The sequence below is a fragment of the Bacillus sp. B1(2022) genome, from assembly GCF_040259625.1.
Classification (GTDB): domain Bacteria; phylum Bacillota; class Bacilli; order Bacillales; family Bacillaceae; genus Bacillus; species Bacillus velezensis.
Map to the genome: position 1 here is coordinate 1 of NZ_JANIFO010000004.1, position 56,892 is coordinate 56,892.

A 56,892-nucleotide genomic window follows, 5' to 3' on the forward strand; every position below is an offset into this window, starting at 1 on the left:
TACGGAATCGCTTTTTTATTTGGGAAATCCCCCAACGAGCACCTCTATAAAAGTTCAATATTACCCTACACTTATTAAAATATAAACAGCAAACATAACAATGTATACCAGAAATGATCCAGCCATAAATTTTACGGGTTTTCTTGAGAAGTTTAATACTCCTCTTAATCCGTCATTCAAAATCATTCCGAAAAATGTCACCAGTGTAACTCCTAAAGCGAGCATTGAAATCACAAAAATAACCTGTTCCATGTCAAATCATCCTCTATTTACATTTTATTTTTTCAAATATGCCTATTAGTCTGGGAAAAAGATAAAATTATTGCGACCTAACATTTTCATTACTAGAATTGAAACGTTACTAAGTTCATAGCAGCAGAAAAAATGTCGCTATTAATCGCTTGCCGGGACTGAAGTTGGAGGAAATATGCCTAAAAGAACTTTAAGCAATGTCGTTTTTCCTGCACCGTTGGGACCTAATAAACCATATATTTTTCCTTTTTCCAATGTTAAATTTATATCATGTAAAATTTCTTTCTTTTTTATAGAAACATTGATACCTTTGGATATTAAAGCTGGATCAGCCTTTCCCACTTTTCATCATTCCTTTCCGTCTTGTTCTGTTTATAATATAAACTTACGAGGTTAAAAAGAAGATATAATCAAGGTTAATTTGCGTTTAAATTTCTCAACATAAAAAATACGTGAAGCCTCTACGGCTTCACGTATTCACTGCTGTTTGGATAAATTATAAAAATCGTTCCGTTTTGATTGCTCTTTATTTTATGTTCAAGCCCCATTTGTTTAAGCATCATATTAATGATCGATAAGCCAATCCCGGCGCCTTTTCTTTCAGATTTATTATTCATTCCCGGGCCCCTATCCTCAATTATGATTACGGGTTTGTTTTCAATTAGCTTTGTCTGTACGGAAACGTATTTTCCTGAATGAGCATGGCGCAAAACATTTTGAAAAATGTTATCAAGAATTCTCTTCAACCAAGTCTCGTCTATTTCCCATACGATGTTTTCCTTCAGATCAATATCTATTGTAAAGTGCTCTTTCTCAAAAATCGGATACCAAGCTGTTAACGAAGAACGTATTATCTTTAATATGTCACAACTCTTTTTATGAAGCGGCAATTTACCTGCGGCAAGAAGAGAAAATGATGACAAATTGTCAATCAGTTCGCCCATAAACGTTATTTTATCGTTTATGATCCCTAAAGAATGCTTTCCATTTTCACTGCTTATTTCATTCTTTAATGTAAATGTATGCCCTCTTATAACCGTAAGAGGGGTCCTTAAATCATGAGATAAATCAGCAATCAAGTTTTTTCGGATTTCGCCTTCTTCGCGCTCTTTTTGTCTGCTGTTCCTTAGTTCCTCAACCATCTGGTTGAATGAATATTCCACTTGGCCCAGTTCATCCTTCTGTTTAACTGTTACAAATTCCGGTATGCCGTCATTATCTTGTTTTTTCATATGATACCCCAAAGAAATTAACCTTTTTTGTATTTTCGCAAAAAACATCCATGAATTAATCACAAAAAGTGAACAGACAAAAATCAAGGCGATAAACCATATATAGGAATACTTAGCCCTCATAACCTCCCATTGAGATCCTATAATTGAGCGCGGAGTTTCTAAAAATGCATATCCGCTGTCTTCACTCCCATTTACATAAGCACTCAGCAATAAATATTTCTTTTCGTTTTGTTCTATCATTTTAATCAATTCGCTAAGGTGAATAACCTCACCCTTTTTGGCCAACCGTTCTGAGTTAGAAAACATCACCTTTCCCTTATCATTTATCCATACAATATCAGAGTGTTTATATTGCTTCATGTGCGGGAAAGCAGACGTAATTTCCCGATTGGATTTCCCTGAAAAATCTTCCACATCAGACTTCCAATCACTTTCCAACTTGTTTGGTTCATAGTGTACTTGCCCTTGGTGATCAATCAAGTATGTTAATGTGACATAGTATAGAAAATTCACGCCTAAAAAGGCTATCGGAAAAAACAAAATTGAGGCAACGATATTAATAAGGTATTTGGTTGATAATTTCATTGTTTGATCCTGTATCCAATCCCTCTGATTGTTTCAAGAATTTCCGGCTCATTTGGATTGATCTCGATTTTTTGCCGTAAATGCCGGATATGTACCATCAACGTCTTATCCCCTTCGATATAAGGCTGTTCCCAAATATTTTCATAAATTTGTTCCTTTGTTAATATTTGATTGGGATGTCTAAGCAAAAGCAAAAAAATCCTTAACTGCTTATCAGTTAAAAATATTTCCTCATGACTTTGATGATTTAAAATTCTTTTTTCTTTCAAGTGAACACTTAAGTGTTTTAGCTTCAATTCATGAATGGCAGTCTTGTCAAATCTTCTTAATAATACTTCGATTCGAGCAGCCAGTTCATCGGGATGAAAGGGCTTTGTCACGTAATCATCCGCAAATCCTAAGCCTTTCAGCTTATCTTCCAGACCCGTTCTGGCTGTTAAAAGCAAGAGCGGGATCTGCGGATGTGTTTTTTTCATCCTTTGACCGATTGTAAATCCGTCTAAACCGGGCATCATTATATCAAGCACGATCAGATCAGCCTTTTCTATATATGTTTCGTAATTATAGGAAGAAGTGAGCCATATAATCATATAGCCCCGATCTTCTAAATCACCTTTTACAAATTGGCCAATTTCTTGGTCATCTTCAATGTATAAAATGTTATTCATTAGGACCCCCTCTGAAATATGTGACTGAAAATCAATCTTCCATAATAATTATATATATTATAAAAATCTCCTTTATGTAAGGCACCATTCCATTATTATAACTTATAGATATTCACAATTCATCAAGGGGCAAAACGATAAGTCAACTCGAAAAGGCGGTCTGTTGTCAGATCGCCTTTCCCCTTATAACGTCACACCGGACTTAAAGATTGCAAGCTCCCGAAAATCGTTTTTTTCGTTATTGACGAATTCTCCGCTTGCAACTTTAATAATGTATTGAATAAAATCTCTTACAATGTGATCTTCTGTTGTTTGGTCTTCCGCCAATCTGCCCGCGTTGTAATCAATCCAATGAGGCTTTGATTGAGATAAATCGGTATTTGTTGATACTTTCACAGTCGGGACAAATGTGCCGAACGGCGTGCCTCTTCCGGTTGTAAACAAAACGATGTGACAGCCCGCCGCGGCGAGCGCTGAAGAAGCGATTAAATCATTGCCGGGCGCACTGAGCAGTGTCAATCCCTTTGTCTTCAGTGTTTCACCGTATGTCAGCACATCAGAAACCGGTGCAAGACCGGCTTTTTGGGTGCAGCCGAGCGACTTGTCTTCGAGCGTTGAAATGCCGCCTTCCTTATTCCCTGGTGACGGGTTTTCATAAATCGGCTGCTCGTGCTTCATAAAATATTGCTTGAAATCATTGATCAATCGGACTGTTTTATGAAACACTTCTTCACTCGCCGCACGCTGCATGAGAATCGTCTCAGCGCCGAACATCTCAGGCACCTCCGTTAAGACCGTGCTCCCTCCCTGTGCAATCAAGTAATCTGAAAATCTCCCTAATAAAGGGTTTGCCGTGATGCCGGAAAAACCGTCCGACCCGCCGCATTTCAATCCGATGCTCAATTCTGACAGCGGAATCTCCTCACGTTTATCTCCCTTTGCCGCAAGGTGTATCTCTTTAAGAAGCGCAGTACCCGCTTCAATTTCATCTGTGACAGCTTGTGATTCGAGAAATTTCACCCGATCTCCGTTCACTTCAGAAAGCGTTTCCTTAATCGCCGCCAGCTCATTATTTTCACAGCCGAGCCCTAAAACCAGCACACCGCCCGCATTTGGATGACGGATGGCGTTCATCAGCATTTGTTTCGTATTCTCATGATCATCGCCAAGCTGGGAGCAGCCGTATTGGTGCTTTAAAACCAGCACATTGTCAAAGGGCGCAATGTCTTTCGCCTCTTTTACGAAACGCTGCAGGATTTTCTCAGCGACGCCGTTTACGCAGCCGACTGTAGGCACGATCCACAGTTCATTCCGGACGCCGGATGTACCGTTTTCTCTTCTGTAGCCTTTAAATGTCCGGTTCTCATTTGTAAAAGGATTGTCCTCGAAGCGCGGTGAATACGTGTATTCTTGCACATCGGATAAATTCGTTTGCAGATTATGGGTATGAATATGCTCGCCGGCCGAAATCCGCCTTGTCGCACGCCCGATTGAAAAACCGTATTTAATGATGCTGCCGTTTTCTTCAATGGTTTGCAGCGCGATTTTATGCCCCCGCTTTACAGGGTCCTTCACTTCAATCGTCAGTCCGTCTGTATGCAGCCGCTCCCCTTTGTTAAAATGGCGCATGGCGAGAAGCACGTTATCGTTTTTATGGATTTTTATGACCTCTTTCATTTCACTTCCCCCTTTTTTCCGCAGCATTCATGTAACGCATGCTTCATACCCCGCTTATGAATGACAGACAGAAAAAAAGCCGTTCGTTCGGTAAGCCCCGGAAGATGATTCAGATTCTTCCCCCACAATCGCTCTTCTCCTAATATGGCAGATGCCGCTTGAAACATATCATCTTTGCAACGGGACCGCGCCATTTGAAAACGGTTAAGAACCTCCTCGCCGTCTGCCGGTTTGTTCGGTCCGTTCCAGTATGAATAGATCATGGCGCTGAACGAAAATACCAGCTTCTCAGGTAGCCGGCCCTCCTGTTCGATATAAGCCTTCAGCGTCGGCAGGTTTCTTGTTTTGAATTTCGCGGCGGCGTTAAGGGTAATGCTTTGCAGATAATGGTGGATATAAGGGTTTTTAAACCGCTGTAACACATCTGCCGCGTATTGGGTGACACCCTCCATTTGCAGCACAGGGAGGATTTCTTCATTGATCAGCTCTTCGATGAATCTGCCCGTCACCTCGTGCTCAGCCGCTTCCCTGACGGTTTGCAGTCCGTATAGTAAAGCCACTGGCGCCAATGCCGTGTGAGCGCCGTTTAAGATTCTCACCTTTTTTGTCCTATAAGGCGTAAGGTCAGACGTGATCAGTGCGTTCAGCCCGGCCTCAGCAAAAGGAAGCTCATTCTGAAGCTGTTCCGGCCCTTCTATCACCCACAAATAATAATGCTCACCAACCACAAGCAGACGGTCTTCGTATCCGAGAAAATCGGTAAGTTCTTCCGCGGTATCAACAGGAAATCCGGGAACAATCCGATCCACGAGGGTATTGCAGAAGATGTTCGCGTCATGAATCCATTGAGTAAAACCAGGTTCCAGCTCCCACAGCCCGGCATATTGAAGCACGGCTGCCTTCAGTTTCCGTCCGTTTTCTTCGACCAGTTCACATGGAAGCACAATGCACCCTTTCTCGGCGTCACCCGCAAATGCCTTATAGCGGAAATAAAGGAACGCCGCTAATTTCCCGGGGAATGTTTTTTGAGGTCTATCCTCAAGCCGGTCGCCTTTCTCAAACGTGATTCCCGCTTCTGTCGTATTGGAAATGATAAAACGAAGCTCATCTTGTGCTGCCAGCCGTTTAAAGGAATCATAGTCAGAAAAAAGATCAATGCCGCGGCTGATGGATTTGACGATCATGTGTTCTTCAGCCGGTTTTCCGTCCTTTATCCCCTGCAAAAAAAGCGTAAATAAACCGTCCTGCTCGTTTAAACGTTTGATTTTCTCAGAGCCTCTCGGCTGTACGGCGACAACGCTTCCGTTAAAATCCGTCAATTGATTCAATTGATCGATCTGCCAGTCAGCGAAAGCCCGCAAAAAGTTGCCTTCACCGAACTGAAGGACTTTTTCAGGATATTGAATGTATTCGCCGCACATCTTTTTATTCAGCTGCTGCAAGCTGTCCGCCTCCTTCTGTATTTATGCACACGTTAACATTTCTCCGTGTGAAAACCCGGATATTCAGACGGGCCGTTATGTGAGTTTTTTAATGGAATCTCTTATGATCACCTCGGTGTTTTCATATATTTTTTCCGCCGCCGTATCCGGGTCGGCGATTAGCGCCAAAATCTTCTCTGCGCCGAGTATGCTGATGTTTTCAACCGGGCGTTTTACTGTCGAAAGCCTCGGCGTCATGTATTGGGAAATGCCGATGTCATCAAACCCGATAACGGATATATCTTCCGGAACGTTCAGGCCTTTGGCGAAAATGGCGTTCATCGCCCCGATCGCCATATCATCGTTTGAACAAAAAACAGCCGTAGGCGGTGATTGAAGCGCCAAGAGTTTTTCCATCGCCTGACTGCCGCTTTCCATATCATAGCGGCCTTTTACACTGTATTCATGCTTAATCGGGATAGAATGATCAATTAAAGATGTCAAATAGCCTTCTTTCCGCTGAGAAGTTGACCTGAATCCTTCCTTTCCCTCAATGATCGCGATATCTCTGTGTCCGTTTGCGATCAGGCAGTCGACCGCCTGTCTGGAGCCTTCTTTATCGTTTGACAGGATATTCGTGATGCTCCGGTCATCAATGTCCCGGTTCAGCACGACAAGCGGGATGTTTTTCTCGCGGATATGATAAATAAATGAATTATCACTGTCGCTTTGGCTCATTAAAATGATTCCGTCATATCTCATGGGCGTAATGGTTTCAAAGCTTTTCAGGTCGTCAATCGCGCGGACGAACAAATTGTATTCCTCACTGATTGTGCGGTTTACACCTTTGATGGTATCGGAAAAAAAGCTGTGTGAGGTTCCGTTTGTGATGCTTGTAAAAAACAGCCCGATCGTATGGGACTTTTGCATGGCAAGGCTTTTTGCATTTACATTCGGTGTGTAATTCAGCTGTGAAGCGAGCTCTAATATTTTCTGTTTTGTATGCTCTTTAATGTAGGGGCTGCCGTTAAGTGCCCGGGATACGGTTGTGTGGGATACGTTGGCGAGTTTTGCGATATCTTTTATGGTTACCATCGTTTTTCCTTTCTTTCTGTATGCTGGCATTTATTTCTATTGTACCATTAACGGACAGTCCATAAAATCACAAAAGTTAAGGTTTTGCATGATGTAAGTCCTGAACGAGCTCGGCATGCTGCCGGTCCGTCAGTTTATACATTAAACCGATAATCAGCATGGCGCACGCTAAAGCGAAAGCCGGGTACAGCAGCAGAAGCCCTTTAATCCCGATCAGCGTGCCTTTTGTCTGAGATGCATTCGGGATATAGCCGATAACGCTCAGCCCGATGCCTGAAAGAAAACCTGATAAAGATTGGGCGAGTTTTCTGGAGAAGTTGAAAAGCGAATATGTCGTCGCCTCCTTCCGTTCACCCGTCTTCCATTCTCCGTAATCAATAATGTCCGACACGAGCGCCCACGTAATGCCGTTTGGTATGCTGATCCCGATAAAAGCAATGCTCGCTAACGCCGTAAAGATAAATACGTTTGACGGGAGACAGAAATTCAGCGCATCAGCCGCGGCGCTGACGGCGAAACCGATCATCACCGTTTGCTTTTTTCCGAAACGTTTGACGAGTTTCGGCATAAACAAAACACCTAAAAATGAAGAACCGATGATGATAAAACTCATGTAGGACATCAGCTCCGCATTGTTGAGATTGTACTGGGCGAAGTAAACAAGCATAGCGGATTTAATGTTATATGCCGATATTGAGAAAATCGTCATGAAAACGACGGTCAGAAGCGGTTTGTTGCCGATAAAGCATTTGAAAACCGACATGACGGACAGCTTTTCTTTCGGCGCTTCACGGACGATAATTCTTTCTTTGCAGTTTCGGTAGCAGATCATAAATCCCGCGATTCCGATTACGGCCATCATTCCCATGACTGCCGGGTAGCCGATGTGAACGTTATCAAAATGAACAAGAATCGGGATGACGATGACACTTGTAATGAGCAGCGCGCCGAGGGAGCCTATCTGGCGGAATGCGGAAAGCGCCGTTCTGTCCTCCGCATCCTGTGTAATGGCCGCGCCGAGGGAGCCGTACGGAATATTGACGAAAGAATAAGCGACCCCCCACAGCATGTAAGAAGCATAGGCGTACACAAGCTTCCAGGTGACGCTCACGTCCGGTGACACAAAAATCAATACGGTCATGACCGCAAGAATAATACTTCCGAATAATAAGTACGGCCTGAATTTCCCCCGGGGTCCGATCTTTTTTCTATAGTCAATGGCCGAGCCGACAATCGGATCAGTCAAAGCCGCAAACAGCTTGCTGACCAAAAAAATACTGCCGGCGAACGCTGCCGGAATGCCTGCGACATCTGTGAAAAACTTCAGCAAATAGATCTGCCCGAGATCAAACATAAATCCGTTCCCAAAATCTCCAAAACCATAGGATACTTTTTCTTTCAGACTCAGCTTATGCTCCTTCACTTTTGCGGCAGGTGCTGTCACGACAGGCACATTACTCATAGGCCACCTCTTTCATTCCATTTTTAAAAGCGGAAATATTCCTCAGCATTCCGGTAACAAATCCCCTCGACAATCTTTCCTAAAAGCTCCATATCGTAAGGCGCTTCGCCTTGTTCCGCCCAGCCGCCGATCAGCGTGCAGACAAGCCGCCTGAAGTATTCATGGCGGGGATAGGACAGGAAACTTCTTGAATCCGTCAGCATCCCGATAAAACGGCTGAACAGGCCTATGTTCGATAACGCTTTCATTTGCTGGAGCATTCCATCTTTCGTGTCATTGAACCACCAGGCTGTGCCGAATTGAATTTTCCCCGGTGTTTTCCCATCCTGAAAGCTGTTGATCATGCTGGCGATAATATAGTTGTCATTCGGATTCAAAGAATACAAAATCGTTTTAGGCAATTGCCGCTTTTTTTCGGCGGAATCTAACAGCCGGGCAAGCGGTTTTGCGATACGTTCATCATTAATTGAGTCATATCCCGTATCAGGACCGAGGCTGCTGAACTTATTTGTATTGGTATTTCTTAACGCGTTTATATGGAACTGCATCGCCCAGTCCAGTTCGGCGTAAAGACCGCAAAGATATTGCAGCGTCCGTGTTCTGAATTTCTTTTCATCTTCAAAAGACACATGCTCTCCGCTTAATCCGGCTGCAAAAATCCGGGCCGCTTCCTCTTCGGTCGTCTCGGCATAAACCATTTGATCTAACGCATGATCCGACACTCTTCCCCCGGCATTGTGAAAAAAGCGGACGCGGGATTCTAACGCATCTAAATACGATTGGTAGGTGGTGACAGCCATTCCGGAAGCGCTCTCCAGCGAACGGACCCAATCGGCAAAACCCGGGCTGCTGATGTCCAGTCCTTTGTCAGGCCGAAATCCGGGCAGCACTTGAACCGGAAAATCACTTTCTTTCAACAGTTGGTGGTATGTCAGCGCATCGGCAGGATCGTCGGTTGTGCAAATGACTTTGACATTTGATTTCAGAATGAGATCCCTTGCGCCAAACCCGTCTCCCTGCAGGAGCTCATTCGTTTTTTTCCAAATTGCCGCGGCCGTTTTTTCATTCAATACGTCATAAATGCCGAACCAGCGCTGCAGCTCTAAATGCGTCCAGCTGTACAGCGGATTGCCTATCGCCATCGGCACCGTTTTTGCCCAGGCGAAAAACTTCTCTTCATCTGATGCGTTTCCGGTAATGCAGCGCTCTTCAATGCCGTTGGCCCTCATGATCCGCCACTTGTAGTGGTCACCGTAAAGCCATGCCTCCGTAATCGTTGCGAAGGTTTTATTTTCATAGATTTCCTTTGGGCTTAAGTGACAGTGATAATCAATGATCGGCATGTTTTCGGCGTATTCCCTGTACAGCTTTACGGCCGTTGTACTATCCAGTAAAAAATCATCACCCATAAAAGCTTTCACACTTTCATCCTCCCTCTTAAAAATGTTAACGTTAACAAAATGGTTCTTTTTTATTTTAGCTTCCTCTTTCTCACATATCAATCATTTTTATTTTATTTTTCAGAAAATTGTATCCGTTAACATTTTCATGCAAAAAAAGACACTGCCGAGAAAGTCCGGCAATGTCTTCTGTGTGATTTTAAGGATTAGTAAGCGAGGCTGAATAATCCTTTGATATGTGTTAAATAACGTACGTTACTTGCTTCTTTCATTAAAGATGCCGGAAGACCTTTCAGCGGAGTAGAGTTCGCTCCGATGATGGCAACCGCGTCTTTACGTCCGAGGCTTGCAAGCGTACCAGAGTTTACAGGCTTGAATGTTTCAAGCGTTTTTCCTTCTAAGTAAGCGAACAGGTTGTAACCGACAAGTTCACCCATCTGCCAAGCGATTTGCGCTGTCGGCGGGTACGGACGGCCGTCCGGCGCAAAGTATACAGCGCTGTCTCCGACAACGAATACATCTTCATGAGAAGTAGATTGTAAGAAATCGTTAACCGTCGCACGGCCGCGGTTCACTTCAAGGCCGGATTCGCCGACTAACGGGTTGCCTTGTACGCCGCCTGTCCATACAAATGTGTTGGCAACGACTTTTGAACCGTCTTTCAGATCAATAACGTTTCCTTCAACATTTGTAACAGGAAGACCTGTTAAGAACTCAACGCCGCGTTTTTCAAGACTTTTTGTCGCGCGTTCGATAAGGTCATCAGGAAGAACAGGAAGAATTTTCGGACCTGCTTCTACTAATTTCAGTTTGATTGCTTTCGGATCTACGCCGTATTTTTTCGTAAGGTTCGGCATGATGTCAGCAAGCTCACCGACAAGCTCAACGCCTGTTAAGCCGCCGCCGCCGATAAGGATTGTTGCATCAGCTTCGTTTTTCGTTTTAGCGTATTCACGCACACGGTCTTCCACGTGTTTGTATACTTTGTTGGCATCAGCAGCAGATTTCAGCACCATGCTGTTTTCTTCGAGTCCAGGAATGCCGAAATAAGCCGTAACAGAACCAAGTCCGACAACAAGCGCGTCATAAGTCAGCTTAGAACCGTCAGAAAGGGCAACTTCTTTCTTATCAACTGAGAAAGAATTGACTTCTGCGATTTTAATGTCGACGTCTTTTCCTTTCAGAAGTTTTTCAAGCGGCATAGCAACAGCCTGTTCAGACACGTTGCCCGCTGCAAGGCGGTGCAGTTCCGTAATGATTTGGTGAGTCGGGTATTTGTTCACAACGGTTACGCGTGCTTCATCTTTACTGTAATGTTTGCGAACGGTTAAAGCAGAAAGAACTCCGCCGTAACCAGCGCCTAAAATGACAATATGTTTTGACATCGTATATCCTCCGTCCTTTATATCAATTTGAATCTGAGATTATTTTTGTTTTTCGTTCATGATTTCAAGATAGCTGTTAGCAAAACGGAACAGCTTTTGAGCTTGAGGATCTTTCAGCATGCGCAGCAGGCCGAAAAGTCCGATCGTTTCATTGCTTGCATCCGCGCGGTCTTTTGCTTCGATCGCAGTAGCCGCCACTTCTTTCGCTGTTTCTTTCACCGGCTCAAGAATTTCTGTAAGCGCACCCACTGTATCGCTCTTCAATACTTCGTCTGTCGCTACAGACTGTGCAAAATCATAAGACTTCGTTAAAATATTTACTAACTCAGTCAGTTTTGGAAGCTGATCCACTAAAACAGTCAGTGATTCTTGAACTTCAGGTTTTAGCAGCTGATCAATAAGATCGCGTTGGCCTTGGCTGACAGATGCATTTGTTTGATCGATTGTTTCTGGCATATCCGATTCTCCTTTACTATAAGCAGTATGCTGATTTTTTTGGAAAGGGTAGCCTTTCCCCCTTCATGCAGAAAAGCATGAAAAAGCAAGATTGTGAATTCATGCACAATCATTTACAAAAATAAATGTTTACTACCCAGTTTTTCACTTTGCCATATCCAGTATTATTTTTATATCAACAAAAACAATTGAATAAGTCAAAATTTCTTTTTCCTCTCTGAAAATAGCAAACATAAAAAACCCCAATTTGATTTACTCTTATATAATAACACTTTTTGAACAAAATTTGAACGTGAATTGTTTCGTTTATGAAATTATTTATATGGCGGGGGTGTAATAACGTTTCTTTTAGGCTATTTTTTTACAGACCATCCGCTTTTCCCCTGTCATTTTTCCCACAATTTTAATAGCGGGCCCGTTTTTCCCGTAAAGGGGTCGCATTCCGGGAGGGGGACACGGCTGATTTCTTCTGAAGTTCTATCATTTTTCTCCGTTTTTGTATCGTACTGCCGGCCGCCCGGATAAGCCCCGATCACGGTAAAATCAAAACTGCCCGACAGTTTTTTATGTCCGGTGCCGGCCGGAATGACCGCTGCGTCCCCCGTTTGAAGAACGGCATCCGCTCCTTGTTCCCCGCCGAACCTCAAAACCGCGTTTCCTTTTACCGCGACAAGAACTTCGTGCGTGGTGCTGTGAAAATGGTGATACGGAAATACTCCGCCCGTCCAGCTGTTCGACCAATCGTGCCGGCTGAGGACGGACTCTGCTTTCTGCACCGTTTCTTCATTAAATACCGCTTTATAAATAACAAGCGGAAGATTCGGGTTATTCGGAATGCGGCCGTCATCTTCAAAATAAAGCACTTGAATATCCTCTTTCTGCATTGTTTTCACCTCCGTATATGTCTGTTTCCCATTCATCATTTGTTAAAACGCTATTTTCTCATATTCCATTGCGAAGCCTGCCGGTGAATAGTATAGTATAAAAAAATATGTGTCAAAATGAGGGATTTAATGAAAGCCATCGTGATCGGAATATTGGCATCTCTGTTTTTTGCAGTCACATTTATTTTAAACAGGGCGATGGAGCTTTCCGGCGGAAGCTGGATGTGGAGCTCTTCCCTGCGTTTTCTTTTTATGGTTCCGTTTTTATTTTTGATCGTTTATGCGAAAGGAAAATGGGCGCCGCTCTGGCATGAAATCCGGAAAAAACCGTTTTTTTGGCTGAAGTGGAGTTTTACCGGGTTCGTGCTTTTTTATGCCCCGATTACGTTTGCGGCGGCATATGGGCCGGGCTGGCTGATCGCCGGCACGTGGCAGATTACAATTGTCGCGGGTGTGCTTCTGTCGCCGTTTTTCTACGAAACAAAACATTCACCGGCGGGCCCGGTTTCCGCCAGACAAAAGATCCCGCTGATTTCGCTGGTTACTTCCGTCATCATCCTGATCGGAGCCGGTCTGATTCAGCTTCAGCATGCGGGTTCTCTGTCCGGCCGCACGATACTATTCAGCGTGGTGCCGGTCGTCATCGCCGCTTTTGCCTATCCGCTCGGCAACCGCAAAATGCTGGAACAATACGGCGGAAAACTCGATACGTTTCAGCGGGTGCTCGGCATGACGCTCGCAAGCCTTCCGTTTTGGCTTTTGATCGCCGCTTTCGGCTGGCATAGAGACGGGCTTCCGTCAATGGGACAGTCATTCCAATCCTTTATCGTCGCACTCAGCTCTGGCGTTATCGCAACAGTATTATTTTTCCGCGCCACCGATATGGTGAGGAATGAGCCGCAGAAGCTCGCTGCTGTTGAAGCGACGCAGTCCGGAGAGGTTCTTTTTGCACTGATCGGCGAAATCGTCTTTTTATCCGCGGCGTTTCCGTCACTTCTTTCATTTGCCGGACTGTTCATTATTATTGCGGGAATGGTCATGCATACATTCGCTTCCCGGCAGACAGACCAGAAAACGGCTGAGCAAACGTCAGCCAATCTCACCGGTTCCTGATTTTTTTACGAAAGGTGTCCTCCTGTATGAAAGAAGAAATTCCGGCAATATCTTTTCTGTCAGCCGGCAAACGCTTTGAACAAAACAATACGTCCTTTGATGTCCTAAGCCGTGTAACCGGACATATTCAAAAAGGTTCTATCACGGCGTTGATAGGCCCTTCCGGCGCGGGAAAAAGCACATTGCTGTCACTGTGCAATCTGATGAATACACCTGATGAAGGGGAAGTGCTTGTATTCGGAAAAGAAATAAGACACTGGGACATCAGAGAGCTCAGAAAAACCGCGGGCCTTGCATTTCAATCAGCTCCCGTCCTCGAGGGAACGGTGCGGGACAACCTTCTGCTCGCAGAAAAACTCCACGGGGCACAGCACTATACGCCTGAAGAGCTCGCAGATTTTACAGACCTTCCGCGCGTGCTTCTGGATCGGAATGCAAAAGAATTATCCGGAGGCCAGCGGCAGAAGCTCTCATTAGCGCGAACCCTCGCCGGACTGCCGTCCATCCTGCTGCTGGATGAAATCACCTCGGCGCTGGACCCGTCATCCGTTCTCATCATTGAGAAACTGATTACGAAACTCCATCGGCAAAAACAGCTGACGGTCCTGTGGATCACCCATAACCTTGAACAAGCGGAACGGTTATCCGATACGGTATGGTTTATGGCTGAGGGTCGGCTTTTAGAGACCGCGGAAACGAAAACGTTCTTTAAGGAACCGAAACACGAAAAGGCCCGGGCGCTTTTACAAGGGAGCGGGTGCTGATATGAATGATCTTTCTCTGTTATTGACAAGTATATTTGTCATTATCGCTTTATTCCTGTCTAAATCTTTTAAAGCCGGCGTCGAAAAGGATATGATCGTCGCAACCGTCAGGGCCGTCATTCAGCTTCTCATCATCGGCTATGTGCTGTCATTGATTTTTCGCGGTGATCACCCGATATTTATCATATTAATGGTGCTTCTCATGCTCACGGCCGCTTCGCACAATGTCTCCAAACGGAAAAAAATGCGGATCGGCTCATTTTGGCGCGTTTTTCTGACACTGGCGATCGCGGAAACCGTGACGCAGGGACTTTTACTGACCCTTCACATCATTCCGTTCACTTCAAGATATGTCATTCCGATAAGCGGCATGGTCATCGGAAACTCCATGGTGCTCTCAAGCCTGTTTTTAAGCAGGCTCAGTTCGGAAGCAGACCTGCGGAAAGAAGAAATCCAGCTGATTCTCTCTCTCGGAGGAACGCCTAAGCAGGCCGTCCGGCAGATATTGACGTCCAGTATGAAGCTCAGTATGATCCCGACGCTTGAAAGCCAGAAAACATTGGGTCTCGTTCAGCTTCCCGGCATGATGACGGGGCAGATTTTAGCGGGGGCTGATCCGATACAGGCGGTGCGCTTTCAGCTGCTGATCGTTTTTACAACGATGGCCTCCGCTCTTCTTACATGTATCATACTCAGCGCCTTGACATATCCTTCCCTTTTCACGGAACACTGGCAATTAAAAAAATTCAGCAGGGAAGCGTAGGCTTTTTTCCCTGCTGAATGATGGTTTATGACAAGGTCAGAGATTCATAGTAACGGGATAATTCAATAATCATCGCTCCCATCCGCTCAATGTCCGGAGCAAGGACCCTCTTTACCCCTTCATCCCGGATCGCTTCAGCCGTCACTTTGCCGACTGCGGCGGCAAGCACTTGTTTTTCGAATGCCTGCTGCAATTCTTTTGTGGATCCTTTTTCTTTTGCATAATCAAAGAGAGAGCGCACTTGAATGGCTGTTGTAAAACATACGGCATCGACCTCTCCGTTTAACAGCTCTCCCAGCAGTTTATCAACCGTCTCCCTTTCAGGCGGAATATGCTGATACGGCAGAACAGGGAATACCTCCGCTCCGTTTTTCTCAAGGAACTGCGTTAAGACCGGCGCTTTTTCGCCATGAAGCTGTATCATGACTTTTTTATCTTTAAAGTCAAATCGTTCCAAGGAGCGGATCAGCCCTCTTGTTGTACCGTCTTCATCTGAGGCATGCGGCGTGATGCCGAGCTTTTTTAAGGCCGCATATGTTTTATAGCCTCTGCAGCCGATTTTCGCTTCATGAACGGCCGCTAAAAATTCTTCTTTCAGACCGATTTTTTCCGATACCGACAATAACGTTTCCGTACCGATGCCTGTGGTGAATATTACCCAGTCGGCTTTTTGCCCGGCAAATGTTCTTACGTCGGGTTCAATTTGATCCTCCGCCAGGTATACGGTTCCTTGGAGGGAACGGACGACCGCCGTTCCGCCCTGCTTTTCTATTAATCTTGTGATCTCTTCTGTTTTCCGCGAACCGCCGATGGCAATCCGTTTCCCGTTCAATCCTTTTCCCATCGCTGTTTTCTTCTTCCCTTCAGATGCCGGGCGCCCTATGGCAGGCCGTCATTTATTTCTATTATTGTTACGCAATCAGCCGGGAAAATCAAGCTATGCTCCCGTTGAATCCCCCGTGCAGTTGCTGTATCATTAACCGGGCAGAACGATTTGATTCGCGGAGGGATTTTCAATCATGGAAACAAAAAAAGAGTTCGAGACAAAAGGATACGATACTTCGGTCATTTATGAGTTCAATGAATATCCTGATGTTCACAGCGGCCGATGTGACAATTGCGACTACACGCTGTTTAAAAGCTCAGTGAAGGGCGGAAAATTTTTGAGGGAATGCCGGAGATGCGGCATGAAGAAAAACATATAACAAAACAGGCAGCCGTCTTCCGGTGCGCTGCCTGTTTCTCAATCAATTTTCGACGGCCGCCTTTTTCAAAAATTCTTCAATGGCGCAAACAGCCTGTTTGGGGCCGCCGGTTTCTTCTATTTTCTGCTGCATGCTTTTCACGCGGCTGAGGATGTTTTTATCGCCGTATACGTTTTGAACGTCTTTTTGCAAACGGGCCACAGTGACTTCTTTCGGCGGCAGATGCACGCCAAGCCCCAATTCATCCACACGCTTTGCGGTGACCTCTTGTTCGTGCATTTGCGGAACGACAACGAGCGGGACACCCGCATTCATCGCCTCCATTGTACTGTTCATCCCGCCGTGAGATACGAACAGCTTTGCTTTCTCCAGCACATCAAGCTGAGGAACGTGCTGGCGGATGATAAAGTGATCGGGGACATCCGAAAAACTTTCCGGATCAATTGTTGTGCCGACTGACATAATAACCCGCCAGTCCGAGTCCCGAAACGCGTCAATACACATCTGGTAAAATTCAGGCCAGGCGTTAAACGCCGTTCCCAGTGAGATGAGCATAAGCGGACGGTCATCGGCTGCATCAATTTCCAGACTTCCCGTATTTGTGCGTTCTCCAAGAGACGGACCCGCAAAACAGAATCGTTCATCAAAGGTTTCCTGTTTCGGCTGAAAGGCCCTTGGCATAAAGACAATATTCAGTTTTTCAGGCATGAAAAATTCTTCCATTGTCATCCGTTTCAATTGTTCATTTTCAATCTGCTCCTGGTATTCTTCTATCGCCTGTTTGGCCGCTTCCAGTGTTTCTTCGTCTCTTCCTAATTGAAAATACTCATTCATTGCATAGCTCGGGCAGAACTTTACGGCCGGGATGCCGCCATTATCCGCAAACAATTTTCCGGCAAGAGCTAAAAAATCAAACAGGACGATGTCAGGAAGGTCGTCTTTGTACAGCTCTTCCAGCTGCGGAAGCACTTCAACCGCTTCTTCCAGAAACATCACAAACGCATCATTTTTATTTACCCGTTCTTTTATCGTCTCCGGGTCCGCCTTTATGCTTGTGCGGTATAAAACGGGAATGGCGCCCGTTTTGGCAACGGAAGCTTCGAATTCCTCAGTCGTAGCGAATGTCACTTTATACCCGCGATTGACAAGTTCCTCGGCTACAGGCAGCGTGGGATTGACATGACCGTGAGCGGCCACATTAATAATGGCGATGTGTGTTTTTCTCATCATTTTTCTTCTCCCTCATTTTCGTTTATCTCCGCTTCTAAAGACTCCAGCCCGTACATGACACTGTTTCGGATCGGCTCAATCCGGACCGGCTCAAGGTGTGAAAAGGCTTTTACAATTCCTTTCAGCGCCACTTCCGCTTCAAGTCTGGCAAGCGGAGCGCCTAAGCAGAAGTGTACGCCGAATCCGAAGGAAAGGTGCGGATTCGATTGGCGATGAATATCAAATACGCCCGCCTTCTCAAATTTGTTTTCATCACGGTTGGCAGATGCAACGTAGCAGAGAACGATCTCCCCGCTTTTCAAGCGGCGTCCGCGCAGTTCAGTGTCGTGCCGGACCGTCCTTCTGACAAACGGAGCGGGAGCGCGAAAACGCAGCGTCTCTTCCACCGTTTGCGCGATGAGAGAAGGGTCCTGTCTCAGCACTTCATAAAGGCCGGGCGTCTCTAATATGCTGTAAACCGCATTTGAAATGAGATTAGTCGTTGTTTCATTTCCCGCCACTAAAAGCAGGTTGCAAAACGGGATCAGATCTTCTGCCGTGAGCTTCTCTCCCTCTTCTTCCTCTTTTATCAAAATAGAAATAATGTCTTGGCCGGGCTGTTTTCGTTTGCTTTCTATTATTTCCGCAAAAAACGCCGCCAGCTCCGCCTCACATTGGTCACGTTCCTGCTGATTTTTCTCCGCCGCTTCAGGACTCGCATCTTTCGGCATGCTGACGAGAATGTCCGACCATTTTTTAAACTGATCCATACGTTCGGACGGAACGCCTAATAATTCTGAAATCACCATGACCGGCAAAGGGTAAGAGAGATCTTTAACGATATCAATCCGCCCTTTGTTCTTTGCCTGTTTCAGGAGATGATCGGTAATGTCTTTAATTCTCGGCTCCCATTCCTTCAAGACGCGGGGAGTGAAAGCGCGATTGACGGCGGATCTGATTTGGGTATGCTTCGGCGGGTCCATATTCAGCATGGACTTTGCAATCGAGCTTTTCACATCAGTCATGAGGCTTGAGAACGTCTCTTTATCACTGATGACTTTTTTGACATCATCGTATAAAAACACACTCCAAACCTTCGTTTCTTCATCAAAGTGTATAGGGCTTTCCCGTCTCATTTTTTCGTACCAAGGAAAAGGGTTGTATACGTCCAGGCCGTTTTTTCCTTTCATCAGGGTTCTTTGGATGGCTTGTCTCGTGCTCCTCAGCTTACTCATGTTTCATCACTCCTGATTGTTTCATATTTGAATAGTTGACGTACCTTGAATTTTATCCTAGCACATATTTTCAATTTTTTTCTATTCATAACCTTAACTATTAACATAACACAACAAAAGTCATGAATCCGGAGGTGAAATTTCTCCCAAGAAAACAGGAGAAGCGCACAAAAAACCCGAGCCTTCGGCCAGGCTCGGGAGATATGTTCACTCATTCGTCTGCGGTTTCTGGTGCTGCTTTTGGTCTTCAGGAGGCTGCGTATTTCTTTCCATATCGTCCGTATCAGCGCCCATGCCTTTCAGGAAAGAAAACAGCAGAGTGACGGCCTTGTTGATTTCCGGGTCTTTTAAAGCGCGGACGATATCAAAATACCCGGTCTTCCTGCCGCTGTCTTTTTCCTCGACGGCCTTTGTGACCCCCGCATTGATTTTAACGATAAACGGCTCAAGCTGTTTTACATCGAGCATGCCGAGAACGCCGCTTAACAGCAGGAGATTTTTCAGCATATTGGCCGTTTCCGGAGTATTCGCCTTCTTCACGAGGATATCCATCACTTTGTCTCCCTGGCCGAAGAGCCCGCGCAGAAGCGCCAAAACGCCGCGCTCGTTCATGTGCTGAAGAATGTGCAGAGATTCCAAAATCGCGTCTTTATTTCGTAAAAGAGCCGTCTCGATCTCTTCTAAGTCCTTTTTTCGTTTGTCTTCTTCTGTGACGGTCTGTTTTCGGATGCCGCTGATTGCTTTACCCATTTTGCTGTTTCCCCCTTTTTACGGCGTCTCCCGGAAATACATAATCTTTACGCGCCCATTTCCGATCAACCCGGACACCGATCTGCGGCTGCGGGTTTCCGTAACGGAAATTGATTTTCGGAAGCGGATTAACGCCTTCTTTTTTCAAAATCTCCATCTTCGCTGATGTTTCTTTATAAGCCGGTGTATCGGTATCCTTATCGGCATAGCTGCTTGTCAAAAGGTTAATGGCGGCGTCTTTTGAATCGTTCATCGGGAGATAGACTTGTTTGCCTTTTACCCTGTCTGTGATGACGCATTTGACTTTCACATTTCCGTACGGTGATGTCAGACGGACAAGCGTTCCGTCTTCCAGCCCTCTTTCTTCGGCGAGTTCGGGCGAGACCTCAAGGAACACACTCGGTGTTTTTTCGGATATTCCTTTTGATCGGTAAGTCAGATTCCCTTCGTGAAAATGCTCGAGCAGCCTCCCGTTATTCACATGGATATCATATTCTTCACCAAATTCTTTCGGCTCGGTCCACTGAACGGGATATAGAATCGCTTTGCCGTCTGAAAACGGGAACTTATCCGTAAATAAAAGCGGTGAATCGGTTCCGTCCGCTGCAACCGGCCATTGCAGTGAATTGTAGCCTTCGAGACGTTCGTAAGTGACGCCTGCGTAGAGCGGCGAAAGCATTGCCGCTTCTTCCATAATGTCTGCCGGATGTTCATAGTGCCAATCAGCGCCCAGACGGTTGGCGATGTCCGTAATGATCTGCCAATCAGGCTTTGAATCGCCCAGCGGTTCAAACACTTCGTAAAGGCGCTGCACCCTCCGTTCCGTATTCGTAAACGTCCCTTCTTTTTCAAGGCTCGGGCTTGCCGGAAGCACGACATCGGCGAACTCGGCCGTACGCGAAAGAAAGATATCCTGCACAACGAAGAAATCAAGCTTTTCAAATGCGGCATGAACATGGTTAATATTGGAGTCGACAAGCCCCATTTCTTCTCCTTTTAAGTACATGGACTTCAGTTTTCCTGAGTGGATGCCTTCGATCATTTCATGATTTGTCATTCCGATTTCTTTCGGCAGGTCTGTTCCCCAGCCCTGTTCATACTTTTTGCGGGCTTTTTCATCCGTTACTTTTTCATAGCCGGGGAAGCTGTCAGGCATACTGCCGAAATCACTGGCTCCCTGCACGTTATTATGGCCCCGAAGCGGATATGAGCCTGCGCCGGGCTTGCCGTAATTTCCGGTCACAAGAAGCATGTTGGAAATGGCCGTGCTCGTATCACTACCTCCGATATGCTGGGTGACCCCCATCGCCCACAGTGCGCACACGCTGCCGGCTTCATGAATCATCCGGGCCACTTTGATTAGGGTATCCTTATCCACACCGGTATGTTTTTCCGCATATTCCATTGTATAAGGTTCAAGGCTTTTCACGAATTCATCTAATCCGTTCACTCTCTCCTTCAGAAATGCAGTATCCGCCAAATCGTGATCAAGCAGATATTTCGATACGGCATTCAGCCAGACAATATCTGATCCGGCACGCGGCTGGAAAAACACATCGGAGCGCTCGGCCATTTCATGTTTTCGCAAGTCAGCGACGACGAGCTTCTGTCCGTGCAGTTTATGAGAACGTTTAATGCGTGTGGACAGGACGGGGTGAGACTCAGACGTATTTGAACCGATAATCAGCACGAGCTCAGCTTTTTCTATATCTGTAATCGACCCTGAATCACCGCCGTATCCGACCGTTCTGAACAATCCGGCCGTGGCGGGAGACTGGCAGTAGCGTGAGCAGTTGTCGACATTATTTGTGCCGATGACGGCTCTTGCAAGCTTCTGCATCACGTATGATTCTTCATTCGTGCATTTGGAAGATGTGATAAAGGCAAGTGCGTCCGGGCCGAAATGTTCTTTTATATCGGTAAATTTATCAGCGATCAGCTGCAGCGCTTCATCCCATTCCGCCTCCCGAAACGAGTCTCCTTCCCGGATAAGCGGTTTGGTAAGGCGCTTTTCACTATTGACGAAATCCCAGCCGAATTTCCCTTTCACACACGTCGAAATGCCATTTGCGGGCGCCTCGGCCTGAGGCTCGACCTTTAAAATGTCTCTTCCTTTCGTCCATATATCAAAACTGCAGCCTACACCACAGTAAGTGCATACGGTTTTCGTTTTCTTGATTCTTTCATCCCGCATGGCCGATTCCATGTCCGATATGGCCAAAATCGATCCGTATCCGGTTTCGACGCCCTTTGTGATGTCAATCATCGGCCGAAGCGTCTCTTGGTTAATGCCTGTTAAATACCCCGCTTCGCCTTCCATGCCTTTTTCCATCATGGCATTGCACGGACATACCGTCGAACAATGTCCGCAGGAAACACATGATGATTCATTGATCGGCACATCCTGATCCCAAATGACCCGCGGGCGTTTCCGCTCCCAATCAATGCTTAAGGTTTCGGTTACCTGTACGTCCTGACAGGCTTCGACGCAGCGTCCGCACAAAATGCACTGGTCGGGATCATATCGGTAAAACGGATTTGATTCATCTTTAGGATACGGTTTTTGATCGAACGGAATGCTTTGATGATTGATTTTCATTTCCTTTACGGTATTATGTACTTCGCAGCTCCCATTGTTGTAATCACAGACCGTGCAGTACAATTCATGGTTGTGCAAAATGTTGTCCATGCCGATAATCTGCGCTTTTTTCACATCGGACGAAAGCGTATCGATGACATCTCCGTCCTTTATTTGCGCGGAACACGAACGCACCAGTTCCCCGTTAACATTGACGATACAGGTATCGCACGTTTCAATCGGCCCGAGACTCGGATGATAACACACGTGCGGCACGTCAATTGAACTATTGTTCAAAAGCTGCAAAACGGTTTGGCCGTCCGGCGCTTCCATTTCAACCCCATTGATTGTAACTTTCTTTGTACCAGCCATTTTCTTTTCCCCTTTCTGTACCCCTCTATACATCCTCTATGATTCCCAGCCGGCCTTTCACTAAAACATCTCGTTTATCTCATGAAACATACGGGTATGAGCGGTAAAAAGGAGGCGTTCACATATGTTGAAGAAAAAAACACTCGCCACGGGATTATCGGCAGTAATGCTCACGGGATGCGCATTCGGCGCAGAAGCATTTTCGGTTACACAGCCCGTCCATGCCGCAGCCGCTTCAAAAACGGAAAACCAACGTGCACAAGAACTGGTGAACAGCCTTTACCAATCGGCGTTTAAAGGGGAAATGCCGCAAAATGTGAGAGGCCTGAAAATCAACCAAAGCACAAGACAGGACGTTTACGATAAAATCGGCGAGCCGGAACAAAAAGCAGACAGCCGCAATCCATTTGATTTATACAGCTGGAACATGGGAAACCCCGGTTATGGATTTTCCTATCATAAAAACGGAAAAATCTCGGAAATACGCTATTTCGGAACAGGGGTCGAGCGGCGCTTAAACCTCGGCAGCGTCACACCTGACGTCTTAAGCAAACAAATCGGCAGCGCTGACAAAATCCTGACAGTGCCAAAAACGGGCGAAACAGATTACGTCTACCATACGGGGCAGTATGAGCTCCGCTTCGTCATCGGCAGTGACCAAAAAGCAGACCACGTCAACCTAAAAGCCAGATAACGCAAAAAAAGCGGCCTCCCGGGCCGTTTTTTCATAGACAGCTTTTCCGTCGTTCCTTACAATACATGGGAGTACAAAAAAAGGGGAACAGTGTGAAGTGAATAGATATCCATTGACATACGGAATATGTACCGTTTTTATCATCGCCCTCGGTTTGCTGTCCAGAACCGCATACATCACCGCCCTATTGCCCGGCATCATAAACGCTTATTTAGGAGATGCCTTGTGGGCGGCAATGATTTTTACAGGATTCGGGCTTCTGTTTCGGAACATCCGGACGGAAACAGCCGCATTTTTGAGCCTCTCGTTTTGCTGTCTGATTGAATGCAGCCAGCTGTATCACGCGCCTTGGATTGACGCAATCAGAAGCAGCACGCTCGGCGGGCTGATCCTCGGCTGGCAATTTGTCTGGAGTGACATTTTCGCCTATACCCTCGGGGTATGCGCTGCCGCATTTTTAGAATGGGCCGTAAAAAGAAACCGCCAGTCCCCTTCATAATCGGAGCATGCCGCCGATATGAAGGGATAAGGAGGTGGAAGCTATGGATATCCCTGCGTTATCAATCGCTATGCACCAAGCATCTCTGGCGCAGAATGTAAATATCGCTTTAACAAAAACGGTCATGCAGCATGCACAGGCTGCGGCGGAAGAAACAGTGAAAATGCTGCCGTCCCAGCACCCGACTGCCGGACATTCAATTGATGTGAAAGTGTAAAAAAAGATGCCGGATGATAACCGGCGTCTTTTTTTTGCCCGTTGTACGTACACCATACCTGGCATACAGGAATAAGGTAAACGGAACCAACATTTGAAAAGGAGGTTTTCCTCTTGTACGATCCTTTCTATCATGAATACACAGCCGAGAGCCACGAACGGGTGCCATATCATTATCCGCGACCGCCTTATTATTTCCCCAGACCATATCCATACTATCCACGGCCGCCTTATTATTTCCCCAGACCGTATCCATACTATCCGCGGCCGTATATCCCGTTCTATCCTTGGTATTAATGTTTTAAAAGAAATGACCGCAGACAGGAGGCTTCCCCTGTCTGCTATTCAACTTTGACCGACAGAATATACGGGAGAGCTTGAACTTTTTCCATTACTGCCGCTTTCCCGCTTTTGCTTTTCACCCTTCCCTTCACTTCAAGCACCGCCTTATTCAATTCATAGGACGTAATAAGAATTCCTTTTTCCTCAAGAGAAGTTAAAATATCATGCATGACGGCTTTCTCCTCAATTCTGAAACTGACAGACAAAGAATGCGCCGCCGGTTTAAACAGAAAATTTAACAGTTCAAGCCCGATTAACGCCAAAATCGTGCCGCTGATGCCGATGACATACATACCTGCCCCGATCGTCAGCCCGATGCCCGACGTAGCCCAAATCCCCGCGGCCGTCGTAAGCCCCCGCACGACATGCCGCTGCAAAATAATCGTGCCGGCTCCTAAAAATCCGACGCCGCTGACGACCTGCGCCGCCACCCGGCTCGGATCAAAGGACGTATGGCTGTTGGATAACAAATCAAAAAAGCCGTATTTGGAAACGATCATCATCAAGGCGCTTCCGACGGCCACTAAAAAATGCGTCCTCAAACCGGCTTCCTTCGCCCTGAATTCTCTCTCCAATCCAATAAGAGCCCCAAGCAGACCCGCAACCGCCAGACGAATCACAAAATCAAGTTCCATCCGTCTCTCTCCTTTCCTTATCTTCTTACCCGCTTTTACACCCCAATCATGCTGTGTATCTTTTTTTAAAATGCACCGACTAATTGACATAAGGAGGTTTTATGAAATATATTCTGTGGTTTTTTATATTATTGTTATTTAGCTTATTTATTTTGGGAGGATATAAAGCATCTGTTTCTCACCCGGATTTCCCGGTTCCATTATTTGCTATACACAGCAAAACAAAGGAATATGAAAAAGGAAAATACGTTTCAAACTATACATACCGTTTCGCAAAAGAAGAAGAAGGTCCGAGCGGTTTATACCAATTGGAAATAGCCGAAAAAGGCTGGAAACTTAAAGGGCAGGAAGGACTTATCAAAACCTATGAAAAGCGAGGAGAACGTGTTTCACTTTTTTTCGGTACAGGGGAAATAAGCGTCATTGAAGAATGATCCTTCTCAAAAGACAGGCTGAAATCCGCAAACGGCATATCTTTTACGACTCCCTTTATCTCTGCGAATCTATAAATTCAACCAATATCTCAATTAAGGCGAACACTTTCTGATCCAAAAAATGCCGCCTTCAATGAGAAAATCATTATACAAAAACAAAAGCGCAACTGAAAAAGAATAAGCACCTCATAAAAAAAGCCCTCTTTTTAAAAAGAGGGCTGCAGAAGGAAACAGGTAATTATTTATTTATCTAAAGTGTATTCATTCACATTAAAAGTAAGAATGTTCCCAAAAACAATATGGTCCCTTCTATTTTGAAAAGGGCCTATATTATTATAGTGCTTCTCGATAACATATCTAGATAAGCCTATTCCAGAACTTTTTTGATCATACCATCTGATAAAATCTTTAATCTCTTCCATTGAAAGATCAAATTCTTTCTCAAGACCTGTGGTCATTGTAACAAGAAGAATTGCCCGATTACTGGCGGGCTGTTTATTTGGTGGTTCCTCAGGATTCTTTGGTTCTCCATCTTTATCCTCTTCGGTTTTTACCAGAGTAAGAGCATGCAGATATTCTAATGCATATCCAGACGGCGTTAGACCGCCAAAAAGATAAAGATTGTCTCCAACTGCGGCTATTCTGGCATCATATCTTTCAAAAGGATAGGGTTTTTCTACGCTAATTTCATCTTTAATTGGATCATATACTTTTGTTAAAGGCTCAATCACACTTGGATTTTTTCTACCGCCAATAATGTAAATCTTATTATTAAGGACAGCCGTTGATGTATTTTGCAAAGGTCCTAAAAATTTTTTACGATTCCATCTATCCAAAACAGGATCATATTCGTAAATATATTCGTTTAGATCGCTTCTGATATGTCCTTGAACTACTTCTTTAGTTTGCCCACCAACTAAATAAATCTTTCCGTTAAAAACTTCAGTTTCTGTTGCATATATATTAATTGGGGGCGCTTTTTTAACACTCCAAGTTTTGGATAAAGTATCAAAAGCATAATGTTGCGAATGAGCAGCATCGGTGTCGAATCCCCCAATCAAATAAATTGTATCGTTAATAACAGCGGCTGATGCATGGCAGGTCGGGGTCGGAATATCAGGTGCACTTCCCCATGTATTTGTTTTAGTATCATAAACATCTACAGAGCTGTAAACATTTGCTCCCTTATAACCGCCCAATACATAAATATAATTACCTATTACTGCTGTACATGAACCTACCCTGGGCGTGGGTATATCTAATCCTTGCGTCCATTTTTGACTTATGGTGTCAAAACTATAATTTTTGTTATATTCTTGATTACGTGCACCTCCTAATACATAAATGGAGTTACCCACAACAGCTGATTCAAAAGCATAATTAGGTTCAATCATATCAAGTAATCTTGTCCACTTTTCATATTTCTCTGTCAATTTATTCATTCCTCTCATCTTTGTGATAATTCTCATTTATAGATGGCGATCATATGACAAGAGATTCATTTAACTAAGCGATCCAAGATCACTTACTTTCGATCAAAGAAATATTGAAAAAGCCTCTCAATTTAAAAGTGATTTGGTTTTCACTTCTCGGTTATCGGCCAGCAGTTTACTAAAAACTTAGTACATAAGAGTAATATAGAATAACACCTCTCGATGAATCCTTAATGAAGCTCATAATAGCTTCAATCAAAGGCATATCACATTAAAGTAAAGATCACTCTCAATCCAACTGCATCTCTCAAACAGAATGTCCGGCAATCACCTCAAAAAACGAGGTGAAATCTGTCAGTATCCCGTCACCCGCCAGCTGTTTTTCTTCAAATAGCGCGCGGTTTTTCCCGAGAGGATCAATGGCTATAATCTTGCCTGCACCTGCTTTTTTCGCCGCTGTGAGCCCCGAAAAGGCATCTTCAATGACTACGCATTCTTCAGGTCTGAGGCCTAACTTTTCCGATGCGATGAGAAAAATATCCGGCGCCGGTTTTCCGGGGAAGCTCCCGTCATCAAACGTGACTTTGTCAAAATCAAACCACCGATCCAACTGAAAGACGTCAAAGTAAAACTCGACATTTTCCTTTACCGTAGCCGTGGCAATGGTCATTGGCGTTTCTGATTTTTTCAGATGGTTCAATACGCCGGTCAGTCCCTTCGTCAGCTTTAACTCATCTTTGTTTTCAAGGCATAATTCTCTGTAGTAGGCTTCTTTTTCAAAAGACAGCTTCTTGATTTCTTCATTTGTTAAATCGCCGGAAATAAAATACGTCAGGATTTCACTGTTTGTTCTCCCGTGAATGTTAACGAAAATCTCTTCATCAGAAATGGTTTTCGGCGCGTATTTTTTCACCATGAAAAACCATGCTTTTTCGTGCAGATGCGAATCTTGAAACATCGTGCCGTTAAAATCAAAAATAACCCCTTTCATTGAACCGCCCGCCTTTTTTATTTTTTTGCGATTTTGACATCTACATATTGCTCGTAATGAATTTGAACATCTTTCATCACTTTATCATCCGTAATCAGATAATCCATATCATGTAAGTTATAGAACACGTAAAAATCTTCCCGGTTGAATTTTTTATTATCCGCCAGCAAAAATTTCGTCCGCGAATTATTCAGCGCGATTTGATGAGCTTCCCCTTCTTCAATGCTGTAAGAAGAAATCTCATCATTATGTATGCCGTTGGCGCTGATGAAGGCTTTCGTAAAATTGAATTTCTGCAGATTGCCGTTCACGATGGGCCCGACGAAGGCACCGGTATTTTTTCGGAAATCGCCGCCAATCAGGATGGTATCCGCAGTGTCACCATGTTTTAAAATATCAAATACGGGATAGTTGTTTGTGATAATCCTGATTCGCTTATGCAGCAGGTGTTTGGCTAAAAGTTCAATCGTCGTGCCGGGCCCTAAAAAAACGGTATCGCCGTCATTTACATATGAAGCTGCGAGTTCCGCGATCTTCCCCTTCTCATCCATTTGAACACCCAGTTTTTCATTATGCGATAATTCGTGATCAATGGAATAAGATATGCTCTGTGCGCCTCCGTGAATACGTACGATTTTTCCGGCCTTATCCAGCTCGTCCAGATCTCTTCTCACTGTCATATCAGAAACATCCAGTTCATCGATAATATCACTCACCGTAATAAACCCCCGCGAGTTTACGATATCGATGATTTTTAAAAGACGCTCTTTTTTTAACATGTTCAATCATCCCCTCAACTTTACACACAATCTAACACACCGCGGCTATCCGGTCAACAAAAACAAACACTAACAAACAACATAATCAACATATAAAACAACGAAAAACTTATATAACCCCTATGAAAACAGATTTTATTTCTTTATGAAGCTATTGACAACAAAAATGTATGCGTTTACTATTAAACAAAAGATAACAATTACAAACATTAACAAACTTCAATTCACACATTGGCGAAGGAGGATTCAGTAATGCTCAAATTACCTCATGACTTTATTTTCGGCGGGGCGACTGCGGCATATCAAACGGAAGGCGCCACAAAAGAAGGCGGCAAAGGGCCTGTGGCCTGGGATGAATTTCTTGAAAAACAGGGAAGATTCAGCCCTGATCCGGCAAGTGATTTTTACCGCCAGTTTCCGGAAGATATTAAACTATGTGAAAAATTCGGAATAAACGGCATCCGCCTTTCTATAGCCTGGACGAGAATTTTCCCTGACGGCACGGGCAAAATCAATCAGGAAGGTGTTGATTACTATCATCGTATTTTCTCAGAGTGCCATAAACGCAACGTCACCCCTTTTGTCACGCTGCATCATTTCGATACACCGAAAGGATTATTTGACCAGGGAGATTTCCTCAACCGCGCTGCAATAGAAGCGTTTGTCAGCTATGCGGAGTTTTGCTTTAAAGAATTCAGCGAAATCAGATATTGGAGCACGTTTAACGAAATTTATCCCACAGCCACCAACCAGTATTTACTCGGGGTTTTCCCGCCATCTGTTAAAAGTGATATCACAAAAGTCATTCAATGCCTCCATCACATGATGGTAGCGCATGCGATGACCGTCAATCTTTTTAAAGACGGCGGCTATCCGGGAGAAATCGGTGTCGTCCACTCATTGGAAACAAAATATCCCGCCAGCGACTCAGAAGAAGACCGCCACGCCTGTTTTCTGGATGACGCGTTATCAGTGAGATTCCTCCTCGACGCCACCTACCTCGGCTATTATTCTGAGGAAACCATGCGGGCTCTGGATGAAATCTGTGAGGCAAACGGCGCTTCATACAAGTTTTCAGACAGTGACTTTGACGTGATGAAAAAAGCTTCAACGCGCAATGATTATCTCGGCATCAATCATTATCAATGCCATTTCGTCAAAGCGTACGACGGAGAAACCGTTATTCACCATAACGGAACGGGCGATAAGGGCACTTCGGTCTATAAAGTAAAAGGAATCGGCGAAAGAATTTACAAAGAAGGCCTGAAACGGACCGATTGGGACTGGCTCATTTATCCTGAAGGCATGTATGACATGCTGATGCGCATCAAACGGGACTATCCGCAATATAACAAAATGTACATTACCGAAAACGGCATGGGCTATAAAGATGAGTTTGAAGACGGCATCATTATGGATAAGGCAAGAATCGACTATTTAAAAGTCTATTTAGAAGCCGTCAGTAAAGCGATTACCGACGGAGTCAATGTAAAGGGGTACTTCTTATGGTCCTTAATGGATTTATTTTCATGGACCAACGGCTACAACAAACGTTACGGTCTTTTTTACGTCGACTTTGACACCCAAAAACGATATCCGAAAGAATCGGCCTACTGGTACAAACTTGTAAGTGAAACAAAAACAATCATTTAACGATCATACATGGTGAAAAGAGTCTCTTTTCATCATGTGTGCCGTCTTTAGGAGGTTTTTTTCATGACAAAGGAAGAATTGCAGATGCTCGGTTTTGAAATCGTCGCCTATGCCGGCGACGCCAGAAGCACTTTATTGAAAGTCCTGAAAGAAGTCCGTGCCGGAAACTTCGAAAACACGGAAGCAGCATTGAAAAGCGCCGATGAAAATTTAACCCTCGCCCACAATGCGCAAACGAAAATGTTAGCTGAAGAAGCTGACGGCAAGGACATGGAATTAGGGTTTATTTTCGTTCACGGTCAGGACCACTTGATGACAACCCTTTTGCTCCGTGATCTTATTCAGGATTTTATAGAACTCTACCGAAGCCGCCGATAAGGAGTGGAAAAATGAACGGTATCATCAAGCAAATCGAAAAGGGAAAACCGTTTTTTGAAAAAATCTCAAGAAACATTTATTTAGGCGCGATCCGCGACGGCTTCTTAACTGCCATGCCTGTTATTTTATTCGCCAGCATTTTTATCCTCACCGCCGCTGTGCCGGAAGTGTTGGGTTTCACTTGGCCTAAAAGTGTTTCTGAATGGCTTTGGAAAGTTTATAACTATTCAATGGGCGCCCTCGGTCTGATCGTTGCGGCAACAAGTGCGAAATGCCTGAGTGAATCAATGAACCGAAAAATGCCGAAAAACAAAGGGATCAACCCCGTTTCAGCGATGCTTGCTTCAGTCGTCGGGTTTCTCATTTTAAGCGTCACTCAAATCGACGGCGGATTCTCCACGGAATACCTCGGCACAAAAGGTCTTTTAGCCGCTTTTGTATCCGCTTTCATAACAGTGAACGTTTACAGATTCTGCGTGCTGAAAAATATTACGATTAAAATGCCTAAAGAAGTACCGGGTACCATTTCACAAACATTTAAAGATGTTTTTCCGTTCGCTTTTTCCGTTTTGGCCATGGTGATCGTTGATTTATTGATCAGGAACACGCTGAACGTATCGTTTGCAGAGGCTCTCTCCTCTCTCTTATCGCCGTTTTTTACCGCCGCAGACGGTTATCTGGGGATTTGTGTCATTTGGGGAATGATGGCGCTGTTCTGGTTTGTCGGCGTTCACGGTCCTTCTATTGTGGAACCGGCCATCGCAGCTATTATTTACGCAAATGTGGAGGCGAACCTGCAGCTTCATAATGCAGGTGAGCAGGCGTCCAACGTGCTGACCGTCGGACTCGGGAACTTCGTCGGCACAATGGGAGGGACCGGCGCAACCCTTGTGGTTCCGTTTATCTTTCTTCTTTTCGCGAAATCCAAGCAATTGAAAGCAGTCGGAAAAGCATCCGCGGTTCCGGTGTCTTTCGCAGTAAACGAACCTCTGCTCTTTGCTGCGCCGATCATTTTAAATCCTTATTTTTTCATTCCGTTTGTTGTAACGCCGATGGTGAATGTCTGTCTGTTTAAATTTTTCGTGGATGTCATCGGAATGAACAGTTTTATGTATGTTCTTCCGTGGGCCACCCCGGCGCCCGCCGGCTTGATTCTCGGAACCGGCATGGGGCTCTCGGCTTTTGTGCTGACAGCTGTATTAATCATTGTCGATTTCCTGATATACCTGCCATTCTGTAAAGCTTATGACAAAGTATTAGCGGCGAAAGAAGCCCAACACACCGAGCCTGAAACCGCGCCGCAAACATTACAGCCCGCCATGGCCGGCGCCTCCGAAGACGCGTCCTCCGTCATCAGCACAAATCTTCAGGAATCCTCATCCGCCTTGGAACACAGCACCAATGTGTTAGTGCTGTGCGCCGGAGCGGGAACGAGCGCCATGCTTGCGAACGCACTGACAGAAGGAGCCGAAGAATATAACGTGCCGATTACCGCCTCAGCAGGCGCCTACGGATCCCATTACGACATCATGAAAGACTTCGATATGATCATTTTGGCTCCGCAGGTCGGCTCTTATTACGATGACATTAAAGAAGATGCGGACCGCCTGCAAGTGAAACTCATCGCAACGAAAGGAGCAGAATATATCAGCCTCACCAGAAATTCACAAAAAGCCATTCAGTTCATACTGGAGCATACCTCAAAATAGAATCGGAGGTTTATCATGGAAACCAAACTTTTGAAATCAAGATTCGAAGACATTTTCAAGAGAAGTAACGGAGAACTGTTTTTCGCACCCGGCCGGATCAACCTGATCGGGGAACATACGGATTATATAGGCGGCCACGTTCTTCCATGCGCGATCACGATCGGAACTTATGCCGTATGCGCAAAACGCGGAGATCACCAGATCCGGTTATACTCAGAAAACTTTCCTGACAGCGGCATTGTCTGCCTTGATCTTTCCGCCACAGCATACAAAAAAGAAGACGGCTGGGCCAATTATCCGAAGGGGATGATCCATTACCTTCTTAAAGCCGGCGGCCAAATAGACAGCGGAATGGATATTCTTTTTCACGGTACAATTCCAAACGGAGCCGGTTTAAGCTCCTCCGCTTCTATTGAAATGTTAACAGGTTCCATTTTAAGAAAGTTATTCAGCCTGGATGTTACCGATACTGAACTGGCGCTTATCGGAAAAAGAGTCGAAAATGAATTTATCGGCGTGAATTCAGGCATTATGGATCAATTCGCAGTGCAAAAAGGCAAAAAGAACATGGCCATTCTGTTAAACTGCGATAAGCTTGAGCACGAAATGATTCCGGCTGCTTTTAACGGATATAAAATCGTCATTATGAATACGAACAAGCGCCGGGAGCTGGCGGCTTCAAAATATAATGAACGCCGCAGCGAATGTGACGAGGCTCTTTCAGAACTGCGGCAATATCGGAATATCGCATCACTTGCAGAATTGACGGGAGAAGAATTCAACAAACTCGAATCCCTTCTCTCCTGTGAAACTTTGCGTAAAAGAGCCCGGCACGCGGTCAACGAAAACGAGCGGACCCTCTCAGCCGCGGAGGCTCTCAAATCGAATGATTTGAAAACGTTCGGCGAGCTGATGAATGCGTCCCACCGTTCTTTACGCGATGATTATGAAGTGACCGGTGACGAATTAGACGCGCTGGCTGAAGCAGCCTGGAAAGAAGGAGCACTCGGAGCGCGGATGACGGGCGCGGGGTTCGGCGGCTGCGCCATAGCCATTGTGGAAAGTGAAGAAACCGCCGGCTTTATCCGGGCCGTTTCATCTCACTACCGCAGCAGGACAGGTCTTGAAGCTTCTTTCTACATCGCGGATATAAGCGATGGCGCGGCTGAATGGAGGGAAAAATAAATCATGGCGATTCTCGTTCTCGGCGGAGCCGGCTATATCGGTTCTCATGCGGTTGATCAATTATTAAACAAAGGATTTAAAACGATAGCTGTGGATAATCTCCAGACAGGCCACCGGAAAGCTGTTCATGAAAAAGCAGTTTTTTACCATGGAGATATCCGTGAAAAACCGTTTCTTCGCTCTGTGTTTGCGAAGGAGAACGTAACAGGCGTTCTCCATTTTGCCGCTCAATCCCTTGTCGGCGAATCAATGAAAGACCCTCTTTCATATTTCAATAATAATGTGTACGGTACGCAAATTACGCTGGAGGTCATGCAGGAATTCGGGGTGAAACACATTGTGTTTTCTTCATCCGCCGCTGTATACGGCGAACCTGAAAAAGTGCCCATCACAGAAGACATGCCGGAAAAGCCGGAAAGCGCATACGGCGAATCAAAACTCATGGCAGAAAAAATGCTGAAGTGGTGTGAAACCGCCTGCGGCATAAAATATGTCTCGCTTCGGTATTTTAACGTTGCCGGCGCGAAAACGGACGGTTCCATCGGAGAAGATCATCATCCGGAAACCCACCTTATCCCTATCCTTTTACAAACCGCGCTCGGTCAGCGCGAGGAGGTTTTGATATTCGGCACTGACTATGATACAAAAGACGGCACGTGCATCCGCGATTATGTCCATGTTTCCGATTTAATCGATGCCCATATTCTCGCTCTGGAATATTTGCAAAACGGCGGAGACAGCGGCATTTTCAATTTAGGATCAAGCAGCGGGTTTTCCGTATCAGAAATGGCGGAAGCGGCCCGGCAAGCGACCGAAAGAGACATAAAAGTAAGAGCGGCCGCAAGAAGACCCGGTGATCCAAGCACCCTCATCGCTTCCAGCGATAAAGCGCGGAACATTCTGGGCTGGAATCCGAAACAAACGGACATATCGGAAATCATTGCGTCAGCATGGAATTGGCATCGGCAACATCCAAACGGATACAAGGACAAATGAAATGGAGGCGGCGGTCATTGAAGTTTTTGAATCAGTGGCAGGGTTTCTGAAAGAAAGCACTGTCTTAGGCGACATAAATGAAACTGATGTGATTTACACAAGAAACAGACTTCTCGATCTGCTCGGACTGACGGATTATGCAGAACCGGAACATATCAAGAAACAAAACAGGCTTCACTATTTGGACGAAATGGTGAAAGACGCGGTAAAACGGTCAATCATAAACGATACGCCGGCTGAAAGAGACATGCTGGGAAGCAGAATCATGGACGTGATCACACCGGCCCCTTCTCTGATCAATGCCGCGTTCAGGGAATTGTTATCAGATTGCCCGAAAAAAGCAACAGATTACTTTTACCGACTGAGCCAAAACAACGACTATATTAAGACGCGGGCTATTCGAAAAAATATCGTGTACCGCTCACCAACACCTTTTGGGGCATTGGACATCACCATTAATTTATCAAAGCCCGAAAAAGACCCTAAAGACATCGCCGCGGTAAAAAACAGTCCGGAAAACCGGTATCCGACATGCCTGCTCTGTATGGAAAACGAGGGGTATGCCGGAACACCGCATCACCCCGCCCGTTCAAACCACCGCATCATCAGGCTTGACTTAGCGGGAGAACAATGGGGGTTTCAATACTCTCCTTATGCGTATTACAGCGAGCACGCTATCTTTCTTTCAAGCGTGCACAAGCCGATGAACATCAGCCGTGACAGCTTCAGAAGGCTTCTGGCCATAACGGAAATCTTCCCGCATTATTTCGCGGGATCAAACGCAGACTTGCCGATCGTAGGAGGCTCCATTCTTTCTCACGATCATTATCAAGGCGGCGCCCATGAGTTTCCGATGGCAAAAGCGGGTTCCCTCTACCCTTTTCATATGCGTCATTTTCCAGACGTTCAGGCCGAAGCCGTGAAGTGGCCGGTATCAGTGATCCGCCTTCGCGCAAAAGATCCGGATTTGCTGACAGATGCCGCTGCGTATGTTTTTGAAAAGTGGCGGGAATATTCAGACGAAACCGTCAGCATCATCGCAAAGACAAATGAACCCCATAATACCGTCACCCCAATTGCCAGACGCAGGGGAACGGATTTTGAAATCGATCTCGCTCTCAGAAACAACCGCACCTCCGAAGATTATCCGGATGGCATTTTTCACCCGCATCAAGATGTCCATCACATCAAAAAAGAAAATATCGGTCTGATTGAAGTGATGGGACTCGCCGTTTTACCTCCCCGCCTGAAAGATGAGCTGGCAGAAGTGAAAAAGTATTTACTGAATAAACCTCATGACATCAAAGACATTCATCTTCCGTGGGCCGAAAACATCAAAGCGGATGAAGACGTGACACCGGAAAATGCAGCCGCTGTTTTACAAAAAGAAACCGCGAATGTATTTTTACGCGCGCTGACCGATGCAGGCGTTTTTAAAATGACACACGAAGGAATTCAGGCGTTTCAGCGTTTCACGACGTTATTGGAGAATGGCAGCTGAAACATTCAGAGTGAAATCAATCAACAATCTTTTTTATCAGGAGGTATTGTGATGTTCAAAAACCGATTGAAACGTGTATTTGTAAACGCAATCTGTCTTTCTCTCATTTTCACTGCTTTTACATTCTTTGAGAAGTCTCCTAAAGCAAAAGCGGATGCCCCGTTTGCCTATGGCGCTGATATAGGATGGCTGAAACAAATGGAGGACGAAGGTGTGCGCTGGCTGGATGACGGCGAAAAACAGAAAGATGCCTTGCAGATTCTTAAAGATCACGGAATAAATGCCGTGAGACTGAGAGTGTTTGTGAATCCGCCAAGCAGCTATTATTGGCTGAAAGACGGCACAACATGGACCATGCTCGGCTATAGTGACAAAGCGGGCGTACTTGCAGCGGCAAAAAGGGCAAAAGCGTTAGGAATGAAGGTAATGGTTGACTTCCATTACAGTGATGTGTTCGCTGATCCAGGCCACCAGATCAAGCCGAACCAATGGACCGGCTATTCAAACAGCCAGCTGCAGGCAGCCGTGTATAACCATACGTACGATGTCATGAAAGAACTTAAAAATCACGGCATCTCCCCTGATTGGGTGCAAGTAGGGAATGAAATGAATTCAGGAATTTTACTGCCCGACGGCAGCACGAACGATTTCAGCAAATTGACCGCCTTACTGAACAAAGGCTATGACGCCGTGAAATCCGTCAGCCCGGCCACCAAGGTCATCAGCCATTTGGCACACGGCACGGACAACAGCCTATTCAGATGGTGGTTTGATCAATTCTTTAAAAACGGCGGGAAAACCGACATTATCGGCGTTTCGTTCTATCCCTATTGGGAAGGTAAGCCGTACTGGGAGCTCACCGGCCATTTATCATCTAATTTGAATGACATCGCCTCACGCTACAACAAGGAAGTCATGGTGGTTGAACTGGGCGGAGATGAAAATAATCCGAAAGATTCCTACTGGACCATAAAAGACACCATAAAACTGGTGAAAGCCGTTCCGAACGGCAAAGGAACCGGCGTATTTTACTGGGAACCCGAAGCTCACTCCAGCGTTCTGTCAGACGCGTACCCATTAGGCGCAACCGCCAAAGTGTCTAAAAACGTCTTGAAATACACAACCGCAATCGACGCTTTTCATGATGCCGCAACAGGAAAATGATTGATGCCTAATCTCAAGCAGGCTCATTGCGCAGCCTGCTTTTTGATAAGGCTGTAGTGTTAGCCTGTTATGAAAAAGAGCAAGTAACGAATACGGAAAGAAAAATACTCGAAGACCCACGTTTCGGTTAAAAAGCCGCTTTTTAAATAGAATACTTCTTCTCTTCCCCCTCCTTCTTATTTCTGCGCACTATCTCTCAGTTCCTAAATAATAACTTTACGATTGTTGAAAAAGAAACAAACATTTTATAATATTGTGTAAGCACCACCGAGCAGGAGGACGGGACATGGACAAAAAAGAACAGCTCCTCACGGATTTCAGGGACTTTTTTAACAAGATGGTGTGGCTGAATAGGCTGAAGATGGAAGAAAGCCTTAAGGGGCATAAACCTTCTGAAGTGCATTGCATCGAATTCATCGAAAAAATTGAAGACGCCAATGTGACAAAACTTGCGGAGTCCCTTTATATGACAAGAGGCGCCATAAGTAAATTAACGAAGAAGCTTATCAATAAAGGCCTTATCGAAAGCTATCAGAAGCCGCTTAACAAGAAAGAAATCTATTTCAGGCTTACTGAGCAAGGAAAAGTCATTTATAAAATTCACGAGGAATTGCACAAAGAGTTTCAAGAACGGGACAAAATCGTGTTTGAACAAGTAACTGATGAACAATTTGACACGATGCTGAACTTCGTGGAAACATACAGCAGGCATTTGGATTCAGAAATAAAGAAACTTGGTGCAGACATGAAATCGGAATAAATATGAATAAAACCATAGGCAGCCCTTCTCCATGAAAACGGGCTGCCTTTTTATATCCCTCTTATTGTTGACAAAGAAACAAAATCACTCTATTATTTTGTTGACGAGGAAACAAAGACAGCAATTTTGAGAGGAGAGTAATATGTCAACACATAAAAGAAAGGAACTTCGGGTGCCAAAAGAAGTTCTCACAGCCGCCTGGGCTATTGCACTGGGAGCAATCGCTCCAATGCTTGACTCTACGATGGTAAACATCGCCATCGGCAAACTGACCAAAGACTTCAACACGACATTGGATACCATTCAGTGGTCCGTTACAGGCTATGTCTTAGCACTTGCGATTGCAGTACCCGTATCCGGCTGGCTTATGAATAAATATAACGGTAAGAAAATCTTCATCGGCTCAGTCATCGCCTTTGGTGTCATTTCTGTTTTTGCGGGGATGAGCCGTGACGTTTCCAGCTTCATCTTCTTCCGTTTGCTTCAAGGATTCAGCGCCGGTATTATGACTCCGCTTATGTCAACACTCTTGGTTAAAACGGCAGGTCCGGAAAACCTGGGAAAAGTGATGGCAATCGTCAGCACCCCTATGATCTTCGGCCCGATCTTAGGACCTGTCATCGGAGGCTTCATCGTCCAAGGCGCTTCATGGCATTGGATTTTTTACATCAACGTGTTCATCGTTTTGATTGCTGCACCGCTTATGATGAAAACCATTCCAGAATTTGAACCATTCAACAAAGATCGTAAACTCGATATTTTCGGGATTATCAATTTGTCATTAATGAGCGCGGCATTGATGTACGGTATTACGAAAGCGGCGGATCATGCATCATTTAACAATAGCGACACCATTTTATGGGCGGGCATCGGTCTTGTTTCAGCAGCCATTTATCTTGTATATAATCAGATCAAGAAAAACCAAACCGTGCTGCCTATGAATTTGTTTGCAAACAAAAGCTTCTTATCATCTTCGATCGGGTTGTTCTTAGCGAATGTTGCCATCATGGGGCCGATGTTAATACTTCCGCTGTTTTTTCAAAACATTCGTCATTTCACGGCAGCCGGAGCAGCACTCGCTTTAATCCCTCAAGGAGTCGGAATGCTCGTGACTCGTCCGCTGATCGGAAAAATGATTGATAAGATCGGTGCGAAATACGTGGTTACGGTCAGTCTTGTTCTTTCGCTGATCGGATCTATCCCGCTTATTTTTATCACCGATAACACAAGTATGATTTGGATTTCCGTCGTATTATTTATCCGCGGCACCAGTTTTGGAGGAATTATGCTCCCATTGATGAGTGACGCTTATACAGGCCTTGACAGCAAACAGCTTCCGGAAGCAGGTGTCGGTATTCATATGATTGAAAACCTCGGTTCCAGCTTTGGGTCAGCTGTGATCGCAACCGTTACCGCAACTGTCATACAAGGATTGCAGCCGACGATTCCGAACAGTTTAAAAGGCTACCATGCCGGATTCTTAGTATCCGTCATCATCCTTGCCGCCATCTTCATTCCAAGTCTGTTCCTTACCCATAAAAAGACTGCGATATAAAGAACTTTTTAAAGTAAAAAACCCTTGCACAGCAAGGGTTTTAGTGAATGAAACTGATGATGGTTGCCGGCAGAGTCAGCCAACAATAGACAAAGCCTTTTACTCATTCACATTGCTTTTCATTAACCATTCTACTTCCGTTAATTCTTGTTTTTGAACGTCTTTTGTATGTTTTTTCGTAAAATGGACTTTAACAGCTTCTTCGTTTTCCCAAATCTCCCAAAGCATGATTTTGCGTTCTGATGGTTCGAGCGGATAAGCATGGAACTGAATACAGCCTTCTTCTTTGTTCGTTTCTTCCTCAAGTTTTTTGAACTCTTTCATTATTTCATTAAGGTCTTTATCACTGATGATTTTTAAGCATGCCGTTATGTAATGCATCGAAATTCCCCCTCTTCCCATCTTTTTATGGCTTTACATTATAACATGTATCGAAAAACGAAACCGGCATACCGCATTCTCAACATATAAAAAACCGTCCATAAAAAATGAACGGCAATGTTTATTTAAGAGCATTTAGAGCGACTTTTGCCGCCTCAGCGATAAGAGCATTATTATAATTGGCATCTTCCGTAAACCGGTTTGACAGGATTGCCAAAACAATTGGGGCTCTGTCAGGCGGCCAAACGATCGCAATGTCGTTTCGTGTTCCGTAGCTTCCGGCTCCGGATTTATCGCCGACTTCCCATCCTGCAGGAGCGCCTGCCCGAATCAGTTCGTCGCCGGTAGCGTTGCCCCGCATCCAATCTGTTAAAATCGTGCGCTTGTCAGCCGTGAGAGTGTTACCCAAAGCGAAAGTCTTAAGGTCATTCGCCAGTGCTTTTGCGGTGCTTGTGTCACGACGATCCCCAGGAATCGCAGAGTTTAGATCCGTCTCGAATCGATCAGCTTTTGTTACATGATCCCCAATCTGTTTCAGTGATTTTTCAAAACCTTTGGGGCCGCCAAGCTGATGCAGCAATAGGTTTCCGGCAGTATTATCGCTGTAACGGACAGCGGCTTCTGAGATTTCTTTCAGGCTCATGCCTGTATCCAGGTGTTTTTCTGTGATTGGAGAATATGTAACCAAATCGTCTTTGCTGTAGCGGATGATGGCATTAAGTTTTTCATTTGAGCTTGTCTTCAGAACAGCAGCTGCAGCCAGAACTTTATAGGTTGATGCGTAAGCAAACCATTCATTCGGCCGATAGGCGATTGTCTTGTTTGAACCTGTATCAATCGCATAAACGCCGAGCCTGGCATCAAATTTTTTCTCAAGCTGAACAAATTTCTGATTCGTTATACAGCTTGTCATTTTTGTGTTTTCTATGGATTTTGCTTCAGCATGCGCTGAGCCGAATAAAGGGTTGAAACCGGTAAAGCTTAAACATAAAAGTCCAATGCATAGTCCAACTTGGATTCCCGCTTTATTTTTCACATTCAGGCCTCCTTATTATAATAATTTTGTATACATCTTCTAATTAACATTACAAACAGGATGAAAGTCAATATATTTCCTGTGAGATGATTAAATCCTGCATTCTGATTCCCCTTATTAAATGCGCCGCCCTTGCCGCGTCTGAATGTTTGCAGGTCCGCTTCGTGTTCATCATCTATTTGTTATCCCTCCGTGCAAATAAAAACGGACACCAGTCGAGCACAGTGATGCTGTGCAATGATCAGTGTCCGCAGGCTTTCCGTCTTGGACCTACTTATGTTTCTCTTGCAGACTATAAAAATCATAAGTAAGTTAACAAACGCATTACCTTAATCTCGCCAGTCAAAAAATTATATCATTTTATATATTTCAATAAGATTATTATCTGGATCTCTGAAATGAGCCACTCGTGCACGCCATTCCTGACGATCATGTGGTTCATTGACGCATTTAATCCCTTGCTTGTGCAGATAGTCATACGTTTTATCAACATCTTCTACCTTAAACTGAAGCAAAAATCTTGATTGCGCATCTCCGTCTAAAGATTTTCTTTCTTCTCCAACTATTTCAGCCATATTTTCTCGAGATAAAAGCTCTATTTTCGTTTCTCCATTATCGAAAAGTGCATATTCCATTTCCTTCTCTAACCAACTGATTGGAAGTCCTAATGAATCTTTGTAAAACTCGACGCTTTTCTTAAAGTCATTAACCAATAGTCTAATTTGCAGCAACTTCATATTGAACGCCTCCTATCATTTTACTGGCCATTCATTTAATCATACAATAGGGACCTGACAGCATTATGTCAAGTTTCCATAAATTTTTTTCCATACTGCACCTAAATTTCGGATGAAAGCCTTCGGAGATTCATGAAACTGCGTTTGATCAATTCACATTCTTGGTTTGAATTTTCCTTCACTTCACCGTGGAGGCTCCGGCCGTGTAAGTCGCGCATCCGTAAACATCCGGCCGCCGCTCCTGTAAGTAACACAACTGATAAATGATTGACTGAATCGTTTTTTCACCGTCATTGCTTCCCCTGTTTTTTGTATTCTGCGATTTCCCTAGGGGTAGCCTTCCGGACTCCGTCTGTGTCTGTCCTGTTTGCCACTTGAGCGCCTTCCATGTTTTTTATCTCGCTGACTACTCCCAAATGCTCTAAATACACATGATCACCAATCTTGAAACGATTCAGTTTGGCCCGCTCCTCTGTCATGCTCCTGTATTCAGTCGCGGCTTTCATTTTTAATTCAGCCAGACACATTTGACAAAGGGTTACTGTTACAGAATTGCCGTTAAAATCAGTAAACGAAACCGCTCTGACAGATTCCTTTTCCGGGTGCATCGTGCATGTTTTCTTCATAGGTGATGGCCGTGTAAATTCAATCATTCCGCTTCCTCCTCAAAAAAGTCGCTTCGTCCCTCTGACGTAACAGCGGATGAATGGGAAGTTCCATACACCCGCATTCAAACCGTCACAATTACATGGAGGTTGCCTTCCCTTCGCCATCTGACGGATTTTCATACATCCTTCATAGCTGTAAGCCTATATTCCTTTATATTCCCAATGCTTGCCGTACTTCCCTGTTAAGATGAAGTTTCTAAAGCTGTGGACCAGTTGCCGCATGTTGGTTCCATGCGGAAAGCAGTTTGGACCGTCGTATCCTAATTCATACGGGTGAATTTCAGCCCTCTAATATGTGTGTATGCTTTGTAAAGGAGGTGCGTCACATGATGTTCTAACAACCGATTCAACCTAAAGCTAACTCTTCCCCAATTCCCGATCATGAAATAAGTAAATTTACCCAGAACAAATTAATCATTTTGCACTTTCAAAATACTTATTTGTCTTTTTCTTCATTCTTCCATGGTAATATCTTGTTGAAGTATTTCGAATGAAAGGATTATGGTCATGAAAGTTTTCGAAGCAACCACCCTGCTGGCCGCCGCCAAACAGCGCGCGGGTGAATATAAAAAACTGCGCGGTCAGATGGTCAATCTAAAAAAATCGTTTCAAGGTATGGCTGACCTCGGTGACAGCGACTTTTCAGGCCGGGGCGCTGACAATATCAAAGCCTTTTTCCAAGACCACGCCGGCGTCACAGACAGCTGGCTTGATCTGATCGACATGAAAATCGCATTTCTCACAAGCCTTCCCGGCAAAATCGAAGACGCAGGTCTTTCCGAATCTCATGTAGAAGAATCTTTTCTGGAGCATGAGCTCACCTATGCCCTCAGTAAATCAAAGGCGATTATGGAGGAGCAGAAAAAGGACATGCGCTCCATCCTCGGTGAGATCGATGACATCATCTCGCTTGATCTGTTTTCAACGGAAAGCACAGATCAGAAGCTTTCTTCAGCTGACAAAAAAAGAAGCGAAACGATACATAAGCTCGACAAGCTTGATCACGATTTAACGAAGGAATACACAGAAACCGAAGCGAACGAACAGTTCATCCAAGCCGACTTTGAGCAGCTCCAAAACGCCACGGGCACAGGAAAAAGCGCAACTCCGCTTCACTACAATGCCAAGGCGTACCGAGAAAGCGACATTCATAAGAAGAAAGGCGAGATTGCAAGACATTCGGATGCTTATTTGACGATTAAAAAGGAAGAAGCGAAAGAGCGGGAAATCAAGGATCTGAAGAAAAAGCTGGCCGCTGGTGTCACCGATCCGGATGAATATTTGGAAATCGCGAAGAAAATCGGCTATGAAAACCTTGAACCCGCTCAGGTGGAATATGTGATGCAGCTTGAACAAGCAAAACAGCTAGAAGAAGTCGGAGAAACGGCTTGGGATATCGTTAAAGGAATAGGCGTCGGCCTTTATGATGTCGGGAAAGACACCATAACAGGCGTCAAAGATCTCGCTGTCGGCGCATGGGATTTTTACCATCTCTCTGATGAACAAAAAGTCGCTAAAACCATATCGGCCGTATTGAACACACCCTCCTACACAAAAATCATATGGACAAACCTGGCGGATTCATGGAATGATAAAATGGTTAACGGGGATGCGTATTCAAGATCACATTACATCACCTACGCCATCGGGAGCATTGTGGGACTCAAAGGTTCCGGCTCAGCTGTAAAAGTATCAAGCAAGCTCGCGAAAACAGGCGCCGCCTAAGTGGATAACGTCTTGGAAGCCGGTGAAAAAGCGGCTGCAAAACATGTAAAAACCGGGATCAAAAAAGGGAAAGACTATATCAATTCCTTTTCGAGAAATAAGTACGAACCCGCGCTTGCCGGGATAGCACAGGATATTGAAAATACTCACAATGTGAAGAATACTCCTTTGTTGAAAAGTATTATTGAAGATCAGAAAGAGAGTGTGCTCAGTAAATCTGTGACTTCTGACAATAACGGCATACATAGTGTTAAACAAGGAGACAGCAGTCCTCTCGCACCGGGCGGGGGTTTAGCTGCTCACGAAGCAAAAGGCGGACACCTTATAGAAAGACATGTTGGGAAAACAGATAAAGAATTAATAGAAAGACTGAAAACTGATCCTAACCCACATATTACAGCTTCATCTACTTTTAAAGATAGGGCTACCGCTGAAAGAATTGCTAATTCAGTTTTAAACGATCCAAAAAATATAAAGAAAATCGAAAATTGGATTGATGATCCTAAAAAACCTAAATTAATGTTAAGATACAAGGGCGATGGAGAAATAATCGGCAAAAGTGTATCAAGAAATTCAGAACTAGTAGAAAACGTCACAAACGCAAAAATTATACTCAAAAAAGATAATAACGGTAACTTTATTCTTACAGGATATCCAACCAAATAGAAAGAGAGGAAGTATCATGGATGAAAGGTATGATTTCTTAGATGAATTAGAAAATTTTTTAGGTGCAACATTTCATCAAGATATCCAATCCCCTGAACACGCCTTAGACGAATTTATTGAGGAAATTAGTAAAGAAGGTTTGCTATTTACAGTAAAGTATTGCGAAGAGTTTCTAAATAGCGATCTAACCAAAGAAGAAAAGGAAGACATTATAAAGTGTAATGCAGAAATATATTTCCCGACAATTGGCTTACCGCCTATAGAATGGTTAAAAAGTGTAATAGAACAACTAAAAGAGGCTATTTAAAAGAAACACTGAAAGGCCCCCATTTTATGGAGGGCCTTTTTATATTGATACCGAATTTTTCGGCTTTCTTATCCGGATAGAAACGCAATACCGACAGTGCGGTTTGGAACTACTTGACGGCATCACTAGCTGAACTTTTCAACAATTTTGACCCTAAAAAGAGATACGGCCCACAATTCGACGGTATCCTGTTCCGTTACTCCACCAATGCTCTTAGACATATAGACTAGACGAATCGTTCACCCAGCTTCTGACATCGTGAAATGCGACTAACGTCTTAAAAAAAAACGCTAATGTATTAATCGTCCCCGGCGCAAGCCTTTTCTTCATATGCTCGTCCTTCTTAAAATAATGGTCCTCGAATTTAACCCACTCGTCTTGACTGTACACGATATACTTACGAATTACCTCTCGGCTCATTTCGTGAATGGACCGCCCGATCCCCTTACGATCCAAAAATTCGAAAGAACCTGTAATTGTCTTCGTATTGGTTGAGCGTTGATTGCGCCCGCCCCTCTGATTTCCGCGAAACTGTACGAAAAGCACATCGAGATTGCTCGTAGTCTTCCGTAAAGTACGTTCCTTTTTGACGCGTTTTCCTGTTCTATTTGCGGACATATTACCGCCTCCATTCGGTTAAGTCACCGCAATAAAAACCGCTTCCTTGTCGTTGGTAGGACCGCTACCCTGCGCCTTAATACGACTAAGTCAACGCAATAAAAAACGGCTAGAAACGTTGATATAACGTCTCTAACCGCAGTGTATGATTCCGACTGGGCTCGAACCAGCGACCTCTACCCTGTCAAGGTAGTGATTATCTTCTGATACGAACAGACGTTTTATTTTGAAACCTTATTTTATAAGGTTTGCTGACCAGTCTTTCTGATAAAAAATCTTCTGTTTTGGCTAAAAATGAACAAGTTGGTCCCCAATTCGTCCCCATCTGTCCCCAAATCAGATTTATTGACAACAGAACTTAAGTTCGCATATCATCTTTGCAGGAGTTGAATTGCACGGAAAGTGTATCGGATTATTTTTAACATGACCCGCTTCGGGAAAAATCCCTCCATGGAACAATTGAAAAGAAAAACAGGAAAGAGCGAAGAGGATATTCGCGCAGCTGAGAAGAGCCTTTTGATAAATGGTGAATTGAAATGGGATAAACTGCGGAAAAAGTGGATAATAAATTGAGGTAATTAAAAAAAGCTCACCGACAGGTGGGCTATAAAAATATTAATCAATTAAATAATTAATATAATCTTCTTCCTTGTCCTTTTTCAAACCAAGCTATTACATCAGAGAATAGTTTCACAGGACAAATATACTTTGTTTTGGAAAGCATATCATTTAAGATTTGTTGTCCTTCACTAGCATTAATAATCTCTTTATCATAAGCATCGTAAAGGATGCCTAAGGTCCCCATTAGGGGAACTTTGTTTGTACTACAATACTTTTGAGTCGCTTTAAGATCATCTGATCCTACAGTCCATCCTTTATCCTTTGCTATAGCCATAACAGCTGATTCGCCTGCACCGAATCTTTTGTTTAATTTAGCGAATGTAAGACAGATGTTGGGATGATCGACAAAGTTTATTTTGAACTCTTCTATCCATTTTTTCCGTATAGCATCCGTTAAATCGTGATTTAACTTGCTTATGGTTATAAATTCATTTATAACCTCAGTAGGTAAGATGATATTTCCTGAATATAAGCTTTCTAAAATTCTTAACTGATTTGTTATTCCAAAACGCAAAATAATTCCAGTATCACAAACAAGAGGAGGTACCTTAAGCATAGTCTTCCTCCTCGAAAATATGGGATTTTTCTTCACTCAAACTTAACTCATCAATTGTCATCTCAATATCATGCAAAAATTCTTCTAATTTTTTTTCACTAATTTCATCATTTTCAAAAGCTTTCATTGCTTTTTCAATATATAACTGTGAATTATACGATTTCTCATCTATTTCATATATTTCAGTTGAATAACCATGCTTTAATGCTTCACTTTTTATCTTAATTGTACTTTTATAATAATCATATTCCTGTTTTGTAATATGACCTAAGTTACACACTCTATTTAACATGGCGCTCCAACTTACATTAAAATACTGTTGAAGATAAATTATATCAGTATGATCAAGATTTCTACTCCCATTGTTCGTTCTTTTAATCACGTGCTTTAATATCCCATCTTCAGGCATTAAAAAATGCGAAGCGAATAAATCAGCTAATTTTTCGATTTCCATATCCTGATTGAATTTATTAACAGCACATACTCCGCCCATAACATGAGTATCATATAAGTAATGGGAAAGTTCATGCGCAGCAGAGAAAATCTGATGTCCTAATGTCTTATTGGAATTAATTATAACCAGATGAGCATCTTTACTTTTCATAAACATTGCCGACGCATTCCCCTTAAACGGCCTTTTGAAGAGGAATACCCCTTTACTTTCCAACAATTTGAAAATATTTGAGATTGGTTCATCACCCAATCCCATGCTATTTCTAAGTTCATTTGATCTACTCTTGGCAAGGGCAACGAGTCTTTGCATTAATTTAACTCCTCACAAATCTCATTCAAAATCCCAATATTAACCAGAACCTTCCTAGACCAATTAATGGTTTGTTGATCATCCTCTTCTAAATCTGCTGCTCTGAATGCAAGTTTCACGTCAAATTCTTCATTATCTTCTTCGAAAAAGTGATCTAATGCAAAACCATAAAGATCAGCCATTTTTTTTAATAAAACGGTATCGATTGGTCCCATCCCTTTTTCAATTGAAATTAATTTTTGGCGACCAATGTTTAAGTTTTCAGCAGCTTCTTGCTGTTTTAACCCACTAATGCTTCTTGCTTCTTTAAGTTTCGCACCTAACTCAGCATGAGTAAGCATGAAATTCCCTCCTTCAACACTGTAAATGTGTTCTTCCCTATTGTACACAAAACAAAACAAATTATACAGAACAAAATACAAAATGTCTTTATAAATGGACATCTTGTTTAATTAAGTGGCAAACGTATGACAAACACCCCTCCTCATCTCAAGCAGGGCTTCATTCATCATAGGGACGGGACCTCTTCCGGCCGGCTTCCCTCTACTTATACGCACTCAATTACCTCAAGCAACTCTGCGATTCTTCAATGGAAAATTGACTTGACAAAAAATCCAAATAAATTTGTATTAAGAAGCACGCTCCACTCATCAGCTAAATATATGCTATCCTTTATTTATACCAAAAAAAGGGGGAACTCCAATGGATGCTTCAGCAATTATTGAATTCAGACATGTTAAAGATTTAAATGACGAAGAGGGGGATTTTATATTTAGAACAACTAAAGGGGTAATAGATGCGGATATTCAAGATGGTGAATTCGATTTGTGGACTGGCGACATCATCCCTATCAAAACACACGAAGGAACAAAAAATTACAAAGTTTTAAAAGTAAAGTATAATCCTCTAAATGATAATAATCGTGTTTATTTTGTAGCTGAACACGAAGAAAAATAAAACTCCCCTCTCAGAGGGAGTTTTTTTATTATTTCAATTTCGCTTCAATTTTCGCTTTCGTCTTCGGCCCATAAATGCCATCAAGATTTAGTCCATTCATAAGCTGAAACCGTCTTTAAACAAGAATTTCAAATAGGAAAAATAGCACAGATCGAATTAATCATTTCACACTTTAGAATCACATCCCCTTCTGTTTCTTCATTTTTCCATGGTAAAATCTTGTTGAAGTAATTCGTATGAAAGGATATGGTCATGAAAGTTTTCGAAGCAAACAGCCTGCTGGCCGCTGCCAAACAGCGTGCGAGTGAATACAAAAAACTGCGCGGCCAGATGGTCAATCTAAAAAAAGCGTTTCAAGGCATGGCTGATCTTGGCGACGGCGATTTCTCAGGCCGGGGCGCTGACAACATCAAAGCCTTTTTCCAAGACCACGCCGGCGTCACAGACAGCTGGCTTGATCTGATCGATATGAAAATCGCATTTCTCACAAGCCTTCCCGGTAAGGTCGAAGATGCCGGACTTTCCAATTCGCATGTGGAGGAATCATTTCTGGAGCATGAGCTCACCCACGCTCTTAGTAAATCAAAGGCGATTATGGAAGAGCAGAAAAAAGACATGCGCTCCATCCTCGGTGAGATCGAAGACATCATCTCGCTTGATCTGTTTTCAACCGAAAACACGGATCAGAAGCTCTCTTCAGCTGACAAAAAAAGAAGCGAAACGATACATAAGCTCGGCAAGCTTGATCACGATCTAACGAAAGAATACGCAGAAACCGAAGCGAACGAACAGTTCATCCAAGCCGACTTTGAGCAGCTCCAAAACGCCACAGGTAAAGGAAAAAACGCCACGCCGCTTCACTACAATGCCAAGGCGTACCGAGAAAGCGACATCCATAAGAAAAAAGGCGATATCGCAAGACATTCGGATGCTTATTTGACGGTTAAAAAGGAAGAAGCGAAAGAGCGTGAAATCAAGGATCTGAAGAAAAAGCTGGCTGATGGTGTAACCGACCCGGATGAATACTTAGAAATCGCCAAAAAGGTTGGCTATGAGAATCTCACCCCTGAACAGCTTGAATTTGTTTCATTTCTGGAACAGCGTAAAGCTTTCATGGATAACGGAAAAGAAGCATTGCAAATCATAGGTGATGGCGCCAAAGGTCTGCTTGTTGGTGTATACGATCTTGCCAAGGATACCGGTGAAGGAGCACTTCAACTCGGATGGAATATCGGTTGGACAATTGACAACTTAAACAAAGATCCTCAAAAAGTTCTGGATACTGTTCTGGAATACGATTATCTAGGTGTCTATCAAAGTATGGTTGACACATTGAAGGATGATTGGGATAAAAAGATGATTCACGGGGATGCATATACACGGATGCACTATGTTACTTACTTGGGCGGAAGTCTTCTGTTATTGAAAGGCGGAAAGTCCTCTGTCTCAACAGGCTCAAAAGATCTTGCTAAAGTTGGGAAGGCGGCTAGCGAAAAGATTAAAAATGGCAATCCATCTGTCAAGCCTTATGCCAATAGATATACCCCGGCATTAGAAGGGATTTTACAAGACGCCGGGAATACTATTAATGTTAAAAATACGCCGCTTTTAAAGAGATTAGTTCAATCAAAGGATGATTTGTTTACTAAAGCCGCACCTTATACTTACAGAGATGAATATGGAAACCTCAAAACAGTTAACTTAAAAATGGGCCATCTAAAAAACCAAAAACACCCTAAAACTGGAGTTCCATATAATAAAGACGGTTTCCCAATTTTCAAAGCAAAATTTGATACAAAGATTGATTCCAAACTTTATAAGGAAAGCGATTATTTACAATTTAAAGATGCAACCTTAAAATTAAAAGAAGAAATTGAAAGAGATCCTTTACTTAGAAATCAATTCAATGACCTTCAAATCGAAATGATAAAAGCTGGTGAAACACCAGACGGATATACTTGGCATCATCACCAAGATTCAGGGAGAATGCAATTAGTTGACCAAAAGGTGCATCGGCAAACAGGCCATACAGGAGGCCGGCACCTTTGGGGTGGAGGAAGTAAGAACAGATAGGAGTTGGTCAATATGACAGAGTGGAGATTCGCCGAAGAACCTATCGGGGAAACAACTGTTAAAAAAATCGAAAAGGCTTTAGATATTAAGTTTCCAAACGACTACATTTCAACTATATTAAACAACAATGGAGCACGCCCAAGTAAAAAGATTTTTGACTATGAAAATACAAAAGGCGCGGTTTTTAATCGATTACATGGTCTAACTGAGGATAGTTCAAGTTTTATTTTAGAGGTTTTAGAAGATTATCAGGATGGAAGAATGCTTTCAGGGATAGTCCCTTTCGCCTGTGATCCTTTCGGTAATGAAATCTGTTTCGATTATCGTCAGAATAAAGAAAATCCCTCTGTGGTTTTCTGGGATCATGAAATTGCTTATGAAGACCCTGATGGAGCTTTGAGTCATATATCTGATTCATTTACCGATTTGGTTAATAAACTATACGATGAATAAAAAGATAAGTCCCTTCTCATAACGAGAAGGGATTCTCTTATTTTAGTAGAGCTTCAAGCTTCGCTTTTGTTTTCGGCCCGTAAATGCCATCAGCAGTCAGGCCGTACATCACAAAAAACCCTCCTCGTCACGAGAAGGGAATCATTCATCATACAAACGATACTTCTTAACGCTCTGCCTCTGATTTTTTTCAGAGCTTATACATTCACCAAGAGGAAAAGCAGGCATTTACCTGCTTTTAGAACAACAATAGATTAATAGCATAATAAACACCATCAGCAATTATTTTGGCCGATCCTCCGCCAATCTTACCCTTCAAAGCCTTAAATAGCTTGTCCGAAATCATATGTGCAGTAACATCGGGAAGTTCAGCTATTTCATCTATCTTATCTGCTATGTAGCCTGAATTCTTTTTAAATGCTTTTGCTGCTTTAGCGTCGGCATGTTTTAATATTTGGCCAACCGCTGCTCCGCCATGTCTAATTCCTAAGGAGACTGTATTTGCAGCTAATTTGACTAGATAGCCTTTAATGCCGGTAGTGTGGAACACTGGCTCCTCACTCTGTTCCTCAGCCAAATTGTTCACAGTGTTAGTTTGAACATTAACACTCTGTGTTGTTCCTTTAGTCTCAGTTTGACTATTAGGAGTTGCGGCACTTGCAACGCTTGGTAATAGTGTTGATACTAAAAGTAAGCCTGTGAGAGACAGAATAATTACGCTTGACATAATCCTTTTCATTTTACCACCTCCTTCCAATATAGTATTATATACTAAAATTTATAATTTTTGTTTAAAATTAGTTAAAAAAGGAGACTTATCATGAGAAAAATTTACAATCATATGAATGTTGACCAAAAAAAGACTGCTATTAAATTGTTTAAAGAGGATTTAGAAGAACTGAAGAAGGAGCAGAAACAGGAAGGTGAAAAGGGTTACCCTCGGGTTGTAAGAGATGCAATTGAGGAAACTATACAACGGTACATACAAGATATAGAATACCTAACAAATGACTTAAAACAAAATGAGCAGGCCTAATGCCTGCTCATTTTCATTTCAGAAGCGCTTCGATCTTTGTTTTTGTCTTCGGCCCATAGATGCCGTCAGCAGACAGGCCATACATGGACTGGAATCGTTTCACCGCATTCGCTGTTTTCGGGCCATATGCGCCGTCTATTCCGAAACTCTTCGCACTTTTGTCCGGGTAATAATGAAGAGCCGCCAGCGCCGTTTGAATCTGTTTTACGGCCTCCCCTCGGGTTAACGGGCTTGTGATTTTAAAAATACCCGCTGGAAGGCGGAAGGATGATTTCTTGCCGTTGGATGAAGAGCCGGCCGAGCCAGTCAGCTTTAATATTTGACCGACTTTGATTAGATTCGGATTCTTGATGCCGTTCAAGCTTTGCAGGGTTTTCATGCTTACTCCTGTTTTCTCTGCAATTACAGAAAGGACATCGCCTTTCTTGACGGTGTACGTCGCCCCGCTGGTCTTCGAATCTGTTTTTTGTGGTTTGGATGCTTTTTTACCTCCAAGGCGTTCAAGTTCTGCAACGATAGACGATTTCACTTCATCCCAGCGCTCCTCATCTAAAATACGGTGCGGGCAGTATTTTCCATTCCAGTCCTGATGCTTTCTGATCCTGTCGACGCCCCAGCCGCGCTCTTTAAGAAGTTGCGCCACAAACTTGATAGCCAGCGCCTCTGCTTCCTGGTATCGTGCGCCGCCTGACTTGCTGTAGCAGATTTCAACACCGATAGACTTACGGTTCCCGGTTCCGTTTGTACCGTCGCCAGAATGCCAAGCGTTCCGGTCCAGCGGAATCCCCTGAATTACTTCTTTATCATCTACGGCAAAATGATAGCTTGTCGATTCGCTGTTTCCCGTCATATAACTGATTTCATTGGCGGCTGATGCGTCGTTTGCTGTGTTATGGATGGTGATATACTCCGGCGTCATTGGATTCGGGCATTTCAGGGCGTAATTTTCACTTGGAACTAATCTTTTTTTGACTGCAATTGTCATGAAAAATCTCTCCTATTCTGTTTTTGGATTCAAAAAAAGCAGCCTGATTAACCAGCTGCTTGATCGTCTTTTTCTGTTTTCTGATCGTTGTCGCTTTCAATTACATGGAGCCGGTCAGTGATGACGGCCGGGATTTTAACGCCGATCTGTGCCAAGTTTTCTGTGATGGACAGGCCCTCATTTGCGATATAAAAAAGAACGGTTCCAAATGTCAGAACACCGTTCAAATTTGTTATCGTATCAATAATGTTTGCGACGATGACCACCATAAAACTGAGCATCTTCCGGACATATCCAAACCACGCGCTACGGCTCCGGAGCTGCTTCATTTTCCATGCTTTTATAATGCCAGTGATGACATCCAAGATGCTGAGGATCAAAAGCAAGTCAAGGTATTTCACCTCCCCGAAAAGATAGGTTCTTGCGATCTGTAAGCTCTCAAAATTCATCCACACGTGTATTCCCTCCATTTTGTCTTCACCTCCTCCGAGGCAAAATAAAAACACCCTCTCAGGTGTTAACAGATGAAAATTCTATTTATTTTTCGTCTTTTCTTTCTCGAGTTCTTTTTTTAGAATTGTTATTTCTTCATTTGCTTGCTTTAATTTATTTTCCGTATATGAATGAAGAGCTTTAGAATCAGCTAACTTATTATAGAGATCACCAATATCTCCACCCAAAGCATTACATTTTAGCGCCAAAAGCTCACACTGTTCTTTTAATTTTTCCGAGCTCAATTCACTGTTCATCTTCTATAGAAACTCCCCTCTGTTTGGCTGTTATTTCATCATATTCCGCTTGGGTAATCCATCCTACTGATACTGCCAAATTCATTTGCTTGGTCGTAACAGTCCCTTTGCCCCAACACCTATCAAAATACTTATAAGAGTTGCTTTTATTCATTTTTGTAATACTCCCTTTAAAGCAAGCTCTTCAAACAGTTGATTGACAAGTATTTGTGTTAACTCAATATCTGATTTAGTATCGTCTTCACCTGAAGATCCCTTTATGATATGGGGTGTTAATTCTTTCAAAACTCATCAGCCCTTTCACCTGAGTGATATTCATTATTAGAAGCAGCACCTTCTGCAATTTGTATTTGAAAATATTTAGGCAGCTCTTTTAAATCCTCATTTGTTGATACAGGGAAGTCGTCACTTTTTGTAAATGAAACCCCGTACGTGTTGCCATCTGGTTCCACATAAAATTCGAGCAATGTCCAGAAAAGCCTCTCGGGTTTGACACCATTAATACCAACGTCTTCATTACCCTCAATATTCTTGATCAGATAATACTCAAAATCACTTTTATTATCTTCTCCTTCTAATATCATTAATTTATATAGAGAAAGAGTATCTTCGCTTTCCAATGAAAAGTAAACCGCATCCATTTGAGTAACAGTTTCGTTTGCCTGTCCACTATTTAAAATCAATTTGAAGTTTGATACAGTTACCGCCCCGGCATCTTCTTCAATTTTTAAACCTTTCATTTTTATGTCATCAGCTCTATAGTTGACCATACCCAACATATGAAGCGCCTCCCTACCTTGGTTCGTAAATATACAGAATCATTAACCTACCGACACTCTGACCTTCTACATTAACCGTTCCAGTGCCACGAACTCTAAAAGAGATAGTTGCTGATTTATCTCCATTTAAGGTCATGCTGGGCACACCGCATGTCACGCAGTCTGAATAACTCCCGTAAGCTTGTACTGTAGCGAAAAAAATGTTTTCAACATCTGTTCCAATACTTAGAGTTCCATCACCATAAGCAGTGCTCCCGCTGCCTTTATTTATATTGAAATTGTCCCAATAATGAACCCTGAGGATCGCATTGCTTTGTAAGTCTCCCCTTACATCAGTTACAGCGTTGCTGAGGGTCAAGCCAAGAGCTTGGGAAGATAGTTTCAGTTCATTCCCAGCCTGCAAACGAACGTTATAAGGCAAATACACCGAATCGCCGTAATAGCCCATATAATTTCCATCGCCGGGTAAGGTATCGTCTCTGTCAATTTTGAACATTTGCTTTGCAGTGGCATCCCCTTGATATTGCCACACTTCAAACCCAAAGCGTTCATTCTCAGAACCAGCCTTATCCGGACCCCTCCCGGTAAATATTGCAACATTTCCCCATTTCGTAGTGCTATCATTCGAGTTTTCCACAACAATTTTAGGCACATTTGTATCGTTTGGTGTTGCTCCTGACCAATTTGCAAAATAGGTCGATCTTAATTCTAATCTCCCGTCCCACTTTCCATTAGCATTAGGTGATCCACCTATAATTGTTTTTCTATCTACAAAATCTGCATTTAAGAAAGGGGCGCTGTCAGTTCCACTTATTTGTTTCGCTAATGTCAGATAATCCTTCGACCCCATTAACCCAATTCCCCGTTTTGATGTATTGCCAGACTTCCAAACAGGCGTCAAAGAGCCTATTATATCGTAGTTAGGTTTAAGGTCATCAGTACCTGGATCGTAAAACAATAGATTATAGTTATACATTTGTATCGTTTTTCTGCCGTTTAATTCAGACGTAATAGTGCCGTCTTTCAGCTCGATCGTATCCCCGGAATCATTTTCACTTCGAACGATGACACCTGAGAGAATACCACCTTTGATCTTGTCGGCTACCAGACTATTAATTTTTGCATTCGTGATAGCTCCGTTCGCCACATTCAATGTATCAATAGCAGCAGTACCAATTTTTGCATTTGTAATTGATAAATCCTCTATATGATTCGTACCAATACGAACTGTGGCCGCTGAATACTGGTTAGTGAAATCACTCGGTGTACCTTTAGTATTCAAAGCTCGAATGCGATAATACCAAACCTGATCAACCTCGGCGTCATGAACGCAACCACCGTCTTTTCCTCGCCATATCAAAGTAGCGCTAGACGGAACAAAACCATTCATCTGAGACGCATAAACTTCGTATGCAGCAATGTAAGAGTAAGGTTCGAAATCCCATGAAAGAGATACTTTTGAAAAAAGCCCTTTCGCTTGAACATTTGTCGGAACAGGTGGTTTTATGTCTGGGAAATTTTCATCGGTTATTATTATATTTTTACCAATATTATTTAAGGAGTCTTCAATTTTATCCAGCCGCGTGTCTGGTTCATAAGCAGAAAGAAATTGCCCGATTTCCACTACACAGGTATTATCTGGATCAGTTATGTCGTATTCCATCGAAATAACCCGTTGCGATGTCTCAATTGGGATAGCGAAGTTTCGATCAATTGCTATCGTAGTATCTCCCAATTCCACATGCTCATGTTCATATCCCGGAATGTTTTGAAGCAGTTGGACCGACAACTCATAATTAACTTCTATTTTGGATGCTGTGGTTATTAAGTAGTCATATGTTGCTTTTAAAAGCTCTTCTGGATCTGTTATATTCTCGTTGTTGTATTCGCCTTCTCTGTGTATTAAAACGTCATTTTTAAGCCGGCCCAGCTGTTTTAATAAATCCGGATCACCAACCCATTCCTGGCCTAAAGGCTTGTCGACCGGATCACCTTTTGATTTTTTCCATTCTACTTCCGCAAAGTCAATAAAACGGGAATAACCGCCCGTTTCTTCTACGTCATCATCAGTAGATGCAATAGATGCCCCGTATCCCCAAAGGGCTGTTACTGGATAGCTGATGACAGTTCGACGAATATTTATCGTATCCTTGTCAATCTCAAAGCGCTTGCCGCTGTCCTTACCACGTCGAGGAAGTATTTTTATGATTCTTCTCGTGACCTTATTCCCGTCAAATTCTATAGTGTCCTGAAGCTCGCCGCCCCATATATTGATTACGTCAGCAATACAATCCAGCGCTGATTTCTTATAAAAGGTAGTTGAATTTACTCCAAGTTCAACTTTTACCT

Annotated in this window: 59 protein-coding genes and 5 pseudogenes (1 of these 64 only partly in view); 25 read left to right on the plus strand and 39 right to left on the minus strand. The window is 43.7% G+C overall.

The features are described 5' to 3' along the window. Positions 1-60: 60 nt before the first annotated feature. The 12 genes and pseudogenes from NQS30_RS08355 to NQS30_RS08410 all read right to left on the minus strand — a co-directional run bounded on the left by NQS30_RS08355 (position 61) and on the right by NQS30_RS08410 (position 12,520). Positions 61-252, minus strand: a complete 192-nt coding sequence (locus tag NQS30_RS08355; RefSeq protein ID WP_025284599.1) for a hypothetical protein — start codon at positions 250-252, stop codon at positions 61-63. Positions 253-411: 159 nt separating this feature from the next. Beyond that, positions 412-594 (minus strand): annotated as a pseudogene (locus tag NQS30_RS08360) (ATP-binding cassette domain-containing protein); the annotation flags it as partial. Positions 595-713: 119 nt separating this feature from the next. Beyond that, positions 714-2,072 (minus strand): HAMP domain-containing sensor histidine kinase, encoded by a 1,359-nt coding sequence (locus tag NQS30_RS08365; RefSeq protein WP_025284598.1) that lies wholly within the window; start codon positions 2,070-2,072, stop codon positions 714-716. Next, positions 2,069-2,740, minus strand: a complete 672-nt coding sequence (locus tag NQS30_RS08370; protein ID WP_015417275.1) for a response regulator transcription factor — start codon at positions 2,738-2,740, stop codon at positions 2,069-2,071. The genes NQS30_RS08365 and NQS30_RS08370 overlap by 4 nt, the downstream gene beginning before the upstream one ends. Positions 2,741-2,923: 183 nt before the next feature. Next, positions 2,924-4,417, minus strand: coding sequence for a UxaA family hydrolase (locus tag NQS30_RS08375; protein ID WP_032871252.1), 1,494 nt, complete (start codon positions 4,415-4,417; stop codon positions 2,924-2,926). Next, the gene (locus tag NQS30_RS08380; RefSeq protein WP_072588993.1) at positions 4,414-5,859 is read right to left on the minus strand and encodes a tagaturonate reductase; all 1,446 of its coding nucleotides are present in this window, start codon (positions 5,857-5,859) and stop codon (positions 4,414-4,416) included. Before NQS30_RS08380 ends, NQS30_RS08375 begins: the two co-directional genes overlap by 4 nt. Before the next feature lie 75 nt (positions 5,860-5,934). After that, entirely contained in the window at positions 5,935-6,933 is a 999-nt protein-coding gene (locus NQS30_RS08385; RefSeq protein WP_025284595.1) for a LacI family DNA-binding transcriptional regulator, read from the minus strand. Between the two features lie 76 nt (positions 6,934-7,009). Next, positions 7,010-8,395 carry an MFS transporter gene (locus NQS30_RS08390; protein WP_015239667.1) on the minus strand — a complete coding sequence of 462 codons (1,386 nt, stop codon included), beginning with the start codon at positions 8,393-8,395 and terminating at the stop codon, positions 7,010-7,012. Between the two features lie 23 nt (positions 8,396-8,418). Then, positions 8,419-9,816 carry a glucuronate isomerase gene (gene uxaC / locus NQS30_RS08395; protein WP_150123250.1) on the minus strand — a complete coding sequence of 466 codons (1,398 nt, stop codon included), beginning with the start codon at positions 9,814-9,816 and terminating at the stop codon, positions 8,419-8,421. Positions 9,817-10,001: 185 nt separating this feature from the next. Next, the gene (locus NQS30_RS08400; RefSeq protein WP_012117352.1) at positions 10,002-11,180 is read right to left on the minus strand and encodes an NAD(P)/FAD-dependent oxidoreductase; all 1,179 of its coding nucleotides are present in this window, start codon (positions 11,178-11,180) and stop codon (positions 10,002-10,004) included. A gap of 39 nt (positions 11,181-11,219) precedes the next feature. Beyond that, positions 11,220-11,636, minus strand: coding sequence for a DUF1641 domain-containing protein (locus tag NQS30_RS08405; protein WP_003154908.1), 417 nt, complete (start codon positions 11,634-11,636; stop codon positions 11,220-11,222). A gap of 386 nt (positions 11,637-12,022) precedes the next feature. Continuing rightward, positions 12,023-12,520: a cupin domain-containing protein gene (locus tag NQS30_RS08410; protein WP_025284592.1), complete on the minus strand. Its 498-nt coding sequence runs from the start codon at positions 12,518-12,520 to the stop codon at positions 12,023-12,025. A gap of 129 nt (positions 12,521-12,649) precedes the next feature. Here NQS30_RS08410 and NQS30_RS08415 point away from each other — a divergent pair, with 129 nt between their 5' ends. Genes NQS30_RS08415 through NQS30_RS08425 form a run of 3 tightly spaced genes read left to right on the plus strand, consistent with a single transcriptional unit; the run spans position 12,650 to position 15,160 of the window. Continuing rightward, the gene (locus NQS30_RS08415) at positions 12,650-13,633 is read left to right on the plus strand and encodes a DMT family transporter (protein ID WP_032871245.1); all 984 of its coding nucleotides are present in this window, start codon (positions 12,650-12,652) and stop codon (positions 13,631-13,633) included. Positions 13,634-13,659: 26 nt separating this feature from the next. Further along, positions 13,660-14,397, plus strand: coding sequence for an ABC transporter ATP-binding protein (locus NQS30_RS08420; RefSeq protein ID WP_025284590.1), 738 nt, complete (start codon positions 13,660-13,662; stop codon positions 14,395-14,397). A 1-nt stretch (position 14,398) separates the two neighbouring features. Continuing rightward, entirely contained in the window at positions 14,399-15,160 is a 762-nt protein-coding gene (locus tag NQS30_RS08425) for an ABC transporter permease (RefSeq protein ID WP_015239663.1), read from the plus strand. 25 nt (positions 15,161-15,185) lie between these two features. On the opposite strand, the gene NQS30_RS08430 is transcribed toward NQS30_RS08425, so the two are convergent. After that, complete coding sequence (locus tag NQS30_RS08430; protein ID WP_025284589.1) at positions 15,186-16,004, minus strand: uroporphyrinogen-III synthase; 819 nt, start codon at positions 16,002-16,004, stop codon at positions 15,186-15,188. Positions 16,005-16,179: 175 nt separating this feature from the next. On the opposite strand from NQS30_RS08430, the gene NQS30_RS08435 reads away from it, so the two are divergent. Then, positions 16,180-16,365: a DUF8096 family protein gene (locus NQS30_RS08435; protein ID WP_003154919.1), complete on the plus strand. Its 186-nt coding sequence runs from the start codon at positions 16,180-16,182 to the stop codon at positions 16,363-16,365. A 42-nt stretch (positions 16,366-16,407) separates the two neighbouring features. On the opposite strand, the gene NQS30_RS08440 is transcribed toward NQS30_RS08435, so the two are convergent. The 4 genes from NQS30_RS08440 to fdhF form a co-directional block, all read right to left on the minus strand. Next, complete coding sequence (locus tag NQS30_RS08440) at positions 16,408-17,592, minus strand: macrolide family glycosyltransferase (protein WP_025284588.1); 1,185 nt, start codon at positions 17,590-17,592, stop codon at positions 16,408-16,410. Beyond that, entirely contained in the window at positions 17,592-18,809 is a 1,218-nt protein-coding gene (locus NQS30_RS08445) for a cytochrome P450 (RefSeq protein ID WP_069007193.1), read from the minus strand. Before NQS30_RS08445 ends, NQS30_RS08440 begins: the two co-directional genes overlap by 1 nt. A gap of 207 nt (positions 18,810-19,016) precedes the next feature. Then, positions 19,017-19,559 carry a helical membrane plugin domain-containing protein gene (locus NQS30_RS08450; protein ID WP_069007192.1) on the minus strand — a complete coding sequence of 181 codons (543 nt, stop codon included), beginning with the start codon at positions 19,557-19,559 and terminating at the stop codon, positions 19,017-19,019. After that, positions 19,552-22,509: a formate dehydrogenase subunit alpha gene (gene fdhF / locus NQS30_RS08455; protein ID WP_098081325.1), complete on the minus strand. Its 2,958-nt coding sequence runs from the start codon at positions 22,507-22,509 to the stop codon at positions 19,552-19,554. Before fdhF ends, NQS30_RS08450 begins: the two co-directional genes overlap by 8 nt. A gap of 124 nt (positions 22,510-22,633) precedes the next feature. Here fdhF and NQS30_RS08460 point away from each other — a divergent pair, with 124 nt between their 5' ends. From NQS30_RS08460 to NQS30_RS08475, 4 genes are all read left to right on the plus strand, one after another. After that, a complete protein-coding gene (locus NQS30_RS08460; protein WP_012117342.1) occupies positions 22,634-23,203 on the plus strand; it encodes a YjgB family protein in 570 nt (189 codons plus the stop codon). 97 nt (positions 23,204-23,300) lie between these two features. Continuing rightward, positions 23,301-23,702 (plus strand): ribosomal maturation YjgA family protein, encoded by a 402-nt coding sequence (locus NQS30_RS08465; RefSeq protein ID WP_012117341.1) that lies wholly within the window; start codon positions 23,301-23,303, stop codon positions 23,700-23,702. A 43-nt stretch (positions 23,703-23,745) separates the two neighbouring features. Further along, positions 23,746-23,919, plus strand: a complete 174-nt coding sequence (locus tag NQS30_RS08470) for a YjfB family protein (protein ID WP_012117340.1) — start codon at positions 23,746-23,748, stop codon at positions 23,917-23,919. A 113-nt stretch (positions 23,920-24,032) separates the two neighbouring features. Continuing rightward, on the plus strand, positions 24,033-24,215 hold the full coding sequence (locus NQS30_RS08475; RefSeq protein ID WP_072177299.1) for a hypothetical protein: 183 nt from the start codon (positions 24,033-24,035) through the stop codon (positions 24,213-24,215). Positions 24,216-24,498: 283 nt separating this feature from the next. Here NQS30_RS08475 and NQS30_RS21410 read toward each other — a convergent pair. Beyond that, positions 24,499-24,895, minus strand: a pseudogene (locus tag NQS30_RS21410) (MgtC/SapB family protein); the annotation flags it as partial. Positions 24,896-24,996: 101 nt separating this feature from the next. On the opposite strand from NQS30_RS21410, the gene NQS30_RS08485 reads away from it, so the two are divergent. Next, on the plus strand, positions 24,997-25,329 hold the full coding sequence (locus NQS30_RS08485; RefSeq protein WP_095352223.1) for a hypothetical protein: 333 nt from the start codon (positions 24,997-24,999) through the stop codon (positions 25,327-25,329). Between the two features lie 242 nt (positions 25,330-25,571). Here NQS30_RS08485 and NQS30_RS08490 read toward each other — a convergent pair whose 3' ends face one another. The 3 genes from NQS30_RS08490 to NQS30_RS08500 all read right to left on the minus strand — a co-directional run bounded on the left by NQS30_RS08490 (position 25,572) and on the right by NQS30_RS08500 (position 28,532). Further along, positions 25,572-26,771, minus strand: coding sequence for a Kelch repeat-containing protein (locus NQS30_RS08490; protein WP_232603447.1), 1,200 nt, complete (start codon positions 26,769-26,771; stop codon positions 25,572-25,574). Between the two features lie 298 nt (positions 26,772-27,069). Further along, the gene (locus tag NQS30_RS08495; protein ID WP_218791605.1) at positions 27,070-27,753 is read right to left on the minus strand and encodes an HAD family hydrolase; all 684 of its coding nucleotides are present in this window, start codon (positions 27,751-27,753) and stop codon (positions 27,070-27,072) included. Between the two features lie 17 nt (positions 27,754-27,770). Then, positions 27,771-28,532, minus strand: coding sequence for a DeoR/GlpR family DNA-binding transcription regulator (locus NQS30_RS08500; RefSeq protein WP_007407321.1), 762 nt, complete (start codon positions 28,530-28,532; stop codon positions 27,771-27,773). Between the two features lie 252 nt (positions 28,533-28,784). Here NQS30_RS08500 and lacG point away from each other — a divergent pair, with 252 nt between their 5' ends. The 9 genes from lacG (at position 28,785) to NQS30_RS08545 (ending at position 39,433) form a co-directional block, all read left to right on the plus strand. Further along, positions 28,785-30,185, plus strand: a complete 1,401-nt coding sequence (lacG, locus tag NQS30_RS08505; protein ID WP_218791604.1) for a 6-phospho-beta-galactosidase — start codon at positions 28,785-28,787, stop codon at positions 30,183-30,185. 63 nt (positions 30,186-30,248) lie between these two features. Continuing rightward, positions 30,249-30,563, plus strand: coding sequence for a PTS sugar transporter subunit IIA (locus tag NQS30_RS08510; RefSeq protein WP_007407323.1), 315 nt, complete (start codon positions 30,249-30,251; stop codon positions 30,561-30,563). Between the two features lie 11 nt (positions 30,564-30,574). After that, the gene (locus tag NQS30_RS08515; RefSeq protein WP_015239654.1) at positions 30,575-32,272 is read left to right on the plus strand and encodes a PTS lactose transporter subunit IIBC; all 1,698 of its coding nucleotides are present in this window, start codon (positions 30,575-30,577) and stop codon (positions 32,270-32,272) included. Positions 32,273-32,287: 15 nt separating this feature from the next. After that, positions 32,288-33,457 (plus strand): galactokinase, encoded by a 1,170-nt coding sequence (locus NQS30_RS08520; protein WP_218791603.1) that lies wholly within the window; start codon positions 32,288-32,290, stop codon positions 33,455-33,457. Between the two features lie 3 nt (positions 33,458-33,460). Then, the gene (gene galE / locus NQS30_RS08525; RefSeq protein ID WP_218791602.1) at positions 33,461-34,453 is read left to right on the plus strand and encodes a UDP-glucose 4-epimerase GalE; all 993 of its coding nucleotides are present in this window, start codon (positions 33,461-33,463) and stop codon (positions 34,451-34,453) included. A 1-nt stretch (position 34,454) separates the two neighbouring features. After that, positions 34,455-35,954, plus strand: a complete 1,500-nt coding sequence (gene galT / locus NQS30_RS08530; RefSeq protein ID WP_069007185.1) for a UDP-glucose--hexose-1-phosphate uridylyltransferase — start codon at positions 34,455-34,457, stop codon at positions 35,952-35,954. A gap of 51 nt (positions 35,955-36,005) precedes the next feature. After that, positions 36,006-37,118 (plus strand): glycoside hydrolase family 53 protein, encoded by a 1,113-nt coding sequence (locus NQS30_RS08535; RefSeq protein ID WP_069007184.1) that lies wholly within the window; start codon positions 36,006-36,008, stop codon positions 37,116-37,118. Between the two features lie 286 nt (positions 37,119-37,404). Then, positions 37,405-37,878: a MarR family transcriptional regulator gene (locus NQS30_RS08540; RefSeq protein ID WP_007407329.1), complete on the plus strand. Its 474-nt coding sequence runs from the start codon at positions 37,405-37,407 to the stop codon at positions 37,876-37,878. A 142-nt stretch (positions 37,879-38,020) separates the two neighbouring features. Further along, positions 38,021-39,433, plus strand: a complete 1,413-nt coding sequence (locus NQS30_RS08545; protein WP_218791601.1) for an MDR family MFS transporter — start codon at positions 38,021-38,023, stop codon at positions 39,431-39,433. A 99-nt stretch (positions 39,434-39,532) separates the two neighbouring features. Here the strand turns inward: NQS30_RS08545 and NQS30_RS08550 are convergent, their stop codons facing one another. The 4 genes from NQS30_RS08550 to NQS30_RS08565 all read right to left on the minus strand — a co-directional run bounded on the left by NQS30_RS08550 (position 39,533) and on the right by NQS30_RS08565 (position 42,240). Beyond that, positions 39,533-39,814: a putative quinol monooxygenase gene (locus NQS30_RS08550; protein WP_007407331.1), complete on the minus strand. Its 282-nt coding sequence runs from the start codon at positions 39,812-39,814 to the stop codon at positions 39,533-39,535. A gap of 121 nt (positions 39,815-39,935) precedes the next feature. After that, on the minus strand, positions 39,936-40,856 hold the full coding sequence (gene bla, locus NQS30_RS08555; RefSeq protein WP_095532162.1) for a class A beta-lactamase: 921 nt from the start codon (positions 40,854-40,856) through the stop codon (positions 39,936-39,938). Positions 40,857-41,200: 344 nt separating this feature from the next. Further along, the gene (locus NQS30_RS08560; protein WP_007407334.1) at positions 41,201-41,587 is read right to left on the minus strand and encodes a VOC family protein; all 387 of its coding nucleotides are present in this window, start codon (positions 41,585-41,587) and stop codon (positions 41,201-41,203) included. A 290-nt stretch (positions 41,588-41,877) separates the two neighbouring features. Further along, positions 41,878-42,240, minus strand: a complete 363-nt coding sequence (locus NQS30_RS08565) for a hypothetical protein (RefSeq protein WP_015239647.1) — start codon at positions 42,238-42,240, stop codon at positions 41,878-41,880. A 522-nt stretch (positions 42,241-42,762) separates the two neighbouring features. Between NQS30_RS08565 and NQS30_RS08570 the strand changes: the two are divergent. Then, positions 42,763-44,646 (plus strand): annotated as a pseudogene (locus NQS30_RS08570) (T7SS effector LXG polymorphic toxin). Positions 44,647-44,662: 16 nt separating this feature from the next. Continuing rightward, complete coding sequence (locus NQS30_RS08575) at positions 44,663-44,953, plus strand: contact-dependent growth inhibition system immunity protein (RefSeq protein ID WP_015417243.1); 291 nt, start codon at positions 44,663-44,665, stop codon at positions 44,951-44,953. Between the two features lie 213 nt (positions 44,954-45,166). Here the strand turns inward: NQS30_RS08575 and NQS30_RS08580 are convergent, their stop codons facing one another. Continuing rightward, positions 45,167-45,571 (minus strand): hypothetical protein, encoded by a 405-nt coding sequence (locus NQS30_RS08580; RefSeq protein ID WP_015239644.1) that lies wholly within the window; start codon positions 45,569-45,571, stop codon positions 45,167-45,169. A 450-nt stretch (positions 45,572-46,021) separates the two neighbouring features. Here NQS30_RS08580 and NQS30_RS08585 point away from each other — a divergent pair, with 450 nt between their 5' ends. Further along, on the plus strand, positions 46,022-46,144 hold the full coding sequence (locus tag NQS30_RS08585) for a hypothetical protein (protein ID WP_256994860.1): 123 nt from the start codon (positions 46,022-46,024) through the stop codon (positions 46,142-46,144). Between the two features lie 58 nt (positions 46,145-46,202). On the opposite strand, the gene NQS30_RS08590 is transcribed toward NQS30_RS08585, so the two are convergent. From NQS30_RS08590 to NQS30_RS08600, 3 genes are read right to left on the minus strand one after another with little or no spacing between them, the layout of a single operon-like run. After that, positions 46,203-46,748, minus strand: coding sequence for a PIN domain-containing protein (locus NQS30_RS08590; protein ID WP_154817878.1), 546 nt, complete (start codon positions 46,746-46,748; stop codon positions 46,203-46,205). Continuing rightward, on the minus strand, positions 46,741-47,511 hold the full coding sequence (locus NQS30_RS08595; RefSeq protein ID WP_154817877.1) for an ImmA/IrrE family metallo-endopeptidase: 771 nt from the start codon (positions 47,509-47,511) through the stop codon (positions 46,741-46,743). The genes NQS30_RS08590 and NQS30_RS08595 overlap by 8 nt, the downstream gene beginning before the upstream one ends. Further along, entirely contained in the window at positions 47,511-47,852 is a 342-nt protein-coding gene (locus NQS30_RS08600; RefSeq protein WP_196213798.1) for a helix-turn-helix transcriptional regulator, read from the minus strand. Before NQS30_RS08600 ends, NQS30_RS08595 begins: the two co-directional genes overlap by 1 nt. A 361-nt stretch (positions 47,853-48,213) precedes the next feature. Between NQS30_RS08600 and NQS30_RS08605 the strand changes: the two genes are divergently transcribed. Then, on the plus strand, positions 48,214-48,468 hold the full coding sequence (locus tag NQS30_RS08605; RefSeq protein ID WP_151296185.1) for a hypothetical protein: 255 nt from the start codon (positions 48,214-48,216) through the stop codon (positions 48,466-48,468). A gap of 28 nt (positions 48,469-48,496) precedes the next feature. Here NQS30_RS08605 and NQS30_RS08610 read toward each other — a convergent pair. Beyond that, positions 48,497-48,583: pseudogene (locus NQS30_RS08610) on the minus strand (peptidoglycan-binding domain-containing protein); the annotation flags it as partial. Between the two features lie 137 nt (positions 48,584-48,720). Here NQS30_RS08610 and NQS30_RS08615 point away from each other — a divergent pair. Next, complete coding sequence (locus NQS30_RS08615) at positions 48,721-50,541, plus strand: T7SS effector LXG polymorphic toxin (protein WP_218791600.1); 1,821 nt, start codon at positions 48,721-48,723, stop codon at positions 50,539-50,541. A 12-nt stretch (positions 50,542-50,553) separates the two neighbouring features. Beyond that, positions 50,554-50,994, plus strand: a complete 441-nt coding sequence (locus NQS30_RS08620) for an SMI1/KNR4 family protein (RefSeq protein WP_007408575.1) — start codon at positions 50,554-50,556, stop codon at positions 50,992-50,994. A 37-nt stretch (positions 50,995-51,031) separates the two neighbouring features. Here NQS30_RS08620 and NQS30_RS08625 read toward each other — a convergent pair. Then, positions 51,032-51,112 (minus strand): annotated as a pseudogene (locus NQS30_RS08625) (peptidoglycan-binding domain-containing protein); the annotation flags it as partial. A gap of 120 nt (positions 51,113-51,232) precedes the next feature. Continuing rightward, complete coding sequence (locus NQS30_RS08630; protein WP_017417299.1) at positions 51,233-51,733, minus strand: hypothetical protein; 501 nt, start codon at positions 51,731-51,733, stop codon at positions 51,233-51,235. An 81-nt stretch (positions 51,734-51,814) separates the two neighbouring features. Here NQS30_RS08630 and NQS30_RS08635 point away from each other — a divergent pair, with 81 nt between their 5' ends. Further along, positions 51,815-52,030: a hypothetical protein gene (locus NQS30_RS08635; RefSeq protein WP_017417298.1), complete on the plus strand. Its 216-nt coding sequence runs from the start codon at positions 51,815-51,817 to the stop codon at positions 52,028-52,030. Between the two features lie 13 nt (positions 52,031-52,043). On the opposite strand, the gene NQS30_RS08640 is transcribed toward NQS30_RS08635, so the two are convergent. The 7 genes from NQS30_RS08640 to NQS30_RS08670 form a co-directional block, all read right to left on the minus strand. Further along, positions 52,044-53,015, minus strand: a complete 972-nt coding sequence (locus NQS30_RS08640) for an N-acetylmuramoyl-L-alanine amidase (protein ID WP_218791599.1) — start codon at positions 53,013-53,015, stop codon at positions 52,044-52,046. A 47-nt stretch (positions 53,016-53,062) separates the two neighbouring features. Then, positions 53,063-53,485 (minus strand): phage holin family protein, encoded by a 423-nt coding sequence (locus tag NQS30_RS08645; protein ID WP_015239640.1) that lies wholly within the window; start codon positions 53,483-53,485, stop codon positions 53,063-53,065. 63 nt (positions 53,486-53,548) lie between these two features. Next, entirely contained in the window at positions 53,549-53,764 is a 216-nt protein-coding gene (locus NQS30_RS08650; protein WP_061528374.1) for a hypothetical protein, read from the minus strand. Next, entirely contained in the window at positions 53,754-53,918 is a 165-nt protein-coding gene (locus tag NQS30_RS08655) for an XkdX family protein (RefSeq protein WP_076983166.1), read from the minus strand. Before NQS30_RS08655 ends, NQS30_RS08650 begins: the two co-directional genes overlap by 11 nt. Then, positions 53,915-54,049 (minus strand): hypothetical protein, encoded by a 135-nt coding sequence (locus NQS30_RS08660; protein WP_256994857.1) that lies wholly within the window; start codon positions 54,047-54,049, stop codon positions 53,915-53,917. Before NQS30_RS08660 ends, NQS30_RS08655 begins: the two co-directional genes overlap by 4 nt. After that, entirely contained in the window at positions 54,046-54,543 is a 498-nt protein-coding gene (locus NQS30_RS08665; protein WP_218791598.1) for a hypothetical protein, read from the minus strand. Before NQS30_RS08665 ends, NQS30_RS08660 begins: the two co-directional genes overlap by 4 nt. Before the next feature lie 13 nt (positions 54,544-54,556). After that, positions 54,557-56,892 carry the 3' portion of a phage tail spike protein gene (locus tag NQS30_RS08670; RefSeq protein WP_218791597.1) on the minus strand. It continues 394 nt past the right edge of the window, so only the last 2,336 of its 2,730 coding nucleotides appear in the window; its start codon lies off the right edge, out of view — the gene reads right to left on this strand; the stop codon is at positions 54,557-54,559.

Bases quoted from the DNA above. Each gene is read 5' to 3' on its own strand.
- NQS30_RS08355 (WP_025284599.1), bottom strand. From the start codon at position 252: ATGGAACAGGTTATTTTTGTGATTTCAATGCTCGCTTTAGGAGTTACA.
- NQS30_RS08365 (WP_025284598.1), bottom strand. From the start codon at position 2,072: ATGAAATTATCAACCAAATACCTTATTAATATCGTTGCCTCAATTTTG.
- NQS30_RS08370 (WP_015417275.1), bottom strand. From the start codon at position 2,740: ATGAATAACATTTTATACATTGAAGATGACCAAGAAATTGGCCAATTT.
- NQS30_RS08375 (WP_032871252.1), bottom strand. From the start codon at position 4,417: ATGAAAGAGGTCATAAAAATCCATAAAAACGATAACGTGCTTCTCGCC.
- NQS30_RS08385 (WP_025284595.1), bottom strand. From the start codon at position 6,933: ATGGTAACCATAAAAGATATCGCAAAACTCGCCAACGTATCCCACACA.
- NQS30_RS08390 (WP_015239667.1), bottom strand. From the start codon at position 8,395: ATGAGTAATGTGCCTGTCGTGACAGCACCTGCCGCAAAAGTGAAGGAG.
- NQS30_RS08400 (WP_012117352.1), bottom strand. From the start codon at position 11,180: ATGTCAAAACATATTGTCATTTTAGGCGCTGGTTACGGCGGAGTTCTT.
- NQS30_RS08405 (WP_003154908.1), bottom strand. From the start codon at position 11,636: ATGCCAGAAACAATCGATCAAACAAATGCATCTGTCAGCCAAGGCCAA.
- NQS30_RS08410 (WP_025284592.1), bottom strand. From the start codon at position 12,520: ATGCAGAAAGAGGATATTCAAGTGCTTTATTTTGAAGATGACGGCCGC.
- NQS30_RS08415 (WP_032871245.1), top strand. From the start codon at position 12,650: ATGAAAGCCATCGTGATCGGAATATTGGCATCTCTGTTTTTTGCAGTC.
- NQS30_RS08420 (WP_025284590.1), top strand. From the start codon at position 13,660: ATGAAAGAAGAAATTCCGGCAATATCTTTTCTGTCAGCCGGCAAACGC.
- NQS30_RS08425 (WP_015239663.1), top strand. From the start codon at position 14,399: ATGAATGATCTTTCTCTGTTATTGACAAGTATATTTGTCATTATCGCT.
- NQS30_RS08430 (WP_025284589.1), bottom strand. From the start codon at position 16,004: ATGGGAAAAGGATTGAACGGGAAACGGATTGCCATCGGCGGTTCGCGG.
- NQS30_RS08435 (WP_003154919.1), top strand. From the start codon at position 16,180: ATGGAAACAAAAAAAGAGTTCGAGACAAAAGGATACGATACTTCGGTC.
- NQS30_RS08440 (WP_025284588.1), bottom strand. From the start codon at position 17,592: ATGAGAAAAACACACATCGCCATTATTAATGTGGCCGCTCACGGTCAT.
- NQS30_RS08445 (WP_069007193.1), bottom strand. From the start codon at position 18,809: ATGAGTAAGCTGAGGAGCACGAGACAAGCCATCCAAAGAACCCTGATG.
- NQS30_RS08450 (WP_069007192.1), bottom strand. From the start codon at position 19,559: ATGGGTAAAGCAATCAGCGGCATCCGAAAACAGACCGTCACAGAAGAA.
- fdhF (WP_098081325.1), bottom strand. From the start codon at position 22,509: ATGGCTGGTACAAAGAAAGTTACAATCAATGGGGTTGAAATGGAAGCG.
- NQS30_RS08460 (WP_012117342.1), top strand. From the start codon at position 22,634: ATGTTGAAGAAAAAAACACTCGCCACGGGATTATCGGCAGTAATGCTC.
- NQS30_RS08470 (WP_012117340.1), top strand. From the start codon at position 23,746: ATGGATATCCCTGCGTTATCAATCGCTATGCACCAAGCATCTCTGGCG.
- NQS30_RS08485 (WP_095352223.1), top strand. From the start codon at position 24,997: ATGAAATATATTCTGTGGTTTTTTATATTATTGTTATTTAGCTTATTT.
- NQS30_RS08490 (WP_232603447.1), bottom strand. From the start codon at position 26,771: ATGAATAAATTGACAGAGAAATATGAAAAGTGGACAAGATTACTTGAT.
- NQS30_RS08495 (WP_218791605.1), bottom strand. From the start codon at position 27,753: ATGAAAGGGGTTATTTTTGATTTTAACGGCACGATGTTTCAAGATTCG.
- NQS30_RS08500 (WP_007407321.1), bottom strand. From the start codon at position 28,532: ATGTTAAAAAAAGAGCGTCTTTTAAAAATCATCGATATCGTAAACTCG.
- lacG (WP_218791604.1), top strand. From the start codon at position 28,785: ATGCTCAAATTACCTCATGACTTTATTTTCGGCGGGGCGACTGCGGCA.
- NQS30_RS08510 (WP_007407323.1), top strand. From the start codon at position 30,249: ATGACAAAGGAAGAATTGCAGATGCTCGGTTTTGAAATCGTCGCCTAT.
- NQS30_RS08515 (WP_015239654.1), top strand. From the start codon at position 30,575: ATGAACGGTATCATCAAGCAAATCGAAAAGGGAAAACCGTTTTTTGAA.
- NQS30_RS08520 (WP_218791603.1), top strand. From the start codon at position 32,288: ATGGAAACCAAACTTTTGAAATCAAGATTCGAAGACATTTTCAAGAGA.
- galE (WP_218791602.1), top strand. From the start codon at position 33,461: ATGGCGATTCTCGTTCTCGGCGGAGCCGGCTATATCGGTTCTCATGCG.
- galT (WP_069007185.1), top strand. From the start codon at position 34,455: ATGGAGGCGGCGGTCATTGAAGTTTTTGAATCAGTGGCAGGGTTTCTG.
- NQS30_RS08535 (WP_069007184.1), top strand. From the start codon at position 36,006: ATGTTCAAAAACCGATTGAAACGTGTATTTGTAAACGCAATCTGTCTT.
- NQS30_RS08540 (WP_007407329.1), top strand. From the start codon at position 37,405: ATGGACAAAAAAGAACAGCTCCTCACGGATTTCAGGGACTTTTTTAAC.
- NQS30_RS08545 (WP_218791601.1), top strand. From the start codon at position 38,021: ATGTCAACACATAAAAGAAAGGAACTTCGGGTGCCAAAAGAAGTTCTC.
- NQS30_RS08550 (WP_007407331.1), bottom strand. From the start codon at position 39,814: ATGCATTACATAACGGCATGCTTAAAAATCATCAGTGATAAAGACCTT.
- NQS30_RS08560 (WP_007407334.1), bottom strand. From the start codon at position 41,587: ATGAAGTTGCTGCAAATTAGACTATTGGTTAATGACTTTAAGAAAAGC.
- NQS30_RS08565 (WP_015239647.1), bottom strand. From the start codon at position 42,240: ATGATTGAATTTACACGGCCATCACCTATGAAGAAAACATGCACGATG.
- NQS30_RS08575 (WP_015417243.1), top strand. From the start codon at position 44,663: ATGGATGAAAGGTATGATTTCTTAGATGAATTAGAAAATTTTTTAGGT.
- NQS30_RS08580 (WP_015239644.1), bottom strand. From the start codon at position 45,571: ATGTCCGCAAATAGAACAGGAAAACGCGTCAAAAAGGAACGTACTTTA.
- NQS30_RS08585 (WP_256994860.1), top strand. From the start codon at position 46,022: ATGGAACAATTGAAAAGAAAAACAGGAAAGAGCGAAGAGGATATTCGC.
- NQS30_RS08590 (WP_154817878.1), bottom strand. From the start codon at position 46,748: ATGCTTAAGGTACCTCCTCTTGTTTGTGATACTGGAATTATTTTGCGT.
- NQS30_RS08595 (WP_154817877.1), bottom strand. From the start codon at position 47,511: ATGCAAAGACTCGTTGCCCTTGCCAAGAGTAGATCAAATGAACTTAGA.
- NQS30_RS08600 (WP_196213798.1), bottom strand. From the start codon at position 47,852: ATGCTTACTCATGCTGAGTTAGGTGCGAAACTTAAAGAAGCAAGAAGC.
- NQS30_RS08605 (WP_151296185.1), top strand. From the start codon at position 48,214: ATGGATGCTTCAGCAATTATTGAATTCAGACATGTTAAAGATTTAAAT.
- NQS30_RS08615 (WP_218791600.1), top strand. From the start codon at position 48,721: ATGAAAGTTTTCGAAGCAAACAGCCTGCTGGCCGCTGCCAAACAGCGT.
- NQS30_RS08620 (WP_007408575.1), top strand. From the start codon at position 50,554: ATGACAGAGTGGAGATTCGCCGAAGAACCTATCGGGGAAACAACTGTT.
- NQS30_RS08630 (WP_017417299.1), bottom strand. From the start codon at position 51,733: ATGAAAAGGATTATGTCAAGCGTAATTATTCTGTCTCTCACAGGCTTA.
- NQS30_RS08635 (WP_017417298.1), top strand. From the start codon at position 51,815: ATGAGAAAAATTTACAATCATATGAATGTTGACCAAAAAAAGACTGCT.
- NQS30_RS08640 (WP_218791599.1), bottom strand. From the start codon at position 53,015: ATGACAATTGCAGTCAAAAAAAGATTAGTTCCAAGTGAAAATTACGCC.
- NQS30_RS08645 (WP_015239640.1), bottom strand. From the start codon at position 53,485: ATGGAGGGAATACACGTGTGGATGAATTTTGAGAGCTTACAGATCGCA.
- NQS30_RS08650 (WP_061528374.1), bottom strand. From the start codon at position 53,764: ATGAACAGTGAATTGAGCTCGGAAAAATTAAAAGAACAGTGTGAGCTT.
- NQS30_RS08655 (WP_076983166.1), bottom strand. From the start codon at position 53,918: ATGAATAAAAGCAACTCTTATAAGTATTTTGATAGGTGTTGGGGCAAA.
- NQS30_RS08665 (WP_218791598.1), bottom strand. From the start codon at position 54,543: ATGTTGGGTATGGTCAACTATAGAGCTGATGACATAAAAATGAAAGGT.